Source organism: Priestia iocasae (assembly GCF_016909075.1).
Classification (GTDB): Bacteria; Bacillota; Bacilli; order Bacillales; family Bacillaceae_H; genus Priestia; species Priestia iocasae.
On sequence record NZ_JAFBFC010000001.1, the window covers coordinates 173,015 to 230,685 of the forward strand.

56 protein-coding genes and 2 other annotated features (2 of these 58 running past the window's edge) are annotated in these 57,671 nt (G+C 37.8%); of the genes, 50 read left to right on the plus strand and 6 right to left on the minus strand.

What is annotated here, in order from left to right:
* From hemA to ysxE, 8 genes are all read left to right on the plus strand, one after another.
* Positions 1 to 788, plus strand: the 3' portion of a protein-coding gene (gene hemA / locus JOC83_RS00810) for a glutamyl-tRNA reductase (RefSeq protein WP_205182585.1). The gene continues 553 nt to the left of window position 1, outside the view; only the last 788 of its 1,341 coding nucleotides appear in the window; the start codon falls outside the window, past its left edge; its stop codon occupies positions 786 to 788.
* A 14-nt stretch (positions 789 to 802) separates the two neighbouring features.
* Entirely contained in the window at positions 803 to 1,636 is an 834-nt protein-coding gene (locus JOC83_RS00815) for a cytochrome C assembly family protein (RefSeq protein WP_205182590.1), read from the plus strand.
* Positions 1,637 to 1,650: 14 nt separating this feature from the next.
* Positions 1,651 to 2,583: a hydroxymethylbilane synthase gene (gene hemC, locus JOC83_RS00820; protein WP_205182592.1), complete on the plus strand. Its 933-nt coding sequence runs from the start codon at positions 1,651 to 1,653 to the stop codon at positions 2,581 to 2,583.
* Positions 2,583 to 3,380 carry a uroporphyrinogen-III synthase gene (locus JOC83_RS00825; RefSeq protein ID WP_205182594.1) on the plus strand — a complete coding sequence of 266 codons (798 nt, stop codon included), beginning with the start codon at positions 2,583 to 2,585 and terminating at the stop codon, positions 3,378 to 3,380. Before hemC ends, JOC83_RS00825 begins: the two co-directional genes overlap by 1 nt.
* A gap of 15 nt (positions 3,381 to 3,395) precedes the next feature.
* A complete protein-coding gene (gene hemB / locus JOC83_RS00830; RefSeq protein ID WP_205182596.1) occupies positions 3,396 to 4,376 on the plus strand; it encodes a porphobilinogen synthase in 981 nt (326 codons plus the stop codon).
* Positions 4,377 to 4,395: 19 nt separating this feature from the next.
* Positions 4,396 to 5,685, plus strand: coding sequence for a glutamate-1-semialdehyde 2,1-aminomutase (hemL, locus tag JOC83_RS00835; protein ID WP_205182598.1), 1,290 nt, complete (start codon positions 4,396 to 4,398; stop codon positions 5,683 to 5,685).
* A 209-nt stretch (positions 5,686 to 5,894) separates the two neighbouring features.
* Positions 5,895 to 7,082 (plus strand): stage VI sporulation protein D, encoded by a 1,188-nt coding sequence (gene spoVID / locus JOC83_RS00840; protein ID WP_205182600.1) that lies wholly within the window; start codon positions 5,895 to 5,897, stop codon positions 7,080 to 7,082.
* Between the two features lie 133 nt (positions 7,083 to 7,215).
* Positions 7,216 to 8,259, plus strand: a complete 1,044-nt coding sequence (gene ysxE / locus JOC83_RS00845; protein WP_205182602.1) for a spore coat protein YsxE — start codon at positions 7,216 to 7,218, stop codon at positions 8,257 to 8,259.
* 32 nt (positions 8,260 to 8,291) lie between these two features.
* Here the strand turns inward: ysxE and JOC83_RS00850 are convergent, their stop codons facing one another.
* Positions 8,292 to 8,489 (minus strand): hypothetical protein, encoded by a 198-nt coding sequence (locus JOC83_RS00850; RefSeq protein ID WP_205182604.1) that lies wholly within the window; start codon positions 8,487 to 8,489, stop codon positions 8,292 to 8,294.
* Between the two features lie 355 nt (positions 8,490 to 8,844).
* Positions 8,845 to 9,097 (plus strand) — a binding site (T-box leader).
* Between the two features lie 50 nt (positions 9,098 to 9,147).
* Here JOC83_RS00850 and JOC83_RS00855 point away from each other — a divergent pair.
* From JOC83_RS00855 to JOC83_RS00865, 3 genes are all read left to right on the plus strand, one after another.
* Positions 9,148 to 11,790 (plus strand): valine--tRNA ligase, encoded by a 2,643-nt coding sequence (locus JOC83_RS00855; RefSeq protein ID WP_205182606.1) that lies wholly within the window; start codon positions 9,148 to 9,150, stop codon positions 11,788 to 11,790.
* Between the two features lie 100 nt (positions 11,791 to 11,890).
* Entirely contained in the window at positions 11,891 to 13,183 is a 1,293-nt protein-coding gene (locus tag JOC83_RS00860; RefSeq protein WP_205182608.1) for a bifunctional folylpolyglutamate synthase/dihydrofolate synthase, read from the plus strand.
* A 168-nt stretch (positions 13,184 to 13,351) separates the two neighbouring features.
* The gene (locus JOC83_RS00865; protein WP_205182610.1) at positions 13,352 to 16,165 is read left to right on the plus strand and encodes a VWA domain-containing protein; all 2,814 of its coding nucleotides are present in this window, start codon (positions 13,352 to 13,354) and stop codon (positions 16,163 to 16,165) included.
* A gap of 42 nt (positions 16,166 to 16,207) precedes the next feature.
* Here JOC83_RS00865 and JOC83_RS00870 read toward each other — a convergent pair whose 3' ends face one another.
* From JOC83_RS00870 to JOC83_RS00880, 3 genes are read right to left on the minus strand one after another with little or no spacing between them, the layout of a single operon-like run.
* On the minus strand, positions 16,208 to 18,253 hold the full coding sequence (locus tag JOC83_RS00870; protein WP_205182612.1) for a hypothetical protein: 2,046 nt from the start codon (positions 18,251 to 18,253) through the stop codon (positions 16,208 to 16,210).
* Between the two features lie 11 nt (positions 18,254 to 18,264).
* The gene (locus JOC83_RS00875) at positions 18,265 to 18,876 is read right to left on the minus strand and encodes a prepilin-type N-terminal cleavage/methylation domain-containing protein (RefSeq protein WP_205182614.1); all 612 of its coding nucleotides are present in this window, start codon (positions 18,874 to 18,876) and stop codon (positions 18,265 to 18,267) included.
* Positions 18,851 to 19,351: a prepilin-type N-terminal cleavage/methylation domain-containing protein gene (locus JOC83_RS00880; RefSeq protein ID WP_205182616.1), complete on the minus strand. Its 501-nt coding sequence runs from the start codon at positions 19,349 to 19,351 to the stop codon at positions 18,851 to 18,853. Before JOC83_RS00880 ends, JOC83_RS00875 begins: the two co-directional genes overlap by 26 nt.
* 117 nt (positions 19,352 to 19,468) lie before the next feature.
* Between JOC83_RS00880 and JOC83_RS00885 the strand changes: the two genes are divergently transcribed.
* The 30 genes from JOC83_RS00885 to pheA all read left to right on the plus strand — a co-directional run bounded on the left by JOC83_RS00885 (position 19,469) and on the right by pheA (position 46,706).
* Positions 19,469 to 20,968 (plus strand): hypothetical protein, encoded by a 1,500-nt coding sequence (locus JOC83_RS00885; protein WP_205182618.1) that lies wholly within the window; start codon positions 19,469 to 19,471, stop codon positions 20,966 to 20,968.
* Between the two features lie 18 nt (positions 20,969 to 20,986).
* A complete protein-coding gene (locus JOC83_RS00890) occupies positions 20,987 to 21,760 on the plus strand; it encodes a PRC-barrel domain-containing protein (RefSeq protein WP_205182620.1) in 774 nt (257 codons plus the stop codon).
* 16 nt (positions 21,761 to 21,776) lie between these two features.
* Positions 21,777 to 23,162: a VanW family protein gene (locus JOC83_RS20240; protein ID WP_205182622.1), complete on the plus strand. Its 1,386-nt coding sequence runs from the start codon at positions 21,777 to 21,779 to the stop codon at positions 23,160 to 23,162.
* Between the two features lie 23 nt (positions 23,163 to 23,185).
* A complete protein-coding gene (locus JOC83_RS00900) occupies positions 23,186 to 24,844 on the plus strand; it encodes a GspE/PulE family protein (RefSeq protein ID WP_205182624.1) in 1,659 nt (552 codons plus the stop codon).
* Positions 24,845 to 24,858: 14 nt separating this feature from the next.
* Positions 24,859 to 25,899, plus strand: a complete 1,041-nt coding sequence (locus tag JOC83_RS00905; protein ID WP_205182625.1) for a type IV pilus twitching motility protein PilT — start codon at positions 24,859 to 24,861, stop codon at positions 25,897 to 25,899.
* Positions 25,899 to 27,113 carry a type II secretion system F family protein gene (locus JOC83_RS00910; RefSeq protein ID WP_205182626.1) on the plus strand — a complete coding sequence of 405 codons (1,215 nt, stop codon included), beginning with the start codon at positions 25,899 to 25,901 and terminating at the stop codon, positions 27,111 to 27,113. The genes JOC83_RS00905 and JOC83_RS00910 overlap by 1 nt, the downstream gene beginning before the upstream one ends.
* Before the next feature lie 224 nt (positions 27,114 to 27,337).
* Positions 27,338 to 27,772 carry a prepilin-type N-terminal cleavage/methylation domain-containing protein gene (locus JOC83_RS00915; RefSeq protein ID WP_338038860.1) on the plus strand — a complete coding sequence of 145 codons (435 nt, stop codon included), beginning with the start codon at positions 27,338 to 27,340 and terminating at the stop codon, positions 27,770 to 27,772.
* Between the two features lie 24 nt (positions 27,773 to 27,796).
* Positions 27,797 to 28,549 (plus strand): prepilin peptidase, encoded by a 753-nt coding sequence (locus JOC83_RS00920; RefSeq protein WP_205182628.1) that lies wholly within the window; start codon positions 27,797 to 27,799, stop codon positions 28,547 to 28,549.
* A gap of 13 nt (positions 28,550 to 28,562) precedes the next feature.
* A complete protein-coding gene (gene pilM / locus JOC83_RS00925; RefSeq protein WP_205182629.1) occupies positions 28,563 to 29,558 on the plus strand; it encodes a type IV pilus biogenesis protein PilM in 996 nt (331 codons plus the stop codon).
* The gene (locus JOC83_RS00930) at positions 29,558 to 30,166 is read left to right on the plus strand and encodes a hypothetical protein (protein ID WP_205182630.1); all 609 of its coding nucleotides are present in this window, start codon (positions 29,558 to 29,560) and stop codon (positions 30,164 to 30,166) included. The genes pilM and JOC83_RS00930 overlap by 1 nt, the downstream gene beginning before the upstream one ends.
* Positions 30,167 to 30,898, plus strand: a complete 732-nt coding sequence (locus tag JOC83_RS00935; protein WP_205182632.1) for a hypothetical protein — start codon at positions 30,167 to 30,169, stop codon at positions 30,896 to 30,898.
* Positions 30,898 to 31,392, plus strand: a complete 495-nt coding sequence (locus JOC83_RS00940) for a type II secretion system protein (protein ID WP_205182634.1) — start codon at positions 30,898 to 30,900, stop codon at positions 31,390 to 31,392. The genes JOC83_RS00935 and JOC83_RS00940 overlap by 1 nt, the downstream gene beginning before the upstream one ends.
* 110 nt (positions 31,393 to 31,502) lie before the next feature.
* On the plus strand, positions 31,503 to 32,480 hold the full coding sequence (locus JOC83_RS00945; RefSeq protein WP_205182636.1) for a hypothetical protein: 978 nt from the start codon (positions 31,503 to 31,505) through the stop codon (positions 32,478 to 32,480).
* 204 nt (positions 32,481 to 32,684) lie between these two features.
* Positions 32,685 to 33,260, plus strand: a complete 576-nt coding sequence (locus JOC83_RS00950) for a Maf family protein (RefSeq protein WP_205182638.1) — start codon at positions 32,685 to 32,687, stop codon at positions 33,258 to 33,260.
* Positions 33,261 to 33,277: 17 nt separating this feature from the next.
* Positions 33,278 to 33,964: a RadC family protein gene (gene radC / locus JOC83_RS00955; RefSeq protein WP_378912565.1), complete on the plus strand. Its 687-nt coding sequence runs from the start codon at positions 33,278 to 33,280 to the stop codon at positions 33,962 to 33,964.
* A 234-nt stretch (positions 33,965 to 34,198) separates the two neighbouring features.
* Positions 34,199 to 35,224: a rod shape-determining protein gene (locus tag JOC83_RS00960; protein ID WP_205182640.1), complete on the plus strand. Its 1,026-nt coding sequence runs from the start codon at positions 34,199 to 34,201 to the stop codon at positions 35,222 to 35,224.
* 19 nt (positions 35,225 to 35,243) lie between these two features.
* Positions 35,244 to 36,113, plus strand: coding sequence for a rod shape-determining protein MreC (gene mreC / locus JOC83_RS00965; protein ID WP_205182642.1), 870 nt, complete (start codon positions 35,244 to 35,246; stop codon positions 36,111 to 36,113).
* Entirely contained in the window at positions 36,110 to 36,640 is a 531-nt protein-coding gene (gene mreD / locus JOC83_RS00970; protein WP_239583257.1) for a rod shape-determining protein MreD, read from the plus strand. Before mreC ends, mreD begins: the two co-directional genes overlap by 4 nt.
* Before the next feature lie 129 nt (positions 36,641 to 36,769).
* A complete protein-coding gene (minC, locus tag JOC83_RS00975) occupies positions 36,770 to 37,453 on the plus strand; it encodes a septum site-determining protein MinC (protein WP_205182644.1) in 684 nt (227 codons plus the stop codon).
* 2 nt (positions 37,454 to 37,455) lie between these two features.
* Complete coding sequence (gene minD, locus JOC83_RS00980; RefSeq protein WP_205182646.1) at positions 37,456 to 38,253, plus strand: septum site-determining protein MinD; 798 nt, start codon at positions 37,456 to 37,458, stop codon at positions 38,251 to 38,253.
* 290 nt (positions 38,254 to 38,543) lie between these two features.
* Positions 38,544 to 39,326 (plus strand): M23 family metallopeptidase, encoded by a 783-nt coding sequence (locus tag JOC83_RS00985; protein ID WP_205182648.1) that lies wholly within the window; start codon positions 38,544 to 38,546, stop codon positions 39,324 to 39,326.
* On the plus strand, positions 39,319 to 40,185 hold the full coding sequence (locus JOC83_RS00990) for a M50 family metallopeptidase (RefSeq protein ID WP_205182650.1): 867 nt from the start codon (positions 39,319 to 39,321) through the stop codon (positions 40,183 to 40,185). Before JOC83_RS00985 ends, JOC83_RS00990 begins: the two co-directional genes overlap by 8 nt.
* A 124-nt stretch (positions 40,186 to 40,309) precedes the next feature.
* Entirely contained in the window at positions 40,310 to 41,776 is a 1,467-nt protein-coding gene (locus tag JOC83_RS00995; RefSeq protein WP_205182652.1) for an Rne/Rng family ribonuclease, read from the plus strand.
* A gap of 80 nt (positions 41,777 to 41,856) precedes the next feature.
* Positions 41,857 to 41,926: a sequence feature (ribosomal protein L21 leader region), on the plus strand.
* Between the two features lie 14 nt (positions 41,927 to 41,940).
* Positions 41,941 to 42,249, plus strand: coding sequence for a 50S ribosomal protein L21 (gene rplU, locus JOC83_RS01000; RefSeq protein ID WP_110111481.1), 309 nt, complete (start codon positions 41,941 to 41,943; stop codon positions 42,247 to 42,249).
* Positions 42,250 to 42,260: 11 nt separating this feature from the next.
* Positions 42,261 to 42,596: a ribosomal-processing cysteine protease Prp gene (locus JOC83_RS01005; protein ID WP_205182654.1), complete on the plus strand. Its 336-nt coding sequence runs from the start codon at positions 42,261 to 42,263 to the stop codon at positions 42,594 to 42,596.
* A gap of 15 nt (positions 42,597 to 42,611) precedes the next feature.
* Positions 42,612 to 42,905, plus strand: a complete 294-nt coding sequence (gene rpmA, locus JOC83_RS01010) for a 50S ribosomal protein L27 (RefSeq protein ID WP_110111479.1) — start codon at positions 42,612 to 42,614, stop codon at positions 42,903 to 42,905.
* A gap of 223 nt (positions 42,906 to 43,128) precedes the next feature.
* Entirely contained in the window at positions 43,129 to 43,671 is a 543-nt protein-coding gene (locus JOC83_RS01015; RefSeq protein ID WP_205182655.1) for a Spo0B C-terminal domain-containing protein, read from the plus strand.
* Positions 43,672 to 43,724: 53 nt separating this feature from the next.
* Positions 43,725 to 45,011, plus strand: a complete 1,287-nt coding sequence (gene obgE / locus JOC83_RS01020) for a GTPase ObgE (protein ID WP_205182657.1) — start codon at positions 43,725 to 43,727, stop codon at positions 45,009 to 45,011.
* Between the two features lie 239 nt (positions 45,012 to 45,250).
* Positions 45,251 to 45,700: an ACT domain-containing protein gene (locus JOC83_RS01025; RefSeq protein WP_205182659.1), complete on the plus strand. Its 450-nt coding sequence runs from the start codon at positions 45,251 to 45,253 to the stop codon at positions 45,698 to 45,700.
* Between the two features lie 151 nt (positions 45,701 to 45,851).
* A complete protein-coding gene (gene pheA / locus JOC83_RS01030) occupies positions 45,852 to 46,706 on the plus strand; it encodes a prephenate dehydratase (RefSeq protein WP_205184709.1) in 855 nt (284 codons plus the stop codon).
* Positions 46,707 to 46,803: 97 nt separating this feature from the next.
* On the opposite strand, the gene JOC83_RS01035 is transcribed toward pheA, so the two are convergent.
* Both JOC83_RS01035 and JOC83_RS01040 read right to left on the minus strand, forming a co-directional pair.
* Positions 46,804 to 47,343 (minus strand): transcription repressor NadR, encoded by a 540-nt coding sequence (locus JOC83_RS01035; protein WP_205182661.1) that lies wholly within the window; start codon positions 47,341 to 47,343, stop codon positions 46,804 to 46,806.
* 15 nt (positions 47,344 to 47,358) lie between these two features.
* A complete protein-coding gene (locus JOC83_RS01040) occupies positions 47,359 to 48,498 on the minus strand; it encodes an IscS subfamily cysteine desulfurase (protein ID WP_205182663.1) in 1,140 nt (379 codons plus the stop codon).
* A 101-nt stretch (positions 48,499 to 48,599) separates the two neighbouring features.
* Here JOC83_RS01040 and nadB point away from each other — a divergent pair, with 101 nt between their 5' ends.
* From nadB to ruvB, 9 genes are all read left to right on the plus strand, one after another.
* Positions 48,600 to 50,159 (plus strand): L-aspartate oxidase, encoded by a 1,560-nt coding sequence (gene nadB / locus JOC83_RS01045; protein WP_205182665.1) that lies wholly within the window; start codon positions 48,600 to 48,602, stop codon positions 50,157 to 50,159.
* A 1-nt stretch (position 50,160) separates the two neighbouring features.
* Complete coding sequence (gene nadC, locus JOC83_RS01050) at positions 50,161 to 51,015, plus strand: carboxylating nicotinate-nucleotide diphosphorylase (protein WP_205182667.1); 855 nt, start codon at positions 50,161 to 50,163, stop codon at positions 51,013 to 51,015.
* A complete protein-coding gene (gene nadA / locus JOC83_RS01055; protein WP_205182669.1) occupies positions 51,012 to 52,112 on the plus strand; it encodes a quinolinate synthase NadA in 1,101 nt (366 codons plus the stop codon). Before nadC ends, nadA begins: the two co-directional genes overlap by 4 nt.
* Before the next feature lie 217 nt (positions 52,113 to 52,329).
* Positions 52,330 to 53,592, plus strand: coding sequence for a SafA/ExsA family spore coat assembly protein (gene safA, locus JOC83_RS01060; protein WP_205182671.1), 1,263 nt, complete (start codon positions 52,330 to 52,332; stop codon positions 53,590 to 53,592).
* Positions 53,573 to 54,559 (plus strand): phosphotransferase, encoded by a 987-nt coding sequence (locus tag JOC83_RS01065; protein ID WP_205182674.1) that lies wholly within the window; start codon positions 53,573 to 53,575, stop codon positions 54,557 to 54,559. Before safA ends, JOC83_RS01065 begins: the two co-directional genes overlap by 20 nt.
* Before the next feature lie 124 nt (positions 54,560 to 54,683).
* The gene (locus tag JOC83_RS01070; protein WP_205182676.1) at positions 54,684 to 55,445 is read left to right on the plus strand and encodes a YhcN/YlaJ family sporulation lipoprotein; all 762 of its coding nucleotides are present in this window, start codon (positions 54,684 to 54,686) and stop codon (positions 55,443 to 55,445) included.
* Between the two features lie 382 nt (positions 55,446 to 55,827).
* On the plus strand, positions 55,828 to 56,337 hold the full coding sequence (locus JOC83_RS01075; protein ID WP_239583258.1) for a BofC C-terminal domain-containing protein: 510 nt from the start codon (positions 55,828 to 55,830) through the stop codon (positions 56,335 to 56,337).
* Positions 56,338 to 56,418: 81 nt separating this feature from the next.
* Positions 56,419 to 57,027: a Holliday junction branch migration protein RuvA gene (ruvA, locus tag JOC83_RS01080; protein WP_205182678.1), complete on the plus strand. Its 609-nt coding sequence runs from the start codon at positions 56,419 to 56,421 to the stop codon at positions 57,025 to 57,027.
* Between the two features lie 18 nt (positions 57,028 to 57,045).
* Positions 57,046 to 57,671, plus strand: partial view of a Holliday junction branch migration DNA helicase RuvB gene (gene ruvB, locus JOC83_RS01085; protein ID WP_205182679.1) — the 5' portion only. It continues 376 nt past the right edge of the window; the window shows 626 of its 1,002 coding nt (coding positions 1-626); the start codon lies at positions 57,046 to 57,048; the stop codon falls past the right edge of the window.

Sequence of the window (57,671 nt, forward strand, 5' to 3'; positions counted from 1 at the left end):
TCTTAATTTTAGGCGCAGGTAAGATGGGAGAGCTAGCAGCAAAGAATTTATATGGTAGCGGAGCTAAAAAGGTAACCGTTATCAATCGTACATTTGAAAAAGCTCAGCAGCTCGCAACTCGATTTTCAGGTGAAGCAAAGCAACTAGCAGAACTTCAATGTGCATTAATTGAAGCTGATATTTTGATAAGTTCAACAGGCGCAAAAGATTTTGTTGTGACAAAGGATATGATGGTTCACGTAGAGCGTATGCGAAAAGGACGTCCATTGTTTATGGTAGACATCGCTGTACCCCGTGACCTTGATCCAGCGTTAGCAGAGTTAGATAGTGTGTTTTTATATGATATTGATGATTTAGAAGGAATTGTAGAAGCAAACCTTCAAGAACGTAAAAGAGCAGCGGAACAAATTGAGATGATGGTAGAAGTAGAAATCGTTGAGTTTAAGCGGTGGATTAATACGTTAGGTGTGGTTCCTGTCATTTCAGCTCTTCGAGAAAAAGCACTTGCTATTCAAGCTGATACAATGAAAAGTATTGAACGTAAGCTTCCGAGCTTATCAGAACGTGAAAGAAAGGTTCTTAATAAGCATACGAAAAGCATTATTAACCAATTACTTCGCGATCCTATTTTGCATGTGAAGGAACTAGCAGGAGAACCGAATGCAGCAGAATCGCTAGATTTATTTATGAAAATCTTTGATATTGAAGAAGCTGTGACAGCTAATCAAAGCCATCAACACGTTCAAGAGCAATCTAAATCAGCTTACAAAGTAGCTTATGAATCATAAGTGGGGACCTATTTATGGTTGATATTCAGTTGACCAGAATTTATGAACTCATCGTTATTCTATACGCAGCTAGCGTATTACTATATTTCATTGATTTTGTCCAACATAACCGGAAAGCTAACAAAATAGCCTTCTGGTTACTTTCTATTGTGTGGACTTTACAAACGATTTTTTTAATTTTACGCATGTTTGAAACCGGAAGATTTCCGATTCTAACGATTTTTGAAGGTCTTTATTTTTATGCGTGGGTATTAATTACACTCTCTCTTGTCATTAACCGATTATTCCGTGTAGACTTTATGGTCTTTTTTACGAATGTACTTGGGTTTCTTATTATGGCGATTCATACATTTGCACCGATGCAATATCCAACGTCAGTTGAAGCGGAGCAAGTTGTATCAGAGCTGTTAATTATTCACATTACAATGGCAATCCTATCTTATGGTGCTTTTTCTGTGTCATTCGTGTTTTCAGCTCTATACCTTGTTCAATACAATTTATTGAAAAAGAAGAAGTGGGGAAAACATCTATTACGAATTGAAGATTTAACAAAGCTCGATTACATGGCTTATGTTCTGATTGTAATGGGTATTCCTCTTTTATTGTTATCACTTATTCTAGGGTTAATCTGGGCTTATATTAAAGTGGTGAATTTCCACTGGTACGACACGAAGGTATTAGGCTCATTTTTTGTATTGATTGCCTATAGTGCGTACTTGTATGTTCGCTTACGTAAAGGAATACAAGGAAAAGCCATTGCAACTTGGAATATTGGTTTATTTTTAATATTATTGATTAACTTTTTCTTATTTGGAAGTTTATCAAACTTTCACTTTTGGGATTCGTAGTAGGAGGACACATCATGCGGAAAATTATTGTCGGCTCTCGTCGAAGTAAGTTAGCTTTAACACAAACAAACTGGGTCATCGATCAATTAAAGAAACAAGGACTTCCTTACGAGTTTGAAGTGAAGGAAATTGTAACAAAAGGCGATCAAATTTTAGATGTTACGCTCTCTAAAGTAGGTGGAAAAGGGCTGTTTGTAAAAGAAATTGAACAGGCGATGTTAAACAAAGAGATTGATATGGCTGTTCATAGCATGAAAGATATGCCGGCCGTTCTTCCAGAAGGTCTAACAATCGGTTGTATTCCAGATCGTGAAGACCACCGAGACGTCTTAATTTCAAAAACAGGACAAACGTTTGAAGAGCTTCCAAGCGGTGCTGTCATTGGTACAAGTAGCTTGCGAAGAAGTGCACAGCTTTTAGCGAAGCGTTCTGATATTGAAATCAAATGGATTCGTGGAAACATCGACACGCGTCTTGAAAAACTAAAGAACGAAGAGTATGATGCCATCATTTTAGCAGCAGCTGGACTTGCGCGTATGGGTTGGTCAAAAGATACGGTGACACAGTATTTGGATGCTGATCTTAGTGTACCAGCAGTTGGACAAGGGGCACTCGCGATTGAATGTCGAGAAGATGACGCAGATTTGTTGAGCCTTCTTCAAGGACTAAATGATGCGAAAACGAATGCAACTGTAACGGCTGAACGTGCATTTCTGCATAAAATGGAAGGCGGCTGTCAAGTACCAATTGCAGGTTATGGTCGCTTTGTGAATGAACAAGAAATAGAATTAACGGCATTAGTTGCATCTCCAGATGGACAAACCGTTTATAAAGAAAAGCTGACTGGTAACAATCCGACTGACCTTGGATATAAAGCGGCTACAAGATTAACAGAACAAGGTGGAAAACAACTAATTGACCGTGTAAAAGAGGAGCTTGACAAGTGATGAGTCATCGTGCTCCTCTTTTTTTAAAAAACATTTTAATCACAAGGGCTTCTCGTCAAGCTCATTCATTTTCAAAGAGAATCGAAGACTTAGGTGGGACACCGGTTCATATTCCGTTGTTAACATTTACGCGTGCCAAAACGAATCGACGCCAAGTAAAAGAGGTTCTGCAAACATTACATACCTATGATTGGATTGTTTTTACGAGTCAAAACGGCATTTCGTTTTTTATGGAGTGGCTAAAGGATTATCAGATAAAACAAGATGAATTGAACAAACTAAAAGTGGCGGTTGTAGGAGAAAAAACAGCCAAAGAATTAGAAAAGCATGGAGTCAAGGTAACGGTCATGCCTGAAAAGTTTGTGGCAGAAGCGTTACTAGATTCATTGCTTAGGGAAGTACATAAAAATGAAAAGGTTTTACTTGTAAGAGGTAATTTGGCGCGTCCTGTTATAAGAGAAGGATTAATAAAAGAAGGCTATCACGTCACAGATTTGATTGTGTATGAGACGGTTCGAAGTGAAAGTAAGCAAGAAGAACTCGTTCAATTGTTAAAAGAAAGAAAAATTCATGCTGTTACATTTACTAGCTCATCGACGGTCGATTCGTTTGTAGAAGCAATGAAAAACATACCAAATTGGTTAGAGCTATTAAATGACTGTCTCATTGTCTGTATTGGACCGATTACATCGACTACCGCTTCCGAATATGGGCTGAAGCATCATACTCCAAATGAATACACAGTAGATGGTATGATAGAGTTGTTAGTATCATGTTTTAGCCGTTCGGAGAATTAAAGGAGGAAAAAAGAAATGAAACAATTAGAGTTTGCACGTCATCGTCGCCTGCGTAATTCAGAGAATATGCGTGCATTGGTCAGAGAAACACATTTACATGCAGATGATTTTATTTATCCTATTTTTGTTGTAGAAGGAGAAAATAAACGTAACCCTGTTCAATCAATGCCTGGTGTGTATCAAGTATCTCTAGACTTATTAAACGAAGATATTCAAGAAGCGGTTGATTTAGGGATTAAATCTGTTATCGTGTTTGGCGTACCTGCTGAAAAGGACGAAGTAGGTTCTCAAGCGTATCATGATCATGGAATTGTACAAGAAGCGATTCGCCAACTGAGTGAAGCATTCCCAGAGCTCGTCTTGATTGCTGATACATGCTTATGTCAATATACAGACCATGGTCATTGTGGAGTGATTGAAGAAGGTAAAATTTTAAATGATCCAACCCTCGATTTACTTGCTCGAACAGCTGTCAGTCAAGCAAAAGCAGGAGCGGATATCATCGCGCCGTCTAACATGATGGATGGGTTTGTTGCCGCTATCCGTGCAGGTCTAGATGAAGCAGGGTTTGAACATATTCCAATCATGTCCTATGCGGTAAAATATTCGTCTGCTTTTTACGGACCGTTCCGTGATGCAGCGCACTCTTCACCGAAATTCGGAGATCGCAAAACGTATCAAATGGATCCTGCTAATCGTTTAGAAGCATTACGTGAAGCAGAGTCTGACGTCATGGAAGGAGCAGATTTTCTCATTGTCAAACCAGCTCTTTCTTATTTAGATATTATCCGTGATGTGAAGAATAATTTTAATGTACCGGTAGTGGCTTACAATGTAAGTGGAGAATATTCAATGATTAAAGCAGCTGCACAAAACGGATGGATTAATGAGAAAGAAATTGTTCTTGAAAAGTTAACAAGCATGAAGCGTGCAGGTGTAGACTTGATTATTACCTACCATGCAAAAGATGCAGCACGCTGGTTAGCAGACAAGTAATAAAGGAGTGTTCATAGATATGCGAAGCTACGAAAAGTCAAAAGCAGCATTTTTAGAAGCGAAACAACTAATGCCTGGTGGAGTAAACAGTCCAGTCCGCGCATTTAAGTCTGTTCATATGGATCCAATCTTTATGTCGCATGGAAAAGGCTCGAAAATCTACGACATCGATGGAAATGAATACATTGATTATGTTTTATCATGGGGTCCACTTATTCATGGACATGCAAACGATCGTGTCGTTGAGGCCATTAAAAAAGTAACGGAATTAGGGACAAGCTTTGGAGCGCCAACATTAATTGAAAATGAATTAGCGAAACTCGTTATTGAACGAGTACCATCAATCGAAGTGGTTCGTATGGTAAGTTCAGGTACGGAAGCAACAATGAGTGCCTTGCGTCTTGCACGTGGCTATACGGGGCGAAACAAAATTTTAAAATTTGAAGGGTGCTATCATGGACATGGTGATTCATTACTAATTAAAGCAGGCTCTGGAGTGGCTACGCTAGGATTGCCAGATAGCCCTGGTGTGCCTGAAGGAATTGCTCAAAATACCATTACTGTGCCTTATAATGATTTAGAAAGTGTTCGTTACGCATTTGAGCAATTTGGCGAGGACATTGCAGGAGTCATTGTTGAGCCAGTTGCAGGAAATATGGGAGTGGTTCCACCACAGGATGGCTTCTTAGAAGGACTTCGTGAAATGACAACTCAGTATGGCACGGTTCTTATTTTTGATGAAGTCATGACTGGTTTCCGCGTTGATTATAATTGTGCACAAGGTTATTTTAATGTGACGCCAGATTTAACGTGTCTTGGAAAGGTTATCGGCGGTGGTCTACCAGTTGGTGCTTATGGTGGTAAAGCTGAGATTATGGCACAAATAGCTCCAAGTGGACCTATTTATCAAGCGGGTACTCTTTCAGGAAACCCACTTGCCATGACGGCTGGTTATGAAACATTATCTCAATTAACGCCACAATCTTATGAAGAGTTTGCTCGAAAAGCAGATCGTTTGCAAGAAGGTCTATATGCAGCTGCAATGAAATATGATATTCCACATACAATTAATCGAGCTGGCTCAATGATTGGATTCTTCTTCACGGATGAACAAGTTATTAATTATGAAAAAGCAAAAACATCTAACCTAGACTATTTCTCTGCGTTCTATCGTGAAATGGCTAATCAAGGAGTGTTTTTACCACCATCTCAATTTGAAGGTCTATTTCTATCGACAGCGCATAGTGACAAAGATATTGAACAAACAATTGAAGCAGCAGAAAAAGCATTTGCTTCATTGCGCAAATAAAGAAAAAAGCTCGTACCAATTAGGTGCGAGCTTTTTTATGTAAATGTTAAATAAGCAGAATGAGATGTTGAGTGCTAGCATAGACATTTAGAGATATGTAAACAGCTTAAGGTGAGTTTGTATGTGACAGTCATATTCTAATGAATTGATTCATACATCTTTAATGACGTTCGTCATATTAGTAAGTGTGTTGAAAGGGGGAGAATCTATTGTCGCAGGATAATTTATCGTGTCTGCGTTTTTCAGTAGAAGAATCAGTATGGTTTCAAAAAGGACAGGAAGTCTCACAGCTTTTATCAATCTCCTTAGAGCCAGCAGTTTCAATTGAAGAATATGACCAATACGTCTCCATCCGTGGAGCGTTAACATTAACGGGTGAATATGAAACATCTGAAAATGAAGATGAAGAACAATCTTTACGCGAATATATAAGTGGCAAACAAGTGCAATATGTACAAGAGCGAGAAGATGGATTAGCTAATTTGTCACATCAGTTTCCGGTTGATATTACAATCCCTAAAAATCGGATTGAGAGCATTGAAAATGTATTCGTTTCAATTGAATCATTTGATTATGAAATTCCTTCGCCTAATTGTTTACAGCTAATGGCTGACTTGTCAATTACAGGCTTATATGGTGAGCAACAAAGCACAGTAAGAGATGAAGAAGAAGAGAGTGAAAAAGCAGCATTTGACGAATCAGTCTACGAAGAAATTGAAGAAATTGAAGAGACTGAAGAGATTGAAGCAATAGATGAAGTAGAAATTCGAGTTCAAGTTGAAGAGCCAGAAGAAGAGCAAACCTATGAATTAGAACCTTTGTATCGTAATGCACCAACGTTAGAAGTAGAAGATGAAGTGGAGCAAGAAGAAGAGAACCAAGAGTATTTTTCATCTTTCTTTGGAGGTCAATCTCGTAAGGAACCGACTATTCAAAAGGAAGAAGACTTATATGAATCTTTTGAAGTAGAAGTAAAGAAAGAGAAGGCAGAAGAAGATGGAAATAAAGTAGTAGCGTTTGAAGCGAGAAACCAATCAGTTGCTCCTTCTTGGACTGAAACAGAGTTAGATGAAGAGTACGCAGAAGAAGCGAATGAAACGTATAGTGAAGAGCCGAGTGCCCGTGAAAATGAAATGATCATTGAAATCCGTAAAGATGAAACGGACAATCAAAGTGGCCGCAATGAAAATGCATTGTATTTAACAAAATTATTTGCAAAAGAAGAAGAAGGATTGTCAAGATGGAAAATGTGTATTGTTCAAGCAGGAGACTCCATCGATCAAATCGCTAATCGTTATAACATTAGTGCTCAATCTATTATGCGTGTGAATCACCTAGAAAGTGAACAAGATATTACGGAAGGACAAATTTTGAACATTCCAATTGGATCAAAATAAGCAGAATTTCCAGGAAGTGAATCATTTTTTCCTTCATGGAGACAGGGTAATGGACGATGAAAACAGTTTGAGAACATGTCTTTTCTCAGCTGTTTTCTTTATTTCTTATTATGAAAAGAAAGCGAGGCCCTTTATGAATAATGATCAGCTAACTTATGGGCCACTATTGCAACAATACCGCTTGGAGTTAGATTTTATTGAAGATTATGGGAAGGTAAAAAAGGTCTATACAAGTCAAGGTGTATTTGCTCTGAAGCGTGTGGATGATCAAAGTTTAAGTAGCAATCATTTTATCCAAAAAGTACAACACCTTCATCAAAAAGGATTCATGAAGTTTGTCCCAATTTATCAAACAACAGAAGGTGCCTTCATGGTTCCTTATCGCAATGCTTCTTATTACCTGATGCCTTGGTTACCGGATCATCCAACTGAAGAGCGAGACATTCGCTATCATAAGCTTTTTCAAGAGCTAGCTCAACTACATGCTTTATCTGCTTATGAAGTCGATGTAGTGGAAGAAGACATTGAGAAGCATTATGAAGCATTGAAAAAAACATGGGAAGATCGACAAGCGGAGTTAGAACAATATGTGGTTGAAAGTGAAAAGAAAATATACATGTCTCCATTTGAATTGTACTTTTGTACATTTTATTATGAAACGACAAGAGCATTAGAGTATGCACAAGAAAAGCTAAAGCAATGGTATGACTATACAAAGGAAAAGGAGAAAATTCGTCTGACGACTGTGCATGGAAAGTTATCTTCCAAGCACTTTGTGTATGATGAGAAAGGAAATGGTTATTTTATTAATTTTGAACATGCAAGAGACGCGTCACCCATCTATGATTTAGTCTCATTTTATTTTCGTTCTCTTAAGACATATCCGATGACGACATTAGATAGCTATGAGTGGTATGCAACGTATGAGCAGCATTTTTCATTAAGAGAAGAAGAACGACTGTTATTGCATATGTATCTAGCGTTTCCTGAGCCTGTGTATCAAGCGGTTGTTCAGTATAAACATAATCGACAAGCTAAAAGTGAATTAGAGCATACAAAATCATTATTAACGTCATTTTGGCTCTCGAAAAATCTTGAACAATTAAACTTAAAAATTGATGCTGTTGATCAGCAACGAAAACAAGCTGCAGAAGCTGCAGCTCAATCTCAAACATGATAACCTATCATGTTTTTCTTTTCGTTAGGAAATTAAAACCATTCCATATAAATGGAAACGGCAAATAGTGCTAATATAGCGAGTAAAAATACATCAAACGTTGTTGGAAAAAAGAGTGTTCGAATACCTTGAAAAATGGTAAGAGGAATAATAAATTGAGCACAAACCGCTCCTGCATTTTTTAGCCAACGCTGTACTTGATAGGAATTAACATTAAATCTTCGTTTCATGTTCGTTCCCCTTCCTTATTATCCTTCATGTCAGAACGATGCTACTTAACAAAGCCTTCCTAAGAAATCAATCATCTATATGGATTCGTGTTGTTTCTTTTATTCTATGAGTGAATTAGGCAAATCGTTCACTTATTCAACAATTTAGAATGAAAGACATGCGTTCAGAAAAGAAATGGCGACGACTATTGTAGGAGAATGTTTAGTTTACATGTACAAAGTATGAGAGGATGAAAAGGTAGGTAACAATCTTTTTTACATGGATTTGAATAGAGAAATAAAAAAATGGATAAGATTATTGACGATTCGCTTATTTTTTATATACTATAATGAGAAGACAAATGAGTACATATTGATAAATACATGGATTGGGAAGAGTACAGGTTTTCTACACCTTTCAGAGAGAGAAATCAATTGCTGGGAGATTTCTTAGGAATGTAGGCTTGGAATGTCGCCCATGAGTAGCTTTTTTGAACGTGTGATGTTCACATTAGTAGAGAAGGTCGGCATGAAAGCCGTTATGGAACTGAGAGCATAGGTTTTTTTGTGATAGGAAAAAATCTATGAAAAAAGGTGGTACCGCGAAACTCACTCCTTTCGTCCTTTTGATGAAAGGAGTTTTTTGTGTTTATAAATTTACAATATTTGGAGGTAAATCATGTCTGAAAAAGAACTAGCGCTATCAACAAAGTATGATCCACAGGCAGTTGAAGCGAATCGTTATCAATATTGGTTAGATGGTAAATTTTTCGAAGCAACAGGAAATCCAGAGAAAGAACCATATACAATTGTTATTCCACCACCAAATGTAACAGGAAAGTTACACTTAGGGCATGCATGGGATACAACGCTTCAAGACATTTTAACACGTATGAAACGTATGCAAGGTTATGATGTACTATGGCTTCCAGGTATGGACCACGCTGGAATTGCGACACAAGCGAAAGTAGAAGAGAAGCTTCGCAGTGAAGGGAAAAGTCGTTATGACTTAGGGCGTGAAAAGTTTGTTGAAGAAACGTGGAAATGGAAAGAAGAGTATGCAGGCTTTATCCGTCAACAATGGTCAAAGCTTGGCTTAGGCCTAGATTACTCTCGTGAGCGCTTTACGTTAGATGAAGGCTTATCAAAAGCTGTGCGTGAAGTGTTCGTGTCTCTATACAAAAAAGGGTTAATTTATCGTGGAGAATACATCATTAACTGGGATCCAGCAACGAAAACAGCCCTTTCTGATATCGAGGTTATTTACAAAGACGTTCAAGGTGCGTTCTATCATATGCGTTATCCATTAGCTGATGGTTCTGGTCATATTGAAATTGCGACAACTCGTCCAGAAACAATGCTTGGAGATACTGCAGTTGCGGTTCATCCAGAAGATGAGCGCTATAAGCACTTAATCGGTAAAAACGTTGTTCTTCCAATCGTTGGTCGTGAAATCCCAATCGTTGGTGATGACTACGTTGATATGGAATTTGGTTCAGGTGCAGTAAAAATTACACCGGCTCATGATCCGAATGACTTTGAAATCGGTAACCGTCATGATTTAGAGCGCATTTTAGTAATGAATCCAGACGGAACGATGAATGATAAAGCAGTGAAATACGAAGGAATGGACCGTTTCGAGTGCCGTAAGCAAATTGTAAAAGACCTTCAAGAGCAAGATGTACTATTCAAAATTGAAGATCACATGCATTCTGTTGGTCATAGTGAGCGTAGCGGTGCAGTTGTTGAACCGTATCTTTCAACACAATGGTTTGTGAAAATGCAACCACTTGCGGATAAAGCGATTGAGCTTCAGCAACAAGAAGAAAAAGTAAACTTCGTTCCAGATCGTTTTGAAAAAACGTACTTGCACTGGATGGAAAATATTCGTGACTGGTGTATTTCTCGTCAGTTATGGTGGGGTCACCGTATTCCTGCTTGGTATCATAAAGAAACAGGCGAAGTATATGTGGATCAAGAACCACCAGCAGATATTGAAAACTGGGAGCAAGATACAGACGTGTTAGATACATGGTTCAGTTCAGCATTATGGCCGTTTTCAACAATGGGTTGGCCAGATGTCGAATCAGTAGACTTTAAGCGTTACTATCCAACTGATGTACTTGTAACAGGCTATGACATCATTTTCTTCTGGGTATCACGCATGATTTTCCAAGGTCTAGAGTTTACGGGTAAGCGTCCATTTGATGATGTATTAATTCATGGTCTTGTACGTGATGCACAAGGGCGTAAAATGAGTAAGTCTCTTGGTAACGGTGTAGACCCAATGGAAGTGATTGAGAAGTATGGTGCAGATTCACTTCGTTACTTCTTATCAACAGGTTCTTCTCCAGGTCAAGATTTACGTTTTAGCTTTGAAAAAGTAGAAGCGACATGGAACTTTGCGAATAAGATTTGGAATGCATCTCGTTTTGCATTAATGAACATGAACGGTATTACGTTTGAAGAACTTGATTTATCAGGTGAAAAATCAGTTGCAGATAAGTGGATTTTAACGCGCTTAAATGAAACAATTGACAACGTAACAAAGCTTGCTGATAAATATGAGTTTGGCGAAGTAGGTCGTGTTCTTTACAACTTTATCTGGGATGATTTCTGTGACTGGTATATTGAGATGGCGAAAATTCCTCTTTACGGTGAAGATGAAGCAGCAAAGAAAACAACTCGCTCAATCTTAGCGTATGTATTAGATAACACAATGCGACTTTTACATCCGTTTATGCCGTTTATTACCGAGGAAATTTGGCAGAACTTGCCGCATGAAGGAGAATCCATTACAGTAGCAAAATGGCCAGAAGTACGTGAGGACCTTTCTGATAAGGAAGCAGCGAACGAAATGCGCCTATTAGTGGACATCATCCGCGCTGTTCGTAATATTCGTGCGGAAGTAAATACGCCAATGAGTAAGCAAATTAAGCTTCAAATTAAAGCAAAAGACGAAAGCATTCAAGCTCAACTTGAGAAGAATCGTGCATATCTTGAGCGCTTCTGTAACCCAAGCGAGCTAGTGATTGCAACAGAAATTGAAGTGGATGATAAAGCAATGACCGCTGTTGTAACAGGTGCAGAGCTTATTTTACCACTTGAAGGCTTAATTAATATTGAAGAAGAAATTGCTCGCCTTGAAAAAGAGTTTGATAAACTAAATAAAGAAGTAGAGCGTGTTCAAAAGAAATTAAGCAATCAAGGATTTATTGCGAAGGCTCCTGAAAAAGTGATTGAAGAAGAGCGTGCAAAAGAAGCAGATTACGTTGAAAAGCGTGAAGCAGTAAAAGCGCGTATTGCAGAGTTACGCGTATAAGGTAGATGCAAACGAGTATTGCCCACTGGGTGATGCTCGTTTTTCTTTTTTTCGTTATAATAGAAAGAAATAGATAGACAATGAAGGGTGAAGGAAAAACATGATAACAACGTATGAACAAGCATTAAACTGGATTCATCATCGCTTTAAATTTGGGATGAAGCTAGGATTAGAGCGAATGGAATGGATGCTTACTCAGTTAGGCAATCCTCATCACAATATTCGAACTGTACACGTAGCGGGTACGAATGGAAAAGGTTCAACTGTTTCGTACTTACGTAACATTTTACAACAAGCAGGTTACCGTGTAGGAACGTTCACTTCCCCATATATTGAAACATTTAACGAACGAATTAGCGTAAATGGCGTCCCTATCTCTAACGATGAGATGATTGAATTAGTCAATGAAGTAAAATCAGTGGTTGATGCCGTGGAAGAAACAGAATACGGGGCGCCAACCGAATTTGAAGTCATTACATTAATGTCGTTTTTATACTTTGGTAAAAAAAATGAAATGGATTATGTCATTTATGAAGTTGGATTAGGAGGACGCTTTGATTCAACGAATGTGATTCAGCCAATTCTCACGATTATTACCAATATTGGATTCGATCACATGAACATTTTAGGCAATACCGTTGAACAAATTACAAGTGAAAAAGCAGGGATTGTGAAGCAAGGTATCCCACTTATTACGGCAGTCGAGCAAGAGGGAGCGAAAGCGGTAATTCAGCACGTTGTAGAGGAGCACCGTGCACCTCTTTATCAATTAGGTCGAGACCTGCACATTGAGCGTTATGAAACGTTAACGGACGGAGAAAGATTTACGCTACAAACACCATTTCAATCTTTAAGTACACTTGAACTATCCATGTTTGGTTATCACCAGGTAAAGAATGCTTCACTTGCAACAACAGCTGCTCTATATCTGAAGAGTCTAGGCGCTCATATTGAAGATGAGAATATTTATAAAGGCTTGCGTCAAACAAAGTGGAACGGTCGATTTGAACAAGTTCGCACGAACCCGTTAACCATTATTGACGGTGCTCATAATCCAGAAGGTATTGAGAGCTTATTATCAACCCTTCGCCTCCATTATGAAGACCGAAACATCCATATTATTTTTAGTTGTTTAAAAGATAAAGAGAGTAAAGAAATGATCGCTTCACTTGAATCAATAGCAGCATCTATCACATTCACATCGTTTGAATTTGAACGTGCGGCGACTGGTCAAGCTCTTTATGAGGTCAGTAATCATGAGCGTAAGCAGTATGTGGAAAATTGGCAAGAGGCTATTGAGATAGTAACGGAACAATTAAGGGATGAAAAAGATGTATTAATTATTACAGGATCATTGTACTTTATTTCACAAATTAGAGGTTCATTTCTTTAATTAACTTAAAAAGTAGCCTAGATATCTTCTAGGCTACTTTTTTGAATTAAGAAAAAAGAACTAGTTATCTTAGAATAAAAAATAAAATTAAGGACGAAAGACTGTCATTATAGAGCTTTTTTCATTATAATAATGGTAAAGAATGCTAAGGAAGAGGTAGGCGAATACATGAGGAAAAAGATTCATAGTCTAATTGTCCTTTTGTCACTGTTTTTACTATTGTTTTCTGGATTGTCTACAAGCACTCAAGCTTCAACAGCCAATACGCCGTCACTTAACGTCAGTGTGGCTCCTTCACAAACAGAATTTTTAAAACCACTTGGAAATGATGCAGAAGGCTCTTTAAATATTACCCTCAATCCACAAGGTTCACTAGATGATATCGCGAATCAATTAAGAAAACCAATTGATGTGGTATTTGTTATTGATAAATCGGGGTCGATGAGTTCAGGAAATAAAATTGCAGATGCGAAAAAAGCGATGGAAGAAGCGGTAAAGGTATTCAGTGCGAATAAATTACCAAATGATCGGTTTGGTTTGGTGACGTTTGATTCAGGTGTAAAAGATGAAATTCAATTAACAACCGACTTAAAAGTGGTACAGAATAAAGTAAATCGATTAGAAGCTGAAGGAGGAACAAATTATGTTCAATCGTTAGAAAGTTCCTCAAAGCTTCTTCAAGATTCTGGAAATAATAAGTATGTTGTTTTTTTAACAGACGGCTTTCCTACTGAAGCTTATGAAAATAAATACATTCAAGGCAATTTTAAAGGGTGTTTGCGAAGGTATTTAGGTGGTACGTGTGTAACAGAAGTTAAAACAGCTTATTTTAAAGGAAATAAGACAATTTTCTACAACACTTACGGAATTAAAGATCAAGAAGCTGTTTTTCTTGATGATGATTATTATATGTATCACTACCCTTTAGACGGTACTACTTCTAAAAAGGTCATTAGAGGCTTTGGTTTACAACAAGCGGAAAAACTAGCTAACCAAAAAGCAAAGCTTTATTCTATAGGATTTGGAGATGACTCTGAGTTAGACATGGGCTATTTAAAGCAGCTCTCAGATAAAACAGCTTCACCATCTTACCAAGCCAACTCGTCTAACTTGAGTGATATTTTCAGAGGAATTATGACAGAGATTGGCCAATTGGCAATGAAAGATGTGCAAGTGAAGGTGAAAATTAAAGGAAATGGTACGAACTTTCCAGGAAATGTTCAACTAGCACAAAATGCGGATGCCTTCATGGATGGAGATTATGCGGTTTTAAATTTAAAGGATGTTCCATATGTGTTAGGGCAAACAGCTCCATCGTCTTCTTATTCATTGCCTTTAACATTCAGTCAAACAGGCACATATAGATTTACTGATATTCAATTTTTCTATAAAGATTTGCAGGGAAATCTAAAGAGTAAAGCACATAGTACTGTATCGGTTCAGGTAAATGACAAAGTAGCGCCAACGTTTAAGAGTACAATCTCTTACACAGATTCAGAGAAGGTAAAGAGCTTAGTGAAAAAAGGAGATCAAAATGGATCTTCTAATCAGTTTGAAATAAAGTATAAGTTAACGCCAGATGCGGTGCTTGATACGAAGGATCAAGGAACACTACAAACGATTAAGCTCATTCAGCCTTTACCACCAGGTGTGACGGTTATTAATCCACCGACAAATGTAGTAGTAAGAGGAAATCAGCTCGAGGTTACGTTTAATCCGATTACGTATGGAGACAAAAAGTTCTCTCCAACTGCGTTAGATTTGACGTTGAATTTACAAGCGAATTATGCGATGAATCAGAAGCTGCAAAATCCAACTTTAACCTATAGAGATAGCAATAAAGGTGATCGAAGTCAAATTTTACAAGCGCCTGCTGAATTTATTGTGGCAAAAGTCGTATTAGAAGATAACGATACTCATTACGAAGGTGATTTGTACGGAAATATAAGCAAAGTGAACAAATCGAATAATACGTTAGTTGAGTCAATAAAGCTCAAGGATGGTAATGTCGATTTAACACAGCCAATTCAAAGCATGAAGTTTAAAGATGGTAGTAACAAGACCATTATTACCGTTACGTATAGTACTAACACAACAAAAGATGTGCTGTTAGTACCTGCGTTTGAAATGTTCTCCTCACAAAACGGAGCCATTGTTCCAAATGGGGGGACTTCAGAAGAGAAAGTGAAGTTCCGATTAACACAAGAAGTAACTGGAAAAGATGCGAAGTATGAATACCGTATTGATAATGGAACGTGGCAATCCTTTAATCCAAAAGATGAAGTGTTTGTTGATAAAATTGGGACATTTACCATCTCTGTTCGAGCAACAGGTGGATTTGCCAAAAAAGACATGGTTGTTTCGCAAACCGTGACCGTTAATAAGCCAGTTCAATCCATTAGCGTTATGCCAGCTCAAGTCACGATGTTTGTTGGAGAGAAAGAAACGTTAACGGCTACAATTAATCCAAGTGATGCAACAAATAAAGAGTTAACGTGGTACATTGAAGACGGCTCCATCATTAAAAAAGTTGGCAGTAGTAAGAATGAAGAAATTAAAATTGAAGGACTCTCATCAGGAGAGACTAATGTGGTTGTAAAGTCAGCTGATGGGAAAGTAAGCCAGACAGTAAAAGTGACAATTCTAGATGAATTCCGTTTTAAATATCCATCTATCACAATGAAACCAGGGGAAGAGCGCGAAGTGTTAAGTTTACTTATCTACAAAGGTAAAGGAACGATTGGCGGTGGTCTATTAAATCCAAATGTTCTAGAGAGTGTGGATACAAGTAACGGAACAAATGCAATCGAGCTTGAGCGTAGACAAGGAAAATGGTATATTGTCGCAAAAGAAGTTGGTTACGAAACAGTTGTAGCAACTGGATTAAATAGTAAGAAAAATGGTACCAAACCAACAGCGAGTATGGTTGTTATTGTAAAGAAAAATTCATCTTCTAACAATGATTCAGATGCAAAGTGGTAGAGAATAAGAAAAAGGAGTCAACATCAATTGTTGACTCCTTTTTTATGGCTGAATAGTTGGCTCAGGAATAACTTGTAGCTTATTTACAATTGGTAAAGAATCTAATTTACTTAATAAGACACTTTTATTATAAAGAATGTTAAAACGCGAGTATTTCCCTTGTTGGCTTGTAACAGATACACTTTTTGAAAGTTGATTTAACTCATTTTCATCGTTTACATTTCCACGAATGGCGTTAATTGTCAATGGTCCTTTTGCAAAGATTCCTCCGTCAATGGCGAATAGTGAACCAACACCATATAAGGTTGCGTTTCCTTCTGTATAAAAGAACCCAGTAAGAGGAGAGAAGGCATCAATTTTTCGTAAGTCAACTTGATCATCTGTTTGGCTAAGTATACGAAATTCATTAATTCGATTTAAATTAATATCATCTTTTGCCAACAAGATGAGCATTCCTTCTTCTTTACCTTTTTGAATACCTCCTATATTTACGTTTGTAATGTTCACTTTTCCTAGTGTATAAACAATGGAATCAAAAATGGCATTATCATTTTCAGTTCCCTTTGTATCGTTTTTTCCTTGAATCACAAAATCATTTTTGACAATCACGTTTTTCGTTAACGTTAGTGTACTATCAATCGGTTTAAGAACTAAGTCTTCCCCCGCTATCATAGCGTGACTAATTTCAAGGTCTTGTGTTGTTTCAATAAGTACGTTTTTTCCTCCAATAATATGGCCAGTTAGGTTTAAAGTGGCATTCTTCGGATTAAGAATAGTGATATCGCCTGTTGCCATTATTTTTGATACATCTAAATTAGAATTTGCAAAGTTTGTGATAAAGACATCTCCATCTACAAACAGACCTTTTTGGATGGTTAAATCACTAATATTGTCTAGCACTAAATCGCCTTTTACAGTAATACTTTCAAGAGTTGAAGCTGTAATGTTAGAGATATGGATGCCGGTTGCCGTTGTACCTACTGTATCAAATACTAAGTTTGTTCCCTCAGATAGTAAGTTTTTTAAAGACGGAATAGAAAGGTAATCAGATGTACTAATTGAATTGTTTAATAAATTGCCAACTAAGTCACCGATAGAAAGAATGTTAAACACTCTTTCTAGAATGTCTTCAGTGATTAGGATTCCATTGGCAGAAACACTTTGAATCGTCGCGTTTAAAAATTGATTCAATGTTTGTTTAGGAGGCGTTCCCCCATTGGCTTCCTTTAAAATAAGCTGCTCTTCTTGATTCATTGCTTGCTCAAAGTCAAAATCAATAAAGTCACTGTCATTTTTCAACGTTGGTACGTCACCGTTATAAAACATGGTGGCAGGATTTCCGTTAAACTTTAAAGGATCATCATTTAAGTTCTTAAATAGATTCACAGTTGGTGAATACAGATCTCCTGTAATACGAGGAAGTGGTGTTTTAATTTGTTGTTCATCTACTCTTGTTGTTGGCGTGTAGTTTGCATCAGCATCAATTTTTAAATCCTTTGCAAACACATCTCCGTAAACTGTAGGAGAACCATTTAAGATGAGTTTACTTGCAGAGCCTAGTGCATATTGTAAAAAGCTTGGTGTTGGTGACAAGATTACCCTCTTTGTAAATGTTCGTTCAATTTTAGGGACATTTTTGTTTTCAGGTGGTTTCGTTACAAGCGAAATCTCGTAAATGCGTGTGAAATGCTTGTTTAATGTAGAGCTGGGTAAAAAATCAGTTGTCACATCATTTACAGTGACTTCTTCTAGAAATGGTTTTGTTTCATATGCTTTTATAACGGTCTTATCAATCATGTTGCTTAATGTACTATAAAAAAAATTAGAAATTGTACCGTCAGCGTTTTTCTCTAATGGTATAAGATAAGTGGAATTAGGGCTCTGTAAATTGAACTTTAAATCAGAAATCATTTCTTCCATTGCTGTTTTTGCTTGTGCCGATACATTAATATCAACTTCTCGTATTGTGGTTCGCTTCGTTCCTTGGATGGTTGCTGCAACAATCGTTAATCCAACAACGGTTAAAACTGTTGCAACAAGTAATGTAAGAACAAGTCCGTATCCTTTTTCGTTTTTTAATAATTTCATCATTATCACCGTCAAAATCCGAAGATACTTTCTAATTGTAATGGTTTTGATAGACTAGGGTCGCTAATATGTAAGTTCAGCTCTAGAATACCATTTGAACAAGTTTTAGTAGTAGTATCGGAAGAATTACAACTTAGTTTAATCGTTGAAGATTTATAGTTCCCCTCACTAACAATGGATTGATCATTAATAAAGAAATGTTGATGACTTACCTTCGTTTCTTTAATTTGCAGCTTAATGGATTCTTGTTCAGATTCAGGTTTTTCTTCGGATTCTACATCATAAAAAACGTCGGAAGAGGACTCGGATTCACTTTCGTACTTTTTATAGGAAGCTCCCTTTGAATCCACTAGTTCTACACATGTATGAGGGGTGGTTTCTTCGCTACAATCTTTAACAAGATCAAATCCTTTTGAATTTAGTTCGTTCATCATCATTGTGACTACATAATCTGCTTCATCACGTAACATTTCTTCTGTACCTATTTTTTTTGATACACTAATGCCGTTTGCTAACACGTTATACATCACTCCCATGACAATAGTCATCACCACAATGGTAGCAAGTAGTTCAATTAAAGTGAGTCCGTGGTTGTTTTTAATATGTTTCACGAATGTCTTCACTAACAACGGCTCCTCTCACTTCTGTAGATAACACTTGATTATTGCGTTCCCATTCCACCATTACTTCAATCGGAATCATATAGCGATCTTTTGAGTTATCAGACTTTTCATGTGAGACTTGAACGGTAAACGGAATATTATTCACAGAAATTGACTTACAGCCCGATGGTAGAATCGGGGTTTCTACATATCTATATTCTTTTTCTGAGCTTGCATGATTCGTACAAACATATAAATATAATGTTTTATCGTTTGTGATAAATGTTTCATGCATCTCAATAAAGCTTTGTTTCTCCATGAAAGTAAGGGCATTGCGAGCAACATTAATACCTGCTGTTTTATTTTGGCTACTTCTTGTGTAAGAATAAGCATTCGAAAAGAAGTGCATAAGACCTGAAAAAACAATCATTAAAACAACAAGTGATGCTAATACTTCAATGAGCGTTAGGCCTTTTTGATTAAAAAACTTTTTCACGCTGCTTCTCCCTTCTTTTAAATTTGACAAGATTATTATACAATAAGCTAGAAAAGATAATGGGTATTTTGTCTGAATTTTGATATTTTCTATTTATTTAGTAGGAAGTGATGGTTGTTGACGACGTTTATTTTTATCGGTATTAGTTCTATAGTTTTGTTTTTAGTGCTGTATTTCCTCCCTCTACCTTATAATAAAACTGGTAAAATCGTAATTTTTAGTGCGGCTGTTCTTTTATCAATCATTGGTTTACTTGCTAATACAATCTTACCAATACATACGATGCTACTGATTATCTTGTTACTCTTGATTTGTTGTTCTTATGTATTGAGTAAGCGGTTAGAGGTAGTCGGTGTGAAAGAAGAGCAAATGGATTCTTATTATCATTCAAATGTATCTGAAGAGAAATCAGATGTAGAGGAAGAGTTTAGCATTGGACCAGCAGTACCGACTTTGACATTAGAAAAGCAGTCAATCAATAATGAAAGTCCACAGCTAGATGACGAGCTTATACAGCATGTAATGACAAAAGAAGAAATGGATGAACTATTTGATCATCGTTCTATGAATTCTGAAGCTGTTGAACATGATAGTAGTACACTTGAGAATGATCAAGAAGAGATTCCTAGCTTAGAAGAAGAGTTAGACTTTGTAACGCCTCATTATGAAGAGGGAGAGGCGCCACACCTTGAAGAAGTAGACGAAGACATCTTGACAATAGATACCATTGATTCACCATTAGTAATGGACATCGTGGTAGAAGAAGAAGTGTTTGTCCACCCTCAAGTAACAGAACAGGAAGAAGTAGACGAACACGTAGCGGAAATAGCCCCTGTCGATGATGCATTACCTATCATGGATGAGCTAGAAGAAAGTTTGCTACAAGTGAAAGATGCTGTTGAAGATATAGAGGAAGATGATTTCGAAGACATCCAACAGCTAGATGAACATGATGTACTTGACGGAACCGAAGAGATACAGGTAGAGACAGAAGAAGTGGATGAAAATGCTACGAAAGAAATGGCAGAACAAGTAGAGGAACATTTCGACGTAGATGAATTAGAAGCAATAGAAGCAGCAGAAAAGGATGCCTTATCAACCATGCTAGAACAGGTTGAAGAGAAGCAGGAGAACGTCAATCATGCTTCAGATGAGGTAGAAGTGTTACCAGAAATTTCAACGTCCAATCAAAAAGAACATATAGAACAACTTGTAAATGATAGTTATAATGGAAAAAGTGAACAGGAAATAATGAACTTCGATGAAATAACAATAGATGAAACACCTGAACTCACAGAACAAGAAGAGAGTGAACTTGTAACGCCAGCTCCTATCATGAATACGGCTGTTTGGCAAACAATTATTGAACAAGTAAACGTATATAAGCAATTACTGTCTAAGGATGAGTATGAACGCTTATTAAAGGACTACTTGTTAGCTCCCTTACCACGTGAAGAATATTATGTATTAGCGGTTATGCTTGTTCAACATTACATTGAAACAAGTCAACGAGCCGAAGCGCTGAACGAAATTCATGTATTACAAGAAACGTATTCGGATTATCCAGTGCTTATAGCGGAATTACAATACTTACAAGAAGTAGCGAATAATAATTAGAAGTGGGTGTCTGAAAGCATGAAAAAGAGTACTGAAATTATCAATTTACCAATCATTAGCATCACTGAAGGGGTTGAAATTGGTCAAGTTAAAAGCATTATTATTAACCCTGACAAGTTTTCGGTTGACTTCCTAACAACACAACAAGAAGATTGGCAAATTGGTGTAAAAGCTATTCCTTTTAAAAAGGTCATTGGTGTTGGGGAATATGCAGTAACAGTTGAAAATGATAGTGCCATCATGGATTTAAGTGAAATCCCGATTGCGAATGAACTATTTAATAAAAAGATTTCTCTTATTGGATCGCGTGTGATGACAAGAAAGGGAGAATTATTAGGCGAAATCTCGGAGTACCATGTGAATGATGACAATGGAGACCTTGTTGGATTAAGTTTAAAGATAAAAGGCGAAGAAGTGATTTTACCAATTACTGAAGTCATTACATTAGGGAAGCAAATGGTTATTGTGAGTGAGCATGCAAAAGAGAATTTTGTTGTGGTAACGGATGATTTAGAAAAGATTTCTGTAAAAGAAGTGCCATCACATAAGTCAGTAGTTGAACAGCCAGCTGTGTCACCAGCAATTGAAGAAAAAACAGAGCAAAAGGTAAATGACTTGAAAGAGAAGCAAGTGCAACTTTTAATAAACAAAAATGTAATCAAAGACATTTACAATCAAAACGGTGAACTATTAATTGCAAAAGGCACGACTCTAACAGAAGAACACATTACAAATGCCCAAGAAGCAGGCCCAACTGTTTTTGTTGAATTATCAATGAATGTAGCTGAATAGTTAGGAGGCTTAGAGTGTGAGAAATGAACATTTTCTCCGCACCTTTTTACTATTAACAGCTTGTACAGGGTATTTATTAGTTTTTTCATATGTTGGTGTATATGCTTATGAAAAGCTAGTAGGAGGTGAAGATACATTCAAGCCAGGTACGCAAATAGCCAGCTTGAATGTATCAGATGTCCCTAAAGCATCTGTTAAGGAAAAGGTAGCTGAATCAATTGATAAGTGGATGATGACGGAGAGTGTTACCATTCGCTTTAAAGAGAAAAGTGAAGCATTGCCAATGGACGTTTATTCATTTAGCGCTCAAGATACGGCTTTACAAGTTGAAAACGGGGCAACAAACCCTGTGGCCGTACAAGTTAATGAAAAATTACTGTCTTCCTTTTTAAATTCATTTTTAGGTGAACAATATGTTGAAAAAGTAGATCAAAAGACATTGCAGCAAGAGTTACATACCATTGCTTCTACATTAAAGACCGGACAAAAGGTGTATCAATTAGAAGAATACATAGCAGCTGATGACAGTGAAATTGGCACCATTTTTGAATCTAACGTTTCTGTGACAGAAGAGGAATTGACTGAAGTACAGCTATGGGTAGACGAAGTAAAGGAAATCGAAGTAAATCCACAGTCGAAAGTATCGATGGTTAAAATAGCTGAGCAAGCAAGTTTATCCAATTTATCTAAAGAAAGTTTAAGTTTAGTAGCGTCTGCTATCTATGAAGTCATTGCTCACTCAAACTTTGATATTTTGGAGAGGCATATAGGAAATGTCATTCCTAAGCACGTGACACCTGGGTTTGAAGCACGTGTTGAATACGATAAATTAGATTTACTCTTCTTTAATCCGAACTACACGAACTATCAAATAATGTTTGAATTAAGCAATGGTGAACTAATGACGCGCTTAGTTGGACAACCGTTTTTTTACGAATATGAAGCGTCTGTAAAAGAAAATCAAGAATATGAACCGAAAACGATTGTGCAGTATACCGCTATGTTGCCTCCAAATGTGACAAATTTTGAGGAACTAGGCAAAAACGGTTTATGGTTAAAAGTATATCGTGATATTTCAAGTCAAGGGTCCGCTATCCAATCAGTGTTATTGTCAGAAGACTTTTATCCACCTATTCATCGTATTGAACAACGAGGACTCATTGTTGAAAAAGAAGAGCAGTCTACTGCTAATACAGATAATAGTGATGAGGCAACGGACCAAGAAGCAGATCAAGAAACAAAAGATGATAATAAAAAGAATGTTCCGAATGTTGGGAAAATACCTTCTGAAGATAGACAAGAGGAAGATGAAACAGAGGAAAATGATCGTTCAACTAAGCAACCAAGTGATGAGCAGGAAACGGAACCGTCAAGTCAATTAGAAGATCTAGTTAAACCATAATCTTAAAAAAGAGGTTAAAATCTATGCAAGAGCGTAAAAGATTAGGAGATTTACTCATTGATGCCCAGTTGATTACAGACGAACAATTGCGAGAAACATTAGCCAATAAAAAAGAGGGACAGAAGCTAGGCGATGGTCTTCTTGAGCGAGGCTATATTACTGAGCAACAATTAATTGAAGTGCTCGAATTGCAATTAGGTATTCCGCATGTGAGTTTATATCGTTATCCGTTTGATCAAGCGTTATTTACGGTTATTTCCAAGGAGTTTGCAAAGCGTAATGTACTTATTCCGTTGAAAAAAGAAGGAAATCGTCTTTTTGTGGCGATGGCGGATCCAATGGATTTCTTCGCAATTGATGATTTACGCCTTTCAACTGGCTTTCAAATTGAAACGGCCATTGCGTCTCGAGATGACATTTTACGTACCATTTCTAAGTATTATGACTTAGATGACGATGTAGAGCAATTTGCATCATTTGAGAATGGTTTAACAGAAGAAGAGGAAGAGACAATCGGTGAAGAAGATTCACCGATTGTTCGTCTTGTCAATCAGTTAATCTCAAGTGCCGTTCAGCAAAAAGCCAGTGACATTCATATTGATCCACATGAAACAAAAGTCTCTGTGAGGTATCGGTTAGATGGCTTATTAAAAGTTGAGCGGACATTGCCAAAGCATCTACAAGGTATGTTAACAGCGCGTTTGAAAATTATGGCGAACCTTGATATTACCGAACATCGTGTTCCTCAAGATGGTCGAATTAAAATGAATGTAGATTTTCATCCAGTGGATCTTCGTGTATCTACGTTACCGACCATTTATGGAGAAAAAATTGTTATGCGTGTGCTTGATTTAGGTAGCGCGTTGAATGACGTAAAAAAACTTGGCTTTAATAACTTGAATTTACAGCGATTTTTAAAATTAATTGAGCAACCAAACGGAATTGTGCTTATTACAGGTCCAACTGGTTCGGGGAAATCTTCAACCTTATATGCGGCGCTAAATTATTTGAATGAAGAAGAAGCCAACATTATTACAATTGAAGACCCTGTAGAGTATCAAATGGAAGGCATTAATCAGATTCAAGTAAATCCAAATGTTGGGTTAACGTTTGCATCTGGATTGCGCTCCATTTTACGTCAAGACCCTAACGTCATTATGGTAGGGGAAATTCGTGATAAAGAAACAGCCGACATTGCCATTCGTGCGTCTTTAACGGGTCACCTTGTATTAAGCACATTGCATACAAATGATGCACTGAGTACGGTGACACGCTTAATTGATATGGGAGTTGAGCCATTTTTAGTTGCAACGTCGTTGGCGGGTGTTGTGTCTCAGCGTCTCGTACGTCGTATATGTCGTGATTGTCAAGAATCGAGAGTGGCCTCAAAAAGTGAACAAGAGATTTTTGCTCGAAGAGGAATTCAAATTGAGAGCGTTGTGCATGGAAAAGGCTGTGGAAATTGCAATATGACAGGATATAAAGGGCGTATTGCCGTACATGAATTGATGGTCATGACGGATGAGATGAAGCAAGTTATTTTAAACCAACAGCCATTTAGTACACTTCGTCAATTAGCGGTGAAAAATAAAATGCTGTTTTTATTAGATGATGGACTGATTAAAGTAAAGCAAGGATTAACAACAACAGAAGAAGTGTTACGTGTATCTACGCTTGAGTAAGGCGGTGCAATGAAATGAATGAACGAATTGAACAATTAATGAAGCGAGCATTTGAGGTAAAAGCATCAGATTTACACTTAACGGTAGGAGTTCCACCGATCATGCGAATTGATGGTAGTTTGAAGCGTTATGGTCAAGATTTGCTAAAACCAAGTGACTTAGAAGAGATGACCAAGTATTTAATGGATGACAGCCTTTGGGCTGTATTTAAGGAACGAGGAGAGCTTGATTTTTCGTATGGACTACACGGTGTCTCACGTTTTCGAATCAATGCTTATCACCAAAGAGGCACAGCTTCTCTTTCGATACGAGTGGTGCCGACACGTGTTCCACCATTAGAGGAACTATCGCTACCGTCTGCGTTAAAGCAAGTAGCAGTGAAGCCACAAGGTCTTGTGCTTGTCACAGGTCCAACAGGTAGTGGGAAATCAACAACGCTTGCATCAATGGTGGACTATATGAACCGTACTGTTAATAAGCATATCGTGACGTTAGAAGATCCGATTGAATATTTGCACAAACACGGAAGCTGTATTATTAATCAGCGAGAAGTCGGGCTTGATACGAAAAACTTTGCAAATGGATTACGGGCAGCCCTTCGTCAAGATCCGGACGTTATTTTAGTAGGGGAAATGCGTGATTTGGAAACCATTCATACAGCAATTACGGCAGCGGAAACAGGACATCTTGTCTTAGGAACGCTTCATACATCCAGTGCGCCATCCACAATTAATCGGATTATCGACGTATTTCCTCCTTCTCAGCAAGGTCAAATTCGTATTCAGCTTGCTTCGGTACTCGTAGGGATTCTGTCACAGCGATTATTTCCTCGAAAAGATCAAGCAGGGCGTGCTTGTGCAACAGAACTATTAATCAATAATCCAGCCGTTGCAAATTTAATTCGAAACGAAAAAGTTCATCAAATTGAAAGTGTGATGCAAACGAGTAAGGCTGCTGGCATGCACACGTTAATGCAGTCGATGAATGGTTTAATTGAAAAGGGGATTATTTCAAAAGCAGATGCACAACCGTATTTAAATGAGGCGGTGATGTAATGGCACAATTTCAATTTGAAGGCAAGGATGTAGCAGGTCGTAAAAAACGAGGGAAAATTACTAGTGCTTCAAAACGTGAAGCAGCCCTACAGTTAAAAGAAAAGGGGATTCGCGTTTCTGACCTTCAAGAAGTGAAAGAGACCATTTTAAATAAAGAAATTACAATTGGAAGCAGTGTAAAGCTTCATGACTTTGTCATTTATTTACGTCAGTTTTCGACACTTTTAAAAGCAGGTGTGACGGTTGTAGACTCGACTCGTATTTTAGCCAGTCAAACCGAAAGCAAAGCATTAAAGAAAGCATTGTTTGATGTAGAAGATCATTTACGTGGCGGAAACAATTTGTCTACATCATGCGCAAAGCATAAAAAGGTATTTCCGCCTATGTTTGTGAATATGGTGAAAGCAGGAGAGGTTTCTGGGAATCTAGATTCAACGTTAGAGCGATTAGCCGATCACTTCGAAAAGCAGCACCGAACGAGACAAAAAGTTATTTCAGCACTTGCTTATCCAGCAGCGGTTGGTGTTGTTGCTATTGCGGTTGTTATTTTCTTGCTTGTATCCGTCGTACCAACGTTTGTGGATATGTTTGCCGATTTTGGTGCTGACTTACCGGCCATTACAAAGTTTGTGTTAGCGTCGAGTGAATTTATGCAGGCATTCTGGTGGGTCATTGTTGGATTGATTCTTCTTGTGATTGTAGCGTTTTCCTTTTTATATAAACAAAAATCAACAAGGTATTATATTGATTATGCACTTTTAAGAGTCCCTATTTTCGGAGGAATGCTGCAAAAAGCGGCAATCGCAAGAATGACAAGAACGCTAAGCTCTTTGTTTTCAAGCTCCGTTCCCATTTTGCAAGCCATTCAAATTGTTGAAGGGGTTGTCGATAATGAAGTGATTTCAAAAGTACTGGTGAAATCACGCGATTCGTTAGAAAAAGGCTCGTCCCTCACTACGCCAATGGAAAGACATTGGGTGTTTCCGCCACTCGTCACACGTATGATTGCGATTGGGGAAGAAACGGGATCATTAGATGTGATGCTTGGAAAGGTAGCCGATTTTTATGAAGCGGAAGTTGAAACAACGACAGACCGACTAAAGTCACTGATTGAACCGTTAATGATTGTCATTTTGGCTGGATTAGTTGGGACTATTGTTACATCTATTTTAATTCCAATGTTCGATATATTTAATCACGTACAATCCTACTAAAACTATTTTCATATTTTCCTAATTGGTGTAAAATTAATAATAAGGAATGCAAATTCACTAAAAAATGGAATGAATGACACGTGTCTATTGCTTGTACCGAGACACCAACCGAGGTAAAGGCAACGGATTTACCAATCATCAGCGCATTTTGCGATAGACACAGGCCTATATACATAAGGGTGGGTTTGTACCAAACTACTACATTCAAAGAAGGAGAGAAAATGATGTTCAAAAAAATGTTAAAGAATGAAAAAGGACTAACGCTAATCGAGCTACTAGCCGTTATCGTTATCCTAGGAATTATCGCAGCAATCGCGATTCCAAGTATTGGTGGAATTATTCAGAAGTCACGTGAAGATGCGGTGAAGGCGGATGCATTGCAGATTTTGAATGCGGCTAAGGTTTACGTGTCTTCAAATGGATTGGAAGATACTTCACTTACTCATACTGATTTAGAAGATTATGTTACAGGATTAGAGTCAGATTTTACAAATTATACAGTAACTGTAGGCACTGACAGTAATGAATATAAGTTAACTACTACTGATACGGTGACTGCTGGTAACAGAGAAATGAAATTTAATAATGCAACACTTGCAAATATTAAAGCAAAACATACTGTACCTGAAACAGGAAATATAGTTATTCCAGCACAATAACATGGAAGTGACTATGAGGTTATCATGCTATTAATCCAAACCTACCTTTTCATCCTAGGGCTCACCCTTGGCTCCTTCTACAACGTAGTGGGCTTACGCGTCGCGGCTGGTGAGTCGATTGTACGACCGCGTTCGAGCTGTCCAGGGTGTGGGCATGTACTAGGTGCACGTGAATTAATTCCAGTTTTATCTTATATGATGCAAAAAGGGAAATGTCGTAGCTGTGAAGCTCGCATTTCCCCTCTTTATCCAATCATGGAACTTTTGACAGGCATACTTTTTGTCCTGTCATTTCGTTTATTAGGCTTTCAACTTGAGCTGCTTGTTGCGCTTACGCTTGTCTCCTTGTTAATCATTATTACCGTCTCCGACTTACGCTACATGATTATTTCAGATAAGGTTCTGCTCTTTTTTCTATCGCTACTTGTAATCGAGCGCCTGTTTATCCCTCTTACCCCTTGGTGGGACATGCTCATTGGAGGAGCAGTTGGATTTGGATTGCTTTTACTCATTGCAATACTAAGCAAGGGTGGTATGGGTGGTGGTGACATTAAACTATATGGAGTTTTGGGTCTTGTACTTGGTTGGAAGCTTGTTCTTGTTTCATTCTTTTTAGCCACATTATTTGGTGCAGTCATTGGCATGTTTGGTATGATGGTAGGGAAAGTACAGCGAGGTAAACATATGCCATTTGGTCCGTTTATTGCACTAGGCGTTCTTGTTGCCTATTTTTACGGTACAGAGCTACTAAACTGGTACTTTACATTTCTAATTTAGCAGGTGAAAAATCATGGTCTTGCGACTACCTTCATTTAAAAGCAAACTAGGAAATTTAATTATAAAAGACCACGTGATTCGTTACGTTGAATTAAAGCAAACTGATCCGCTTATCATTGGTAAGCAGCAGGAGCGCTATTTGCCGAGTGGATTAATTGAAAACGGCCAAATCCTTGACCGACAAGGCTTGTTATTCATTCTGGAAGAATGTGTACAGGAGTGGGGAATAAAACGTTCAAACGTACGCATCGTTCTACCAGACCATCTCGTCATCCTTCGTCCACAAACGTTACCGGAAAAGCTAGAAGAAGACGAGATTCGTAGTTACTTATTTATGGAGATTGGCTCAACAATCCACTTACCATTTGAAGATGCAATTTTTGATTATGTCATTTCAAGTCAACATGATGAAGAAGTCGACATTATTCTATTTGCAGCTCCTGAAAAGCTTGTGGTGAGCTATGTTGACTTATTGCAAGAAGTGACATTGACTGCTTCTGTGGCTGATTTATCATCTCTTAGTACGTATCGTCTTTGCTTTTACCGTGATCTTGTAAGACCAACAGATCATTACCTTCTGTTGCAGGTTGATTTACTTTCCATGAATGTAAGTATTTTTACGAAGCATCATCCGGTCTTTATGCGTCATCTTGCACTTCCAAGTACTCATGGTGCATGGGAAATGAGTACTTATAAGGACGGAGAGACTGGTCTCGTGTTTAAAGGTGAAAAAGATGATTTACTTACTGAAATGACTGCCATCACAAATGAAGTAGAAAGAATTATGAATTTTTATCAATATTCAATGAATCAAGGAAATGAAACCATTACAAAGGTGTTAGTAACGGGAGACCATCCATATATCCATGATATTGTGCAAACAATGGACCAACAGCTTTCAATACCGTTTGAGTTCATCGACGTTTCAAGCCGTCATGATGAAGGATTGCTTAACTTAAGTTCGCGCTATCATGTTGCCGTAGGTCTTGCTTTGAAAGAGGTGACGTAATGTTAGCAGAAATTAATTTACTGCCACAGAAGGAACCAAAAAGTCCTCTTTTTCTTATTTTAATGATGGTTCTAGTCGTTTTTTTCATAGGAGCAAGTGCTTTTTTAGGCTGGAAATACATGAGCTTACAAGAAGAAAAGCAAGTGACGAAAACCGCCATTAGTGATGTAAAAGTAGAGCAAGCAACTCAGCAAGCAAAATCGGTACAGTCAACGGATACAGAAGCGGTTCAGCAATTATATACAGCGATTCAATGGGTGAATCAATATCCTGTCAAAACCGTACCTATTATTGATACGTTAACAAAGGCATTACCACAGCGAGGCTTTATTCGAGAGTTTGCGTACACAAGTGAGCTAGTTGTGCAAGTTGCCATTCAATTTGATGAAAGCCGAGAAGCTGCTTATTTCCTAAGTCGCTTAAAAGTGGACACGCCGATTGTGCAAGATGCAAAGATTTTAAGTGTGGATACATTTGAAGTAGACGAAGGAGATAAAGAGGAAGAAGAGCAAGTCGAAGAAGAGAAAGTGATGCCTCGCTATCTTGCGCTTTATCAAATCGAAATGAATCGCAATGAAATTGACAAACTTGTGAAGGAGGAAGAATAGATGCCGATGTATGTTAGTAAAAAACAGTGGCTTATTTTTCTTCTTGTTTTGTTAATTGTTGTGGGTTCTGTAACGGTTGGTTACTTGCAATTGATGAGGCCGATTCAGCAAGAGGTCAGTTTAATAAAAGACGAATTAAAAACAGAACAGCAAATTGTAAAAGCATTAAAAGCAAATGCACCGACTCAAAATGACATGTTATTAAAAAGTAGCATCGAGCTTCAAAAGCGGCTTCCAGTTAAACCATTTACGGAGCAGTTTATGTTAGAGCTTGAAAAAGCAGAAGTTGTGTCGGACAGTTTAATTTTAAGTATTAGCTTTGCAGCTGACGCTGAATTGGTTGTTGAAAAAGAAGAAAACGAAGTGAATCTTGAAGAAGACGCAACGGAAGAACAACCGAAACTTGAGACAACGAGTGAACTAATGCCAGTCGGCTTTCAGAAAATAACGGCTACGTTATCAGTAGAGTCAAAGCGATACGACGATTTTCTGTTGTTTTTGAAAACGATTGAGCAATCATCACGTATTTCGCAAATTGAAGGAATTTCGTTTAACGGACCTCAAGAAGCAACGCGTCTAGCAGATGTAGACAAGCCAACCCTTCAATATGAGTTAATCGTTTCGACGTTTTATTACCCAACATTAGACAAATTACAAGATCAAATTCCGACAATTGAGACACCGAGCCCAGCTGGTAAGGAAGATCCATTCCAAACGTTAGGTAACAATTAATGTTGAACGCAGCTAAAGGAATATATCGTCGTTTAATAGGAAATAAAAGTGGCTTAACGTTAATTGAACTTTTAGCCGTACTAGCCATTTTAGGGATTGTCGCGCTGATTGCCGTACTGGCATTTATGCCAATCATTGAAAAGTCCAAAGATCAAGCATTTGTCGCCAACGCAATTGCGATGAAAGAAGCAGCCACTTTTCATAAACGGACGAGTGAAGTCGCGCTCAATCCTTCTGTTAAAGCAAGACTCACGTATGAAGACCTCATCGAAGATGGTTATCTTCCCGCGTTAATTGATCCTCATACAAATGAGGAGTGGTCTGTTCAAACAGATAATCAACAATCGTTCGTTGAAATGCAATTTATCGATAGTTCTATTCACTATTATGTTTGCTTAAAAGGAGCGAAAAAACAGCTTTGTGCTGAAGATGGTAAGGGGATTTTATCAACGGAGCTTTCGACTGATTTTGTAAAAGATCTTGTAAAAAAATAGCGAAAACCTTTTGGAACGAGACGACAAATGTCTTGTTCTTTTTTTTTGTGCATATGATAGGATGAGGACAAGTCTATGTCGGTGATGTACTTAGTAAAGGTGGTGGTTAAATGGACAAGCAATCAAACAAAATTTCCATCAAGATTAACGGAGAAGAAAAAGCAATCTCTGAAGAAGCAAAGCAAACCGAGTCACTTTTAGTTGAAAAACAAAGTGATGAGTTTACATGGATTTTACCAGAGCAACAAGATGAAAAAGTGGTATCTATTGAAGATCTACGTCATGTGAAAGAAGGTAAAAAGTCTTTTGAAAAGAAGAGCTTCTCTCCTCATTCGTCTATCATGAAAAAGATACTCATGATTGTTTCACTAGCGATAGTTGTGGGAGTAGGGCTTGGTATGTTTAGTCTAAAAGTAATGACGAATAATGAAGAAGCCACGTCACTAACAAATTCAGAGGAGCCTTCTGTTTCAACAGGTGGAAGTCTAAGCGAGTCACCATCTGATGACTCTTCCAAAAAAGATGTACCCGTAAGTACCGTCAAAGAGCAATCATTGTATATTGTTCAAGCTGGTGTGTTTTCATCAAAAGAGTCAGGTGACACTGCGCAAAAAGGGATGAAAGAAAAAGGCTATGCAGCCACAACCGTAGCAAATGGAGATAATGTCTTACTCCTTGTCGGCATGGGAAGTGATGAGGCGTTAACAAAGCAACTTGGTGAATACTACAAATCAAAAAGTGAAGAAGTGTATGTAAAGTCATACAAGTTACCAACAACAGGTCAACTTAGTCAAAAAGATAGTGAGATTATTGAGAGGCTACAACCAATTCTGTTATCTTTATCGACAGAATCAAACCGCTCCATGATAGGTCAAAAGCTTGACGCATTCAAAAGTGAAAAAGAGTCATTAACAGAGCTTGCGAAAGCTGCAGAAAGTAAAGAAGTTCAAGCATTGACTACTCACTTACTAAAGGCAAATGATGCTCTTGTGAAATATGCCAAATCTAATAGTGAGCAAGAAGCAAAAGTTTCTCAGCAACAATTGTTAGACGGTCTGCAGAAATATACAACAATTTTGACCAACTAAAACTGAATCTTAAAAAGGTGAATTCAGAGCCTTTGTTACATGTCTTGTTTATAAAATCCAGGAAAGTGAATGGATAAATAGGCAAGACATGTTTCATTTTGTCGATTTCATTCAAATGATAAATTGTAAAATAAGGTAGGAGTTGCTAGAATAGAGACGTATCTTTCTATTCTCAAACTTGACATGTGAAGGTGATAACGAAATATGAATCCATCATTAATTTTAGCTTCAGGTTCACCCAGAAGAAAAGAATTGCTTGAACAAGTAAACGTTCCATTTACGGTTCATGTTAGTAAAGTAGAAGAAGTGATAGACCCATCACATACACCTTCTGAAGCTGTGATGTCTCTTGCTTTGCAAAAGGCGAAGGATGTAGCGGAATCTTACTCAGATGCACTTGTATTAGGAGCCGATACAGTGGTTGTTCAACATAACTCCATTTTAGGAAAGCCGAAGGATGAGCAACAAGCAAAAGAAATGCTGCGTATGCTGTCTGGTCAAACTCATCAAGTGCTAACCGGTGTTGCGCTTGTACAGAATGAACAGATTATTACGTTTTATGAGCAAACAGATGTGACGTTTTATCCGTTAAAAGAAGAGGAAATTGCTCGCTACGTACAGAGTGGAGAACCAATGGATAAAGCAGGCTCTTATGGTATTCAAGGACTCGGCGCCATCTTTGTGAAAGAAATAAAAGGAGACTATTTTTCTGTTGTAGGTTTACCTCTTTCTCGTACAGTTAGGGAGCTTGAGAAAATCGGGTTTCATTATACGATGTAAAGGAGGAACAAGGATTGATTGATCAATCACTAATGATTAAAGATTTCCCGCAAGATGAGAGGCCACGTGAGCGTCTCATCCAAAAGGGAGCAGGAAGTTTGTCTAATCATGAACTCGTAGCCATTTTGTTAAGGACAGGAACAAAGGATGAATCCGTTCTGCAACTCTCCAATCGCATTTTAAATTACTTCGATGGATTGAAGTTATTGCAGCATGCCACCGTTGATGAAATGACAAACATAAAAGGAATTGGTGATGCTAAAGCCATTCAAATTATCGCAGCCATTGAGCTAGGTAAGAGAATTGCTCAGCTTCCTTCAGAGGATCGTTACACCATCCGTAGCCCACAAGACGGAGCTGATTATATGATGGAAGAGATGAGAATCCTTTCACAAGAACACTTTGTTTGTCTGTACTTAAATACAAAAAATCAAATTCTTCATAAGCAAACTATTTTTATTGGTAGCTTAAACTCCTCCATTGTCCACCCTCGCGAGGTGTATAAAGAAGCCTTCCGTCGATCAGCAGCCTCTATCATTTGTCTTCATAATCACCCTTCAGGAGACCCTACACCAAGCAGAGAAGATATCGAAGTAACAAAACGCCTCAAAGAGTGTGGCGATATCATTGGTATAGAATTATTGGATCACTTAATCATAGGCGATCGTAAGTACGTTAGTTTAAAAGAAAAAGGCTATATGTAAATACTATGCTTTTTTTTAGGAGTGAGTTATAATAAGACTCATGTTTTAGATGACAAGTTGGTTACAATTGTCATGAATGAATAGACAAACGATAGGCTTTTATCATACAATATTTGGCGTTGACATCTGTCAAAGAAGTAGACAAAATAAAGAATGTTAGATTAAAAAAGATACATGTTTAATTGCTAAAATGGGACATCTTAGCATTTCAGTTTGAGAAAGGGAGATATATACATGTTTGGAATCGGTACAAGAGACCTTGGAATAGATTTAGGTACTGCTAATACGCTCGTATATGTAAAAGGAAAAGGAATTGTCGTTCGTGAGCCATCAGTTGTGGCTTTACAAACAGACTCAAAGCAAATTGTTGCGGTTGGTAACGATGCAAAAAATATGATTGGTCGTACACCTGGTAATGTCGTGGCACTTCGTCCTATGAAAGATGGAGTAATTGCAGACTATGAAACAACGGCAACGATGATGAAATATTATATTAAACAAGCACAAAAAACAAAAAGTTTATTTGCTGGTAAGCCATATGTTATGGTATGTGTCCCATCAGGAATTACAGCCGTAGAAAAGCGTGCAGTCATTGATGCAACTCGTCAAGCAGGAGCTCGTGATGCATATACAATTGAAGAGCCGTTTGCTGCAGCAATTGGTGCAAACCTACCAGTTTGGGAACCGACAGGTAGTATGGTTGTTGACATCGGTGGTGGTACAACGGAAGTAGCGATTATTTCCTTAGGCGGTATTGTTACATGTCAATCAATTCGTATCGCGGGTGACGAAATGGATGAGGCGATTATCCAGTACATTCGCAAAAACTATAACTTAATGATCGGTGAGCGTACATCTGAAGCGCTAAAAGTTGAAATCGGTTCAGCTAGCACGCCAGAAGGCATTGAAAACATGGAGATTCGCGGTCGTGACTTGTTAACGGGTCTACCAAAAACAATTGAAATTTCAGCAGGAGAAATTGCTGATGCATTAAAAGATACGGTAACAGCGATTGTGGACTCAGTAAAAAGTACATTAGAGCAAACACCTCCCGAACTAGCGGCTGATATTATGGACCGCGGTATTGTATTAACAGGCGGTGGAGCGTTATTACGCAACCTAGATAAAGTAATCAGTGAAGAAACAAACATGCCAGTTGTGATTGCTGAAGACCCACTTGATTGTGTAGCAATTGGTACGGGTAAAGCATTAGATCACATTGATTTATTTAAAAATAGAGCTGGAGATTCCTACCGATAAAAAATAAGAGGTGTACATCATGCCACAGTTTTTCTTGAATAAACGTTTAATAATTTTATTAGTGAGTATTATCGTTTTAGTGGCATTGATCGGTTTTTCATTAAATGGTCGTAAATCTATTACATTACCTGAACGGTTCGTTAAAGACTCGGTCGGATTGGTTCAGGCAACGTTTCATCAACCCGCACAATATGTGGCGGGTTTCTTTCAGAATGTAGGCGATCTGAAGCGTACATATGAAGAAAATGAATTATTAAAATCTCGTTTAGATGAGCATATGCAGCTGCAAGCAAAAGCGCGTGAATTAGAAGATGAAAACAAAAAATTACAAGAGCGTTTAGACAAGCAAGATAGTTTAAGAAAATATGAGCCAATCGATGCAAGTGTCATTGCAAGAAATCCAGAGCGTTGGCATGAAGTGATTGCTCTTAATCGTGGTCGAGCACACGGCGTAAAAGAAAACATGGCTGTTATTACACCTCAAGGATTAATTGGGAAAATTAAGCACGTTTCGGATATGACGTCTACGGTGCAACTTGTTAGTTCGTTAGACCGTACGAATCGTATTTCAGCGATTATTCAATCAGAGAAGAAAGAATATGGCCTAATTGAAGGATACGATGAAAAGAAAAAAGCTCTTTTACTTCGTCGTATTCCTGCGGATGCTAAAATTAAAGAGAAAGAACTTGTGATAACATCTGGATTAGGTGGTGTATTCCCATCAGGTTTGCCTATTGGTGAAATCATTGAAATTGAGCCGGATGAGCATGGTTTAACGCAAAAAGCCTATGTTAAGCCTGCAGCTGATTTGTATGATTTAGACCATGTTGTCATTACAACACGTGAACAAACAGCTGATGACTTATTAATAGAGGAGGAAGAAGAATGACGATAAATCGGTTCTTCTTGCCTTTTCTTGTTTCGGCAGTGTTCATTGGTGAAAGCATGTTTGTGAACTTTATAGCAGGTGAGCCCTCTTTGCGTGAGTGGGTTCTTTCACCTCGCTTTGTTGTAATCATTCTTATTTTTATGACTGTTTATTTTAATGTAAAGCAAGGAATGGTTTACGGACTCATCTTTGGCATGCTTTATGATGTGGCATTTACTGATATTTTAGGTGTATACATGCTTGGTATTCCCGCGGTTTGCTATCTCGCTTCAAAAATGATGAAAATTTTTCAAAATAATGCTCTTATTGTATCGCTTTTAGCATTGTTTGCTGTGACAATCATTGAATTTTATATATACGGTATTAACGTTTTAATACATGTAACCGATATGACCTTTGACCGATTTTTGCAACAGCGATTTTATGCAACGATGATTTTAAATGCCTTATTTTGCTTTGTTTTTTCCTATCCTTTGAAAGCAAAGCTTCAAAAGTGGAAAATTCAACTTTTAGATGAGCGCTTATAAAATTGTCTTATCTCGTAAGTTACTGATGTTTTACTAGTGCAATAGAAGTAAGAATGACAAAAGTACGTGATTTAAAAGAGGAATTTAGTAGGTCTCTGTCGAAATTATACATTCGTTGAGGTGAGCTTCGTGAACAAACAAAAGCAACAATATGTAACAATAAAAGGTACAAAGGATGGACTAACGTTGCATCTCGATGACACGTGTTCATTTCAAGAGCTACTAAATGAATTAGATTCAAAATTATCAACCAATCAACATGGAGATAATGATCAATTCGTGGCTGTTCATGTAAAAGTTGGTAATCGATATTTATCAGCTGAACAAGAAGAAGAACTAAAAACCATTATTAGAAAGAAAAGACATCTAGTGGTTGGAGAAATTGATTGTAACGTCATTTTAAAAGAAGATGCATTACGATTAAAAGAAGAAAACGAAATTGTTTCTGTTGCAAAAGTCATACGTTCAGGTCAAGTGCTTCATGTACCGGGCGATTTATTGCTTGTTGGAGACGTAAATCCTGGGGGTAAGGTCATTGCGGGAGGAAATATTTTTATAATAGGTGCCTTAAAAGGAATCGCTCATGCAGGTTATTACGATAATAAGCAAGCTGTTATTGCGGCATCTGTCATGAAACCTTCACAGCTTCGTATTAGTGATATCATTACTCGTGCAAACGATGAGCGTGATGATAGCACTCGAAATGAAATGGAATGTGCATACCTAAATGAGGAGAATCAAATGGTAATAGAGCGCGTTCAATTGCTGTCGCATCTAAGACCTCATTTGACAAGTTTAGAAAGGAGCAATTAACAGTGGGAGAGGCTATTGTTGTTACGTCTGGAAAAGGTGGCGTTGGAAAAACAACGACATCAGCCAATTTAGGTACAGCCCTAGCGCTAGCAGGGAAACGTGTTTGCTTAATTGACACAGACATCGGGTTGCGTAACCTAGATGTTGTGATGGGGCTAGAAAATCGTATTATTTATGATCTTGTAGATGTAGTAGAAGGACGCTGTAAGCCACAGAAAGCCTTAATTAAAGATAAGCGCTTTGAATGCTTGTACTTACTTCCTGCTGCTCAAACAAGTGATAAAACAGCTGTTACTCCTGAACAAATGCAAGAGTTAATTCTTGAGTTAAAACAAGATTACGATTATATTATCATTGATTGTCCTGCTGGAATTGAGCAAGGATATAAAAATGCAGTTGCTGGTGCAGATCAAGCATTAGTTGTGACAACACCAGAAATATCGGCTGTTCGTGATGCTGATCGCATCATTGGTTTATTAGAAAAAGAAGATATTCAACCACCAAAGCTAATTATTAATCGTATTCGCAACCACATGGTCAAAACAGGTGATATGCTAGATGTTGATGAAATTGTTCAGCTACTAGCGATTGATTTAATTGGTATTGTAGCAGACGATGATAATGTGATTAAAGCTTCAAATAGCGGTGAACCCATTGCAATGGATCCTTCAAGCAAAGCATCCATTGCTTATCGTAATATCGCAAGACGTATTTTAGGCGAAGCTGTGCCTCTTCAATCATTAGATGAAGATAGTAAAGGAATATTTGCACGTATTAAACAATTCTTTGGTGTTCGTTAAAAAAGCCTTCCTGTTAGAAGGCTTTTTTATTTTACAGCAGAATCACGTTGCTAAAAGAGTGTGCTCTTTTTTTGAGTGCTTTTTACACATCAACTACTTGTTCAATAGAAAGAACGTTTATAAAAAGGGTTTAATGAATTAATCAGTCAACTAAGAAGTGACTGTGTACATAAAAGGGCTCTTGCTTTATTAAAGTACAAACATTTGAAAGCTCATCCTTCTGTCATAACTACTCCGGACAAGTCATATATTTAAGTAAACAAGCTTAATATCAAGGAGAATGATAGAAGATGAATCGACGTGCTGATGAAGTAAAAAAGCGAATTGCAGATCGTAAGAAAAAGCTAGGGTCAGTACAGCCAAAAGAGATTCAGCCCAAAATGCGTACGTTTTTAAGTGATGAAGAACGTTACGGCTCGACTGATTTCTCGATGTATGAATACACACCAAGCAACCAAGAGCGACATCCATTGTTTAATAAAGAATGGTTCATGTTTAAAGTATTAGCGTCGGCATGCCTAGTCTTACTTGTAGCCATTTTATTTAAAAATCCATCTCCTACTTTTGAACAAGCTCGTCATGTTGTTCAAAGTACAATGGAAAAAGAGTTTCAATTTGCGACGGTGTCAAACTGGTATGAACAAACCTTCGGCCAACCGCTTGCTCTCATTCCACAGAAAAGCAAAAAGCAAACGGAACAAAGTGTCAATAGTGGCTATGCTATGCCAGTATCGAGTAGCAAAGTACTAGAAACATTTGAGAAAAATGGTCAAGGAATGACGGTTGAAACAAATGTAGATTCGGTAGTAGAAGTAATGAATGAAGGCTTCGTTCAGTTTGTAGGAACAAAAGAAGGATTAGGAAAGACGGTTGTTGTACAACATGCAGATGGAACAGAGACGTGGTATGCGCAATTAAAGAAAATCAATGTAAATATTTATGACTTTGTTGATAAGGGGACAGATTTAGGGGTTGTTGCAACAAATGAAAGTGGAGACAAAGGCGTTTTTTACTTCGCTATTAAAAACGGTGAAGAATTCATTGATCCTAGTCAGGTGATTTCTGTTGAATAAAATGTTTTCCTTACTGATGCGTATCCACATCCATCCGTTGCTTTGGTTAGTGTTTGGCATTGGAATTGTGACTGCGAGTTTTAAGCAGTTGTTGATGTTATTTTTAATCGTCCTTGTTCACGAGTTAGGTCATGCGTTTGCCGCTCAATTTTTCTCGTGGCGCATTCGAAAAATCATGCTTTTACCATTCGGAGGAGTGGCGGAAGTAGATGAGCAAGGAAATCGTCCGTTTCATGAAGATGTTATTGTTATTGTAAGTGGTCCACTTCAACATATTTGGATGATGGGCCTTTCTTATGTTCTAATGACAGCATCTATCATTTCACCTGCGACACATGAGCTATTTATCTATCATAACTTGCTTATTTTAGGCTTTAATTTACTTCCAATTTGGCCTTTAGACGGCGGAAAGCTTTTATTTTTACTATTAAGTTATCGAATTCCATTTCTTGAGGCTTATAAAAAGTCATTGCTTTTTTCAGCTTGTTTGTTAGCAATTATTAGTTTATTTGCAGCTTTCTTATATCTTCAACAATTACATTTATGGATGATTATTTTCTTCTTACTGTACTCATTATATACAGATTGGAAGCATAGACAGTATGTGTATATGCGTTTCTTATTAGAACGATATCAAGGAAGAGAACGAGAGATTAAGCGTTTAAAAACATTGACTGTGTCTCACGAAGAAAAAATTCATCACATCTTACAACAATTTCAGCGTGGGTATAAGCATGTCATTATCATTCAAGATGATAAACGAGAACAAATGCAAATCGATGAGAACGAAGTGTTGCATGCGTACTTTACGGAAAAAAGAATTGATTCACCAATTGATGAACTTGTATCTTTTTATTAAGGTTATGTAAGATAAGAATAGAATGAAGAAAATGGCGGCGCTTATATAGCCCGCTTTTCTTTTTAACTAGCAACAAAGTTGACAAAACAGCTTAGTAATAAAAAGTAAAAGTGAGGAAATGATGTTGAAGACGTGTGTAATTAATGCAGCAACAACTGCAAAACGAATGGCGTTAATAGGAGAGAACGGATTAGAGCATTTGCATTTAGAGCAACAAAACAAGCATAAAGTGGTAGGGAATATTTACCTTGGAAGAGTGGTGAATGTAGTACCAGGAATGCAAGCAGCTTTCATCGACATTGGCTTGTCACAAAATGGTTTCCTTCATCGTGATGATTTAGCATCTTATCAACGGGTGAATGGACACTCAAACGAGGAAAAAAGCATTTCGCACTTTGTTCATGAAGGAGAGGCCATTCTCGTTCAAATTGTCAAAGAAAGCATTGGAACGAAAGGACCTAAACTGACAGGTCTGCTTGAACTTTCGACAGAGGAGGTTGTTTATCTTCCTCATGGTAATTACATTGCCATTTCAAAAAAAATCGAAGACGAAGCTGAAAGGAAAAAGTGGACAGATTATGGACAGAGCTATCGTCAAGAGCAAGAAGGCTTTCTATTTCGAACAGCCGTTAAAGATAAAACAATCGAAGCGATTACACAAAAACTAGATCAACTACGAAGCACTTATACACAGCTCAGTCAAAAGGCGGCGAGCGTAAAGGCTCCTGCTCTCATTTATGATGCATATCATTTTATTGAAATGGGATTATCCAATTTATTAAAACATAAAGTTGATGAAATTATTGTAGATGACTTTCACACCTTCGAATCGTTAAAGAAGAAACAGATGGATCGTAACATTACGCTTACTTATTATAAAGAGAAGGAAAACATCTTTGGACATTATCAAATTGAACAAGAAATTGATAAGTTATTAAAGAGAGTTGTTTGGTTAAAGAGCGGAGCATATTTAGTCATTGATGAAACCGAAGCATTGACTGTCGTTGATGTGAATACAGGAACCTTTGTAGGAAAAAAATCATTTCGCGAAACAGCGTTACTCGTAAACAAAGAAGCAGCCGTTGAAGTGGCAAGACAAATGAGGCTACGAAACATTGGTGGAATTGTTATTGTCGACTTTATTAACATGTCATCTGAACAAGATCGCCAAGCGGTTATTCAAGAATTAAGAAAGGAAACCTTGGCAGATTACGTTCGTACAACGATTGTTGGCTTTACAGAATTAGGATTATTACAACTAACGAGGAAAAAAGTCAATGAAAGCATTAGTACAGCCCTTACGAAGCCTTGTGACATCTGTAGTGGGAAGGGGCGTACATTTGATGATGATACGGTTGTTTTTCAGATTGAAAGAACGCTTTTAGAACATAAATATAAAGATGATGAAGCCATTTGGATTGAAACGAGAGCATCTGTGATTGAGAAGATAAAAAAAGAGGGTGTTTTAGACAGATTAAAAGGTATGACTCATATGCAGCTCTTTTTAACGCCATCTTCTCATGCACATTGTACCTATACCGTCCGTCAGATTGGTTCAGAAGAGGAGATAAAGAAACGTATAAAGCGATAAGCGTTTTTGAATACAAGCTTAAAATATGATTGACACTGACCTTGTACATATAGTATTATTTACTTTGTTAGTTTGTAGCACCCGTGCTACAACCGCGCAGATTAGGTTTTAAGTCTATTGACACCTATGATGGCGAGTCTTAGTTTATTGAGGAGGTGCAGAGAATGTACGCAATTATCGAAACTGGTGGTAAACAAATCAAAGTTCAAGAAGGTCAAGCTATCTACGTTGAAAAGCTTGCTGGTGAACAAGGTGAAACAGTTACTTTCGACAAAGTTTTATTTGTAGGTGGCGACAACGTAAAAGTTGGTGCTCCAACTGTTGAAGGTGCAACTGTAACTGCAAAAGTTGAAAAGCAAGGTCGCGCGAAGAAAATCATCGTTTTCAAATACAAAGCGAAGAAAAACTATCGCCGCAAACAAGGTCATCGTCAACCTTACACTAAAGTTGTTATTGAAAAAATCAACGCGTAAGGCGATGTGAGATGATTAAAGTAACGATTTCCCGAAATGAAGATAAGAAGATTATAGCCTTTACGATGAATGGACATGCTCAGTTTGCTGAACATGGAAAGGATCTCGTATGTGCAGGTGCATCGGCTGTCTCATTCGGTACAATTAATGCCATCCATGCTTTATGTGGTGTAACACCACATATCGATCAAGCTGCAAAAGACGGTGGATATCTTCACTGTAAAATACCAAAGAATGTGGATTCAACCACATTTGACAAGGTGCAAATGCTTCTTGAGGGAATGGTTGTGTCATTACAAACAATCGAACTTGATTATGGAAATTATATAAACATACAAACCAATTAACAGGAGGTGGATGTCATGTTATTAAGATTAGACCTTCAGTTCTTCGCTTCTAAAAAGGGAGTAGGTAGTACTAAAAACGGTCGTGATTCAATCTCGAAACGTCTTGGTGCTAAACGTGCTGATGGCCAATTCGTAAGCGGTGGTTCAATTTTATATCGTCAACGCGGTACTAAAATTTATCCAGGTGCTAACGTAGGTCGTGGTGGTGACGACACGCTATACGCGAAAGTTGACGGTATCGTTAAGTTCGAGCGTTTCGGTCGTGATCGTAAAAAAGTATCTGTATACCCAGTTGCACAAGAGGCATAAGGGTTAAAAAGAGAACTCTAACCTATTTCGGTTAGAGTTTTCTTTTTTGTCCTTAGAATGTTCATAAATCATTTATGATTATATGTAGATAAATGTCCAATTCTAAAGGGGAATTTGCTATAATTTTAATATTGAGCGTTTGGATAAGCTCAGCTTAAAGCAACAAAATCTATGAGATTAACGATGATTATAAATGCTCGGATCGGAAGTTAGGAGTGCAAAAATGAAAAAAGAATGGAATGTCGTTGATATATTAAGATATGCTCGACATGATTGGTTGAATAAACTCCAGTTGATTAAAGGCAACATCGCATTAAATCGACTTGATCGAGCGAATGAAATTATTGAAGAAATTATAATCGAAGCAAAACATGAATCAAGCTTAACAAACACAAAAATGAATTTATTTGCTGGATATATTATGACTTATCATTGGAATAGTCTGCCTCTTCGTTTAGAAGTAGAAGTATTAGGAGAAGCAAGGGATTTGTCACACTATGATAAAGAACTTTACGAATGGCTTTCCTCTTTCGTTCACGTGTTAGAGGAAACGAGTGATTATACAGAAGAGAATCATTTAAGCATTTCATTATTCTTTGATCAATCATCCGTTCGTTTCTTTTTTGACTTTAGTGGAATACTAACTGATAGTAGTGATGTTGAAAAGTGGCTAATGAAATATGGCTATAATCAACGCTTACAGGTGATAAGTCAAGAAGTGACAACAAATGAAGCAAGTGTTGTTATCGAATTGAATGAAGAATAATGTTTTGCTTACATAGATGCAGATAAGCAACAATTAAGAACGGAGTGAATGACATGTTTGTAGATCAGGTCAAAGTATATGTAAAAGGTGGAGACGGTGGAAATGGTATGGTTGCGTTCCGTCGTGAAAAATATGTACCAAAAGGTGGACCAGCTGGTGGAGACGGTGGAAAAGGTGCGGACGTCATCTTTGAAGTAGAAGAAGGATTACGCACGTTAATGGATTTCCGTTATCAGCGCCATTTTAAAGCGAATCGTGGAGAGCACGGAATGTCGAAAAGTCAGCATGGGAAAAATGCACAGGCGATGGTCGTGAAAGTGCCACCAGGAACGGTTGTAAAAGATGATGCAACGCAAGAGATTATAGCTGATTTAACAGAGCATGGTCAACGTGCGATTATTGCAAAAGGTGGACGTGGCGGACGTGGAAATATCCGTTTTGCGACACCAGCAAACCCTGCACCAGAGCTTTCTGAAAACGGAGAACCAGGTCAAGAGAGAGATGTTGTATTAGAATTAAAGCTATTAGCAGACGTTGGATTAGTTGGGTTTCCAAGTGTAGGAAAATCAACGTTGCTATCTGTCGTATCAGCAGCAAAACCAAAAATTGCTGAGTATCACTTTACAACACTTTCACCAAATCTTGGAATGGTGGAGACGGAAGATAACAGAAGCTTTGTCATGGCTGATTTACCAGGTTTAATTGAAGGTGCACATTCAGGTGTTGGACTTGGTCATCAATTTTTACGCCATATTGAACGTACACGTGTAATTGTTCATGTAGTGGATATGTCTGGTATGGAAGGTAGAGATCCGTACGAAGACTACATGACTATTAATGAAGAGCTACGTCAATATAATTTGCGTTTAACAGAGCGTCCTCAAGTAGTGGTTGCGAATAAAATGGACATGCCTGATGCGGAAGAGCATTTAGAAGCATTTAAAGAAAAGCTACCAGAAGATGTTCAAGTATTCCCAATCTCAGCGGTGACACGTCAAGGGTTACGTGACTTACTATTTACGGTTGCAAACCTTGTTGAAACAACGCCAGAATTCCCAATTCATGAAGAAGAGGATCTGTCTACACATCGCGTTCTTTATAAACATGAAAAAGAAGTGGCTTCGTTCCAAATTACACGTGAAAGTGATGGATCATTTGTTGTATCAGGGGAAAAAGTAGAAAAACTATTTAAAATGACTGACTTCTCACGTGATGAGTCGGTTCGCCGATTCTCTAGACAGCTTCGTACTATGGGAATTGATGAAGCCCTTCGTGAACGCGGAGCAACTGATGGAGACATTGTGAAGTTGTTAGATTATGAATTTGAATTCATTGACTAATTCTATGAATAAACAGATGAGTAACGCCAAAAGGTATGAAACATAAAAATGCTCTTTTAAACAATACCCCTTATTGTTTATCTTTTGGCTAAAGTTTTATCACCAACGCATTTTTCGAAGCTCTAAAAAAGGGTGTCTTTTACTCTTGGTGAGAACTTTCATCTATTTGTATCATTCTTTAGTTGAAATGAAAATGAGTGTGAAACTGATAGAGATTAGAGTAGGGGGAGGAGCTTTATTTGAGCAAACTCGATAAACAGTTTTATTTAGTTCGAGAAGATGTATTGCCAGAAGCAATGAAAAAGACGTTAGAAGCAAAATTGTTAATTGAACGAGGAAAAGCAGAGTCTGTCGCAGATGCCGTGCATACCGTTGATTTAAGCAGAAGTGCTTTTTACAAGTATAGAGATACGGTCTTTCCGTTTCAAACGGTTGTTAAGCAACGCATCATTTCATTGTTTTTTCATTTAGAAGATCGTTCCGGTACTCTTTCGCATTTGTTAAGTGTCGTGGCATCAGGAGGCTGTAATGTGTTAACCATTCATCAAACGATTCCATTACAAGGGCGTGCGAATGTGACACTTTCTCTTGATACATCTAGTATGTTAATTGAAATTAATGAGCTGTTAACAAGATTAAAGAATTTAGAGTTTGTAGATAAAGTAGAAGTACTAGGTTCAGGTGCGTAATGCACAAATTCTAATTGATGATAAATAAAAAAGCAGGACAAAATGGTCCGTGGGCTGTACAAAATGAAGATTGATTCGTTGTGTACAGCTTATCTTTTAAAGATAGCTATTTGAATATTTGAATAATAGAAAAGCTGAGATAGGAGAGAGTATTTTGAGGAAGGTTGGTTATTTAGGTCCGAGAGCAACTTTTACACATATTGCTGTACAAACGATGTTTCAACGAGATGAGCATCTCCCATATCGTACGATTCCTGCTTGTGTAGATGCAGTTGTTAACGGTGAAGTAGAGTATGGGATTGTCCCGTTAGAAAATGCACTTGAAGGTTCTGTTAATTTAACACTCGATTATTTAATTCATGAAAAACGCTTGCCGATTGTTGGAGAAATTGTATTACCGATTCGTCAACATTTAATGGTACATCCTAATCATGCGAAAGAATGGCAAGAGTTAACAACTGTCTACTCTCATTCTCATGCGATTGCACAATGTCATAAATTTTTACATACTACCTTGTCGGATGTGTTACTTGAGGCAACCACTTCTACGGCATCGGCAGCTCAATTTGTAAAAGAGCACCCAGAACAAGTAATTGGAGCCATTGCAAACGAGTTAGCGGCTAAAGAATATGGGTTACATATTGCGCAACCTAACATTCATGACTACAATCATAACACGACTCGATTCGTTGTATTACATCGCAGCGTACAGCAGGATACCCCTTTTGACGTACATGATGGGTATAAAACGACTTTAATGATTACGCTACCGTCTGATCAAGCAGGAGCACTTCATCAAGTGTTATCTGCATTTGGATGGAGAAAATTAAATTTATCTAAAATTGAATCTCGCCCGATGAAAACGGGGTTAGGTAACTATTTCTTTATCGTTGATATTGAACAGAAAATGGATGATGTTTTAATACCTAGTGCCATCGCTGAGCTTGAAGCGTTAGGGTGTACGGTTAATTTATTAGGGAGCTATCCATACTTCCTTATTAAATAGAGCATCGCTTAAAGAGATAATGGATAAAAATCCCTTGCCTATAAAATCTTGTGAAAATAGATAGGCAAGGGATCTTGTTTGTCTTTTAACATTCTCATTAGATTTCGATTAAAAAGCCTGCTTTTTTCAAGGCGTGGCATGCAGCATCTAGCTTAAAGGTAGAGTCTGCTTCAATTGTATGAAGGTGTGTTCCTTCTGTTAATTGTGATAAATAGGTTGCATTTGTATGTTTCACATTTGCTAAAAAGTGTTCAACCTCTTTGCGTGTACTCACCATAATCGAAGCTGTAATTTCACCGTAAACAGGGTGTTCCACAATGACATCTTTCACCCGTACACCGTGATCGACGAGCATCATAAGCTCTAACTCTGTTTCATCTGGTCCGTGATGGCATGCGATAATTCGCTGTTGTTGCTGTGGTTCTTTCGTAGAAAGATAGAGATACCCTTGACTTGTTGCTACAATCGGCTCATTTCGAGCTTTTAAAAGAGAGATATCTTGAACAATAACCTGTCTACTGACATTTGTTCGCTTTGATAACTCACTTCCTGTTAAAGGTATTCCTTGTTCTTTTAACCAAGATAAGATTAATAAACGTCTTTCCTCGCCTAACACTTTTTTTTGCTGTTCTTTCATTACTACCGCTCCCTATCATTTCACACAAGAAAACTCGTGATAAAGTTTCTTCATCGTGACGACAAATTCATCAATATGATGATAAGTCGTATCTCTTCCAAAAGAGATACGGACGAACCTTTTTGCTTCTTCTTCAGTTTTACCAATTGAGAGAAGTGTTGAAGAAGGAGCTTGTTGTCCAACTTGACAAGCACTTCCAGTTGAAATAGCGATTCCGTAACGATTACATTGTAACATAACATATTGACCTTGCACGTTCGCAAATGTTAAACCGACTATGTTCGGTAAATGATGAGTTGAATGGCCCTCTAGTTGAATAAAGTCATCTAGCTCACGTATTGCTTGTTTTGTATAATCAAACAATTGCTCATAACGCTCACGTTCCTTGTCCATTTGTTCAATCGCTCTTTCTGCAGCGGTGATAAAAGATGCAATACCAGGGGTGTTTACAGTTCCAGGTCGTAGTGATTGAGCGGTTGATTGACAATGAAAGAGAGAAGACCAACTGACTGATGGATGGATATAGAGAGCACCAACGCCTTTAGGTCCGTAGACTTTATGGCTAGAAATTGAAAGGCTACTAATGTTTGCTGCTTTTACATCAATTCGGATTTTACCAAATGATTGTACGCAATCACAATGAAACAACACATTTTTGTCTCGAAGAAGCCGTCCAATTTTTTCAATGTGCTGAATGGTGCCAATTTCATGGTTTACGTGCTGAATGGCAACTAATACTGTATCCTCACAAATGGCTTGCTCTAATGTATCAATAGAGATAAGACCTTGTTTATCTGAAGGTAAATACGTAATGTGATATCCTTCTTTTTCGAGACGCTTCCACAGATTTAACAGAGAAGAATGCTCGAGCTTAGTAGTAATAATATGATTTCCTTTCTGCTTATTTCCTTGCAGCAAGGATTGAACCCCCACGTAATTTGACTCTGTCCCTCCACTTGTAAAATGCACGCCATCTTTTTCACCGTTAAGCCAACTTGCCAGTTTCTCTTTACAGAGGTGTAATAACTGCGACGCTTCCGTTCCAGTATCATGCAAGCTACTTGTATTTCCATAATGATCAATTGCTACCTTGCTGTATACAGTAAGGGCTTCTTTACTCATGGGAGTGGTAGCTGCGTAATCTAAATAAATCATTTCTATCACGATCCTTCTTAAATAAATAAAAACATCTTGTGTTTAATTAAATAATATGTAAATATAGGTGTCAAGACACATGTAAATAAAGAGGTGTATATATGCATGAAGTAGATGTGATCATTGTTGGAAGTGGTCTTTCGGCTCTCATTGCAGCTCAATCGCTTTGTAAACATAAAAAAGTGATGGTGTTAACAAAGGGACATCAAACGGATAACAATTCAATTCTTGCGCAAGGTGGCGTGGCCGTTGCCATTAGCAAAAATGATCATTGGCTTGAGCATTTAAGGGATACGATTGAAGCAGGCGCTTATCACTGTAATGAATCTGTAGCTAAGAAGCTCGTCCAATTAGGTCCTCTTTTTATAAAAAAGTTGATTGATAGTGGTATGACATTTGATCGGCAATCATCGGGTGAATTGATGTTAGGGCAAGAAGGTGCACATCGAAAGCGACGAATTATTCATGCAGGCGGTGATGCAACAGGAAGGGAACTTATGACGTTTTTGCAACGACTAATCATGCAGGATGTACATATAGTTGAGCATCAAACCGTTCAAGAATTACTGATTGAGAATGGCCGTTGTGTAGGGGTATTAAGCTGCGACGCACAAGGTAAAGTCATGCCTTTTTACGCTCAACACGTCATTTTAGCAACCGGCGGGTGTGGAGACTTATATCGCTATACCTCAAATAGTTCAGTTGCCACTGGTGATGGCTTAGCCGCTGCATATCGAGCTGGAGCGAGATTAACAGACGTAGAATTCATTCAATTTCATCCTACACTGCTTCACAGTGGTGATAAAGTAGCTGGTCTTGTATCCGAAGCGGTGAGAGGAGAAGGGGCGATTCTCGTAAATGAACGAAACGAACCGATTATGGAAGGAGTACATCTTCTAAAAGATTTAGCTCCTCGTGACGTCGTTGCTCGTGCTATTTTTGAACGTATTCAACACGGAGAAAAAGTCTTTTTAGCTATTGATGATATTAATCAATTTGAACAACGATTCCCAACGGTTACATCACTTTGTGAAAAAGCTCACGTTGATTTAACAATGAAACGGATTCCTGTCGTGCCTGGAGCTCATTTTTTAATGGGGGGCATAGAAGTGAATGAAAATGGAGAAACATCTATTCCTAGGCTGTATGCCATTGGAGAGGTAGCATGTACAGGTGTGCATGGAGCCAATCGTCTTGCAAGCAATTCGTTGCTAGAGTGTATTGTATTTGGACAATTAGTAGCGGAAGCGGTTTTGAGTAAACAAGATTATGCTCAAACGAGAAGAGCTACATATGAGTTCAATGCTTCATGTTCATTGTCTTTTCCAACCAAATCTATGATTCAACAACAAATGACGAAGAAGGCAGGAATTATTCGAACCGAAGAGACGTTAAAGCAGCTTATTGAGCAGTTTGGAGAAGAACTAGACAGGTTGTCTTCTCATGCATTTAGTTATACCAATGAGCAGTTAACGATTGTGAATATGCTTACCGTTGGAAAATTAATTGGCGAAGCCGCTCTTGAACGAAAAGAAAGTCGTGGCGCTCATTTTCGATTAGATTATCCATTTCAATGCAATGAGCAGTGGGGATATAAACGAATTATAAAACAGATACAAAATCCAAAAGTACAACAATTTAGTTCAGTGATGGGGAGATAACATGAATTCTGTAAAAGTACGTCAAATGCTTCAGCAATTTTTAATTGAAGATATTGGAGAAAGAGATGTCACTTGCGAAGCTTTGTTCTCTCATCTACATAAGGGAGAAGCACGCTTTGTGGCAAAAGAAACAGGTGTTTTCGTAGGAGAATCTATCATAAAAGAAGGCTTTTATCTTCTTGATGAGCATGTAGAAGTTGAGTTATGTAAGCGAGATGGTGATTCAGTAGCAAAAGGAGAGCTTATTGCCATTGTAAAAGGCTCTATTTCTGCTATTTTGTCTGCAGAAAGAGTGGTTCTTAACTTAATTCAACGTATGAGTGGAGTGGCGACTTTCACGAGTCATGCAGTAGCTCTAGTAGAAAGTAGTACTACGAGAATTTGTGATACAAGAAAAACAACGCCAGGATTACGAATGTTTGAAAAGCATGCTGTTCACTGTGGAGGTGGCTTTAATCATCGCTATGGCTTATATGATGGAGTGATGTTAAAAGATAATCACATTGCTTTTGCTGGTTCTGTGAGTGAAGCCGTTAGACGAGTGCGAGAGAAAGTTGGTCATATGGTGAAAGTAGAAGTTGAAATTGAGACGAAAGATCAACTTCTAGAAGCAATTGAAGCGGGTGCAGATATCATCATGTTTGATAATTGTTCACCAGAGACTATTAAGGAATGGATTTTTCTTGTTCCGCCTCATATCATTACAGAAGCATCAGGAAACATTACACTTGAAAACCTTCATTTATATAAAGATACCGGGGTTCATTATATTTCGTTAGGTGCTTTAACACATTCTGTTAAAGCATTAGACATTAGCTTAGATGTGATTGAAACAAGAGAGGAGCAACTTGTATGAGCTTACTAAGTATACTAGAAAATCAGATGATTCCGGAAGAATATAAAGCATTATCAATAGAAGAGATGGAGCAGCGTGTTCAAACCATTAAGAACCAATTAGGAAATCGTCTTTTTATTTTAGGGCATCACTATCAAAAAGATGAAGTATATCAGTTTGCTGATGCTGTTGGAGACTCGCTTCAATTAGCTCAAATTGCATCGCAAAACCGAGAAGCAGAGTTCATTGTGTTTTGTGGTGTGCATTTTATGGCGGAGACTGCTGATATTTTAGCTTCACCTTCTCAAACGGTCCTCTTACCAGATATGAGAGCAGGCTGTTCAATGGCTGACATGGCAAACATCGAGCAGACAGAGCAAGCATGGCAGCAGTTAACTGATTTATTTGGTGATACGATGCTTCCTTTAACATATGTTAATTCGACAGCAGCGATTAAATCATTTGTTGGTGAACATGGAGGGGCAACGGTGACCTCTTCAAATGCAGCTTCCATTGTAAAATGGGCATTTACACAAAAAGAGCGAATTGTGTTTTTACCTGATCAACATCTTGGTCGTAATACAGCATTTGATTTAGGAATCCCGTTAAACACGATGGCTGTGTGGGATCCAATAAGTGATGAATTAATATTTGATGGGCAGTTAGAAGATGTGAAGGTGATTTTATGGAAAGGGCATTGCTCTGTACATGAAAATTTTACGGTTCATAATATTAAGGCTATTCGAGAACAAACTCCTGATATGAACATTATTGTTCATCCAGAGTGTACAAGAGAAGTCGTGGCGCTATCAGATTACGCAGGATCAACAAAATATATTATTGAAACCATTGAGCAAGCTCCTGCAGGATCCAAGTGGGCCATCGGAACAGAAATGAACTTAGTAAAACGAATTATCAATCAACATCCTGATAAAGAAATTGTGTCGTTAAATCCTTTCATGTGTCCATGTCTTACAATGAATCGCATTGACTTACCTCACTTATTGTGGGCATTAGACTCAATCATAGAAGGAAATCCAATTAATACAATTGATGTTTCACCAGAGGTATCCAATGGTGCATTGAAGGCCTTAAATAAAATGTTAGAAGTAAAATAAGAACTTGTCCGCCAAAGGGGTTACGATTGACTCTTTGTGGTATATCCCCTTTCGAATCACGTTTTTATCTAAATTGATAACAAGCAGTCTGCAGAGAACTTGTCACCAATTTATGCATAAAAAAATTTTTCCAAGCATATGTTGTGATGAAGAAATAGAAGCGACTTTTATCATGCAATTATAAATGGTAAAGACTCTACTCGGGAGGGGAAAGGTTTTGAAAATCCATATCGTTCAAAAAGGGGATACCCTTTGGAAAATTGCGCAAAAATATGGGGTTAATTTTGAAGAGCTTAAAAAGATGAATTCACAATTAAGCAATCCAGATATGATTATGCCTGGAATGAAAATTAAAGTACCAACAAGTGGAGTACCTGTGACAAAAGAAACGCCAGGAGTTATGGGTGTGAAGGAGATGCCAAAAGCGGATCATCCATATGCAAACCAATCAACAAAGTCATATCCTGTGACTGAAATCGATAATCAAGTTGCTCCTGCTAAAGAGATGGCTAAAAAAGAGATGCCGATAAAAGAGATGCCGATAAAAGAGCAACCGAAAAAGGAAATGCCAGTAAAAGAGCAGCCGAAAAAAGAAGCACCAATTGCGTTGCCTAAATTACCAAAGCTGCAACCAATGACACCAGAAGTCGATATTAATAATTACTATACATTAAATATGCAAATACCACCGAAGAAGGAAAAACCAAAAGAAGAACCAAAGCCAATAGAGGAGTCGCCAGAATCAGAGGTAGAAAGCATGGAAATGCCGCCACCAATGATGCCGCAACAACCTTGTTATCCAATCACACCGATTACGCCAATCATGCCAGGCTGTGGTTATAACTTTATGCCTTGTTATCCTTGTCCGCCAATGTATCAGCCATATCCAGCGATGATGCCGCAGATGCAGGCGCCAATGATGCAACCTCAATTTGAAGGTATGATGGAATCACCTAGTGAGATGGATGAAGTAATGGGTATGCAAGAAGGCTACATGCCGATGATGCCTCAACAGCCAATGATGTTAGGCTGGCCACCAGGTTGTATGCCTTATGGACCAACTCAATGTTCACCATGTCCACCACCATATATGGGAATGGGATATCAACCAGCACCGATGTATATGCCACAAATGCAACCGCAAGTTCAAGGTGCAATGATGGATAATGAAAGCGATGAATATATGAACATGCAGATGCCTCAGCAGCAAGGCTTTAATCCGTATCAACAAATGCCACAACAGCAAGGCTTTAATCCGTACCAACAAATGCCACAACAGCAAGGAGATTGTGGATGTGGAGATTCAGGCTACGGTAACATGCCAGGGTATCAACCGATGCCATATCGCTTCCCAGCTTACGGAGTGCCCGTTAATCCAGCCCCATATGGTGTAGTCCCACCGTTTTCACCATATGGCGTCCCAGCAAGCGGTGAGCAAAATTTGTTTGGAATGCCAAACTATGAAGATGACGAAGATTAATAATAAAGACAGAAAAGACGATTTATTTGGGAATCGTCTTTTCTTATTCTGTCAGGAACATCAACTTACATTAAAGGGCTATAAAAAGGTGAAGAATCACGTATATGTATTAGATACGGACCAAGGATTAAAAGTTTTAAAAAGTTATCGAGCAAAAGAGAAGGTTGAGCAAATTTATCAATTTTTAACGAACCTTCATCAGCAGCATTTTTATCAAGCTGTTAATTATGAATTGTTTCCAAGTGGAGAGCTCTTGTATAAAGCCAACGATGAAGATTGTTACTGGACCATTCAGCCATATGTAAAGCCTAACCGTAAATTCACCTTTAAAAGTAAGAAGGATCGGAATGATGCAGTTCTATTGCTTACCCAGTATCATGAACAATCAAGGCGAATGAGCAAAGATAATACCTATTCATTTGAAACCTACTCCTTGCAACAGCAATGGTCACGTAGACTTAAAACATTTGAAAGTTATGCGCCACGTTTAACCGCATATATGAGTGAACAGCAAGTGGTAAATATTATTAATCAAGGCAAACAAGCATTGCGTTACTTAAAGCAGTATGAGGTAGAGGAGAATGCATTAGGACAAGGAATTATACATGGTGATGTTGCCTCTCATAATTTTATAAGAAATGATGCTCAAACAGTAATGCTAATTGATTTTGATTTAGCAGCTCATGTTCCAATCATCTATGATTACATTCAGCTAGCTCATCGCTTTTTAGTGTACCTTAATCGCTCATTTGTAGAAGTAGAATCTCATCATTTTTTTAACTATCTTGTTCAAAATCAATTCTTTTTATCATCTCTTCTTTTTCCATCTCATGTAGTTAGAGAATGGAATCGTCTTTTAGTAAATGGAATGGATGCGGAAAAGGTGCATAAGCTACAAGTATTTACAAATGCAGACATGTATTACCGTCAGTCTTTTATTGCTTCGATTCTTCCTAAGCTTTCATAAAGAGAGCACGTGTAATTTCCAATGTTCCCTCTAACTAACAGAATAATCTTTCCTCCTTTATAAGACTCTAAAAAAGAGCATTCACATTGTAGGGTGCTTAAAAGGGACATAGGGGGGATTAGCGTTGAATAAATATCTTGTATCATCTTTGACATTTGCTTGTGTATTAGGATTAGGGGCTTGTAATAATGAGACAGAAACAGGCATGGAACAACGTTACGATAACCGTACGCAACCGATTGGTTATTATTCCAATGCTGAAGAAAGAGGAAACGCACGTATGTTAGATAGCCGTGAAGGTCCTCTGACGGAAGTCATCGATGGTGATGATGATCGCCATGCAACAACTCGCCGTATGCGTACAATTAACGTAAATGATGGCCGCTATGATGGTCCAACAGGAACATATGGATATGGACAACCTTATAGCCAGCAAACAGAGGGGCTATATAAGAGTAATGCCAGACTTGGCGAAAATGATCGTAATTATCACGGTCATTTAAATTCAACACGTTCATTAGCGAAAACCTCGTATTACAAGGGCTATCCTGGCGATTTAACAGAAAAAGTGGCTAGTCGTGTTGAAGGGGTTCAAGGTGTTGAAAATTGTCGTGCAGTTGTAGATGGAAACCGCATGTTAGTCGCGATTAATCCAAGTAACACAAATATGAATGAAGAAGAGCTAGAGCAACATGTTGCAAAGCAAATTAACTCATTAACAAATGGTAAATACGATGTACAAGTGGAAGTAGATAATGGAACATATAACAGTGTTCGAAGCATCGACAACGATTTACGTAACGGTGGAGAAAACGGGTTAATTCGTACAAACATAAATAGTTTATTTGAATCGATTGATGAAAATATTAATCGAAAAGATCGCTAAGTGAGAGTAACTCCATAAAAGCAATAAAATGGTCTGCAAATTCCCTTGCTTATTAAATTCTGTAAAAGATTAAATAGGCAGGGGAGTTTCTATATTAGAGTGTTTATATAGATAAGATGGTTGTATCGTTATCTGTACATAAGAGTAGACGTTCATTTCAATTTGAGGTGTCGGACCATAGACTGAATCATTCATCTCATCTCCTCATTTGTTTAGCCTTCTCTTCCTGCTTAAGAGAGGGTATTTTTTATTTGTTTTTGATAAAAGAGAATGAACGATTGTTGTACATATAAAAGAGGATAAAATTTCTAAAAAAGGTGAAACTATGAATGAGGGTACTGTTTTAGAAGGTTTTAATCTTTTATTTGTGAGGTGAAGGTGAATGAAAAAGCTCATTCATCAAGTAACTTTGATTAGTGTAATTGTAGTAGGAAGTTATCTAGCTTCCGTTCAGCTTGTGTTTGCAGACAACAACCAGCCCGTAACTATTTTTTTAGAGAGAGTGTATGTTGATGGTGTAGTAAGCCAAGAAGTGATGAAAAAAGTAAATATGACAAAAGCAGAAATCGAACAGCATTATAGAGAATGGCGATTATTGAAAGAAACCGATACTGAGCTCGTTTTTCGTACAAGTGTAGATGACATTTCGCCTCTTTTAAAAACAAATGGATATGTAGGCATCTCAATCGATGGCATTTTGTCAATCTATGAAGGAAAACCTGAGCAATCTCAAAGAGTCATTCAATCGTTTTTTCAAATCGATGTAGATCGATTAGAAAGTTATCAGCATCAACAATTGAAAAGTGGTATACGCATTCGATCAAAAGATGAATATGTATCCTTAATCAATTTTTATAAAATGTTCGAAGCAGCAGACGGCCACTCGTTATAGAGTAGCCGTTTTATTTATGATTATGTTAAAATGATAGTCAGCGTTATGAATCGTAAGTTATGAACAAAGGGAGAGAGCTATTTGTTTGATTATATAAAAGGGTGCATTACCTACATTAATCCTGAATATGTAGTAGTTGAAAATCATGACATTGGATATCAAATTTTCACACCAAACCCTTACATATTTACAGTAAATAATGAAATAAAAACCATTTATACGTATCAATATGTACGTGAAGATCTCATTGCTTTATATGGATTTGCATCAAGAGAGCAAAAAGAGTTATTTATGAAGCTCATCAGTGTATCCGGTATTGGTCCTAAAGGTGCATTAGCCATACTAGCGTCTGGAAATCCATCACAAGTTGTACAAGCGGTTGAAGAAGAAGATGAAAAGTTCTTAATCAAGTTTCCTGGTGTTGGTAAGAAAACAGCTCGTCAGATGATCCTTGATTTAAAAGGGAAATTACATGATATTGTACCAGATTCAATGCCGTCTCTATTTGCAGATATGAATGAGCAAGAAGTAAAGTCACAAAGCTCCGATTCTTTAGATGAAGCCATTGAGGCATTAAAAGTACTAGGATATGCAGAGCGCGAAATCAATAAGGTCGTTCCTGCATTGATGAAAGAATCACTAACAACGGATCAATATATTAAAGAAGCGTTAAAACGCCTATTAAAATAATAGGAAGGGAGGAGTATGATGGACGATCGTATCGTAACAGGAGATGCTCTTCATGAGGAAGAAATCATTGAACAAAGTTTGCGCCCGCAAATACTTGATCAGTATATTGGCCAACAGAAAGTAAAGTCTCACTTAGATATCTTTATTAAAGCTGCAAAGTTGCGTAGCGAAACGTTGGATCATGTTCTTCTATACGGGCCACCGGGCTTGGGGAAAACAACATTGGCTAGCATTATTGCAAACGAAATGGGCGTACAGTTACGAACAACATCAGGACCTGCCATTGAACGTCCAGGAGATTTAGCGGCCATTTTAACTAGTCTAGAGCCTGGAGACGTTTTGTTCATTGATGAAATTCATCGTTTAAATCGTTCGGTAGAAGAAGTTCTTTATCCAGCAATGGAAGACTTCTGTCTAGATATTGTTATTGGAAAAGGCCCTAGTGCAAGGTCTGTGAGGTTAGATTTGCCTCCGTTTACACTCGTTGGTGCAACAACACGTGCAGGGTTATTGTCATCCCCTCTTCGCGATCGTTTCGGTGTATTAAGTCGCCTTGAGTATTACGAGGAGAAAGATTTAGCTTCGATTGTGGAGCGAACAGCACACATATTAGATGTTGAGATTGATAAGAACGCGACATTCGA

Coding starts and splice junctions, on each gene's coding strand:
- JOC83_RS00815 (WP_205182590.1), top strand. CDS start 803: ATGGTTGATATTCAGTTGACCAGAATTTATGAACTCATCGTTATTCTA.
- hemC (WP_205182592.1), top strand. CDS start 1,651: ATGCGGAAAATTATTGTCGGCTCTCGTCGAAGTAAGTTAGCTTTAACA.
- JOC83_RS00825 (WP_205182594.1), top strand. CDS start 2,583: ATGAGTCATCGTGCTCCTCTTTTTTTAAAAAACATTTTAATCACAAGG.
- hemB (WP_205182596.1), top strand. CDS start 3,396: ATGAAACAATTAGAGTTTGCACGTCATCGTCGCCTGCGTAATTCAGAG.
- hemL (WP_205182598.1), top strand. CDS start 4,396: ATGCGAAGCTACGAAAAGTCAAAAGCAGCATTTTTAGAAGCGAAACAA.
- ysxE (WP_205182602.1), top strand. CDS start 7,216: ATGAATAATGATCAGCTAACTTATGGGCCACTATTGCAACAATACCGC.
- JOC83_RS00850 (WP_205182604.1), bottom strand. CDS start 8,489: ATGAAACGAAGATTTAATGTTAATTCCTATCAAGTACAGCGTTGGCTA.
- JOC83_RS00855 (WP_205182606.1), top strand. CDS start 9,148: ATGTCTGAAAAAGAACTAGCGCTATCAACAAAGTATGATCCACAGGCA.
- JOC83_RS00860 (WP_205182608.1), top strand. CDS start 11,891: ATGATAACAACGTATGAACAAGCATTAAACTGGATTCATCATCGCTTT.
- JOC83_RS00865 (WP_205182610.1), top strand. CDS start 13,352: ATGAGGAAAAAGATTCATAGTCTAATTGTCCTTTTGTCACTGTTTTTA.
- JOC83_RS00870 (WP_205182612.1), bottom strand. CDS start 18,253: ATGAAATTATTAAAAAACGAAAAAGGATACGGACTTGTTCTTACATTA.
- JOC83_RS00890 (WP_205182620.1), top strand. CDS start 20,987: ATGAAAAAGAGTACTGAAATTATCAATTTACCAATCATTAGCATCACT.
- JOC83_RS00900 (WP_205182624.1), top strand. CDS start 23,186: ATGCAAGAGCGTAAAAGATTAGGAGATTTACTCATTGATGCCCAGTTG.
- JOC83_RS00905 (WP_205182625.1), top strand. CDS start 24,859: ATGAATGAACGAATTGAACAATTAATGAAGCGAGCATTTGAGGTAAAA.
- JOC83_RS00910 (WP_205182626.1), top strand. CDS start 25,899: ATGGCACAATTTCAATTTGAAGGCAAGGATGTAGCAGGTCGTAAAAAA.
- JOC83_RS00915 (WP_338038860.1), top strand. CDS start 27,338: ATGTTCAAAAAAATGTTAAAGAATGAAAAAGGACTAACGCTAATCGAG.
- JOC83_RS00920 (WP_205182628.1), top strand. CDS start 27,797: ATGCTATTAATCCAAACCTACCTTTTCATCCTAGGGCTCACCCTTGGC.
- pilM (WP_205182629.1), top strand. CDS start 28,563: ATGGTCTTGCGACTACCTTCATTTAAAAGCAAACTAGGAAATTTAATT.
- JOC83_RS00930 (WP_205182630.1), top strand. CDS start 29,558: ATGTTAGCAGAAATTAATTTACTGCCACAGAAGGAACCAAAAAGTCCT.
- JOC83_RS00935 (WP_205182632.1), top strand. CDS start 30,167: ATGCCGATGTATGTTAGTAAAAAACAGTGGCTTATTTTTCTTCTTGTT.
- JOC83_RS00940 (WP_205182634.1), top strand. CDS start 30,898: ATGTTGAACGCAGCTAAAGGAATATATCGTCGTTTAATAGGAAATAAA.
- JOC83_RS00945 (WP_205182636.1), top strand. CDS start 31,503: ATGGACAAGCAATCAAACAAAATTTCCATCAAGATTAACGGAGAAGAA.
- JOC83_RS00950 (WP_205182638.1), top strand. CDS start 32,685: ATGAATCCATCATTAATTTTAGCTTCAGGTTCACCCAGAAGAAAAGAA.
- JOC83_RS00960 (WP_205182640.1), top strand. CDS start 34,199: ATGTTTGGAATCGGTACAAGAGACCTTGGAATAGATTTAGGTACTGCT.
- mreC (WP_205182642.1), top strand. CDS start 35,244: ATGCCACAGTTTTTCTTGAATAAACGTTTAATAATTTTATTAGTGAGT.
- mreD (WP_239583257.1), top strand. CDS start 36,110: ATGACGATAAATCGGTTCTTCTTGCCTTTTCTTGTTTCGGCAGTGTTC.
- JOC83_RS00985 (WP_205182648.1), top strand. CDS start 38,544: ATGAATCGACGTGCTGATGAAGTAAAAAAGCGAATTGCAGATCGTAAG.
- rplU (WP_110111481.1), top strand. CDS start 41,941: ATGTACGCAATTATCGAAACTGGTGGTAAACAAATCAAAGTTCAAGAA.
- JOC83_RS01005 (WP_205182654.1), top strand. CDS start 42,261: ATGATTAAAGTAACGATTTCCCGAAATGAAGATAAGAAGATTATAGCC.
- rpmA (WP_110111479.1), top strand. CDS start 42,612: ATGTTATTAAGATTAGACCTTCAGTTCTTCGCTTCTAAAAAGGGAGTA.
- JOC83_RS01015 (WP_205182655.1), top strand. CDS start 43,129: ATGAAAAAAGAATGGAATGTCGTTGATATATTAAGATATGCTCGACAT.
- obgE (WP_205182657.1), top strand. CDS start 43,725: ATGTTTGTAGATCAGGTCAAAGTATATGTAAAAGGTGGAGACGGTGGA.
- JOC83_RS01035 (WP_205182661.1), bottom strand. CDS start 47,343: ATGAAAGAACAGCAAAAAAAAGTGTTAGGCGAGGAAAGACGTTTATTA.
- JOC83_RS01040 (WP_205182663.1), bottom strand. CDS start 48,498: ATGATTTATTTAGATTACGCAGCTACCACTCCCATGAGTAAAGAAGCC.
- nadB (WP_205182665.1), top strand. CDS start 48,600: ATGCATGAAGTAGATGTGATCATTGTTGGAAGTGGTCTTTCGGCTCTC.
- nadC (WP_205182667.1), top strand. CDS start 50,161: ATGAATTCTGTAAAAGTACGTCAAATGCTTCAGCAATTTTTAATTGAA.
- nadA (WP_205182669.1), top strand. CDS start 51,012: ATGAGCTTACTAAGTATACTAGAAAATCAGATGATTCCGGAAGAATAT.
- JOC83_RS01065 (WP_205182674.1), top strand. CDS start 53,573: ATGAAGATGACGAAGATTAATAATAAAGACAGAAAAGACGATTTATTT.
- JOC83_RS01075 (WP_239583258.1), top strand. CDS start 55,828: ATGAAAAAGCTCATTCATCAAGTAACTTTGATTAGTGTAATTGTAGTA.